We start from the raw sequence: 56,851 nt of genomic DNA, 5'->3' as shown, positions 1-56,851 counted from the left end.
CCGCGACGTCTGGCCGCGCATGATACCGATGCGGCAATCGGGCAGGGCGCCGAAGCCGTCGGCTTCGCTCAGCACCCGCATGCCGGGCCGCAGCGCGCATTCCGGCAGCACCGAGATCGCCAGCCCGGAAAGCACCGCGGCGGTGATGACGGTGGCCGAGAAACTGGTGAACAGGATGCGATAGTCGCGGTTCTGCTGGTCGAGCACATCGACGGCGGCGCGCCGCCAGATGCAGTTCGGCCGGCCAAAGGCCATCGGCAGCGTTTCCTGCTCATGCGTCGCATGGTTGGCCGAGGTGACCCACAGCAGCGGTTCGCGCCGCACCACCTCCGACTGGCCGCGTACGTCGTTGTGAGTCACCAGCGCGAGGTCGAGATTGCCGCGCTTGATATGCTCGACCAGGCCCGGCGTCGGCTCGCAGATGACGGTCAGTTCGACGCGCGGATTGGAGCGCGTGAACCGCGCCATGATCTCGGGCAGGAAACGATCGGCATAGTCGTCGGGCGTGCCGATGCGGATCGTGCCTTCGAGCCGCCGGTCATCGAAGGCAGCCAGCGTCTCACGGTTGAGATAGAGCAGCCGCCGCGCATAGGAGAGCAGCTTGTCGCCTTCCTCGGTCAGCCTGTTGGTGCGCCCGTCCTTTTCGAACAGCGGCTTGCCGAGCCGCTCCTCCAGACGGCGCATCTGCATCGAAACCGCCGACTGGGTCCGGTGCACCTCTTCGGCCGCCCTGGTGAAGCTGCCGGTATCGGCGATCGAGATGAAGGTCTGCAATTGATCGAGATCGAGCGGCGATTTCATCGACATGATCCATCACTAGTGTTGATGGTAAAGATTAGAAACATTCGTTGGATTAATCAATCACTCGATGGCAAATTGGTATTGTCCACATGAAGGCATGTGAATCGAAGCCGGAACGGCCGCTGTCGCCAGCGCCGATTGCAAGGCTTTGCCCGTTCGAGTCTGAAGGAGACCGACAATGACCACGTTCGATTTCGCCACCGAGACCTCGCGCATCACCTCGCGTCCGGCCGTTGCGACTCGCGTGGCCAACACCGTCTCCAACATCTATCGCGCCTGGAAAAACCGCCGCGCCTTTTATCGCCTTGGCGAGATGTCGGACGCCGAACTCGCCGATATCGGCCTGACGCGCGCCGACCTGCACGTCGCCATCGACGTGCCGTTTGGCCGCGACCCGACGGCGATGCTGCGCGAAATCGCCAGCGATCGCGTCGAAACGATCGAGGACATCGCCCGCAAGGTGGCCTGATCTGTTGCTTGTTGTTTAGGTCGTGAACCTTTTCGGGGTTCGACGCGACTGACGAGTATGCAGGCTCCCACTCCCTGCCGGATCCCCCCGGCCCGCCTGCACTCTGCCCGGTCCTCCCAGGACCGGGCTTTTCTCTTTCTACCTCAGCGAAGACCGCCTACCGCCGATCCATATCCCGCTTGAACTGGTCGAAGATCGTCTCCACGCCCTTCTGGTAGTCGTCACGCTGCTGGGCGCCGGTCTCGAACATCTTGCCGAACAGGTCGTCGAACGGATTCGTTGGCCTGCCGCTCGGATTGGCCTGTGGCTGCGGTGCCTGACGCTGCTGTGGGGGCGCTTGAGGCTGTTGCGGCGCCGGCTGTCCGCCAGGGATGCCGCCTAAGCCACCGCCACCTTGCCGCAGCATCTCCTCGAAGATTTTCCCCAGCGGATTGTCTCCGTAGGGGCTCTGTGTCTGCTGAGGCTGCGGCTGCGTCCGCCCTTGCGGCTGCGGCTGAGGCGCGCCACCGCCGAACATGTCCTGCAGCACCTTGCCGAGCGGATTGTCGCCGTAGGGATTAGGCTGCGGCTGCGGCTGGCTTTGCGGCTGTGGCTGAGGCGCACCGCCGCCGAACATGTCCTGCAACACCTTGCCGAGCGGATTGTCGATTGGATTCTGGGGCTGCGGCGCCTGGCGCGGCTGCGGCGCCGGGGCCTGCATGGCGCCGCCTTGGCGCATCATCTGCTCGATGATCTCGCCGAGCGGATTGTTGCCGCCGCCGCCAAAACCGCCGGCGGCCTGCATCTGATTTGTCGTCTGCTTGAACAGCCCGCCCATGACCATCGAGGCGATCGCCGGCAGCATCTGCTGCAGGATCTGCTGATTGACGCCGCTGGCTTGCGCCGCCTGGCTGGCCACGGCGCGAGACAGGTCTTTCGAGCCGAACAGGTGCCCGAGAATGCCGTTGCCCTCATCCACGCCTTGCGGCGAGAAGGCCCGGGTTGCGTCCTCGAAATACTTGGCGTGCTGGCCGCTGGCCATCGCCGTCATGAAGGCGCCGAGCCCGTAAGGGTCGGCGGTGTTGCGCTGCAGCCCTTGCGAAAAGGCCGGCAGCAACGCGGCGACCGCCGCTTGCGTCTGCTGCATCGAGAGCCCGTATTGCTGGGCAAGGGCCTGCATGCCGTTGCCGTTCTGGGCCTGCGTCAGCATGTCGAACAAGGAAGGCATTGGTCTCTCCTCCGGAAATCCTCGCCGAAGAAGCCTAGTTTGTTTCCACTTCCGATTGAAGCGACTTTTGCCGGCCGGTCAGCTTTGCCAAATCCGAGGGTTAATAGGCGTATTCCATGAAAACCGGCTCGATCGAGCCGCCCCAGCGCGTGTGGTAGGCCGATAGCATCTCCTCGGCGCTGGTGGTGCCGCGCGCCACGACTTCGTCCAACGTGTTGAGGAAGGAGGTCTCGTCGTAGCCGTCGCGGTTCTTCTTGCCACGGTTCTTCAGGCCCATGCGGGAAATGACCATCACGTCACGCGCGATCTCGCGCAGCGTGGTGTTGCGGAACGGTGCGGAAATGCCTTGTTCCGGCACGGCGTTGCGCATCGCCAGCGTTTCTTCATACGTCCAGCTCGAGGTCAGCGCCTCGGCGGCATCGAGTGCGGCCTCATCATAAAGCAATCCGACCCAGAAGGCCGGCAGCGCGCAGATGCGCCGCCATGGCCCGCCATCGGCGCCGCGCATCTCGAGGAAGCGCTTCAGCCGCACGTCCGGGAACAGCGTTGACAGATGGTTCGCCCAGTCGCCCATTGTCGGCAGCCCGTCCGGCACTGCATTGCGCGCGGCCCCGGCCATGAACTGGCGGAAGGTGATGTGGGTCATGTCGTGATAGCGGTCGTCCCGGATGACGAAATACATCGGCACGTCGAGCGCCCATTCGACATAGTCGGCAAAGCCGAAATCGGGCGAGAAGCAGAATTCGAGCAGGCCCGAGCGCTGGTTGTCGGTGTCGCGCCAGATGTCGCCGCGCCAGCTCTGCAAGCCGTTCGGGTGGCTTTCGGTGAAAGGCGAATTGGCGAACAATGCCGTCGACAGCGGCTGCAGCTTCAACGACACTTGCATCTTGCGGCGCATGTCGGCCTCGCTCTCGAAGTCGAGATTCACCTGGATCGTGCAGGTGCGGTACATCATGTCGAGGCCCTTGGTACCAACCTTGGGCATGTAGCGCGTCATGATCTCGTAGCGCGATTTCGGCATTTTCGGCGTCTCGGCCAGCGACCATTTCGGACTGCCGCCGAGGCCGAGGAAGCGGATGCCCATCGGCTCGGCGATCTCGCGCACCTGCGCCAGATGGGCGTTGCCCTCCCGGCAGGTCTGGTGGATCGTCTCCAGCGGTGCGCCGGAAAGCTCGAACTGGCCGCCGGGTTCCAGCGAAATCGCACCCTGACCGGTCGGTTCGACCAGGCCAATGATGCGGCCGTCGTCGACGATCGGATCCCAGCCGAGCTTTGACTGCATGCCTTCGAGAATGGCGCGGATGCCGCGCTCGCCGCCATAGGGGACCGGTGCATTGCCGTCGACATAGAAGGGGAATTTCTCGTGCTCGGTGCCGATGCGCCATTTGTCGCGCGGCTTGTTGCCTTCGGCCAGATGCTCGACGAGTTCGTCGACACCTTCGATCGGGCGGAAATCGGTCGTATCGCGCGCCATTATGAACCCTCTGCACATGACCCCGAAAATCGGCTTTCGACTTTCGCTGGGGATCATGTGCCCCAATGGAATGCTACAGTGTCCTTTGCACGTCCGAAAGGCGGCGGGCGCTGTAGGACGATCGGACGATCGCCGGCGCTAAATGGACGAAATGTCAGCAGACGATCAAGCGAAAAATCCTGAGCCACAGGTCAACAGGAATTGAACGTGGCAGCGCTGCCCATTCCTTGCAAGAGGCGAGGTCTTACCAGTCTCCGACTGTCGCCTGCATCACCGCGAGCGCGGCCACCGCCGCCGTATCGGCGCGCAGGATACGCGGGCCGAGCGGAATGGCGGTGACGAAGGGCAGGGCGCGCAGCATCTTGCGCTCGTCGTCGGAAAAGCCACCCTCCGGCCCGACCAGCAGCCCAAGCTTCTTTTCCTTGACCGCCTGCAGCGCGGCCAGCGGATTGTTGGTCGAAGCATCCTCATCGCAGAAGATCAGCCGTCGCCCTGTGTCCCAGCCGATCAGCAGGCGGTCGAATTTTTCGGCTTCGTGCACCTGAGGTACCGCCAAGATGCCGCATTGTTCGGCGGCTTCGACGACATTGGCGCGCAGGCGATCGATCGACGGCTTGGCCACTTGCGTGTGCTGGGTGATGACCGGCTGCAGGATGCCGGCGCCCATCTCGACCGCCTTCTGCACGAGATAGTCGAGCCGGCCCTGCTTCAGTGGCGCAAAGCAGTAGACGAGATCGGGCAGCGGCGGCTGCGGCCGCTGCAGCGCCGACACCTTCAGCCGCACCGCCCTTTTCGTCTTCGCCGCGATGGCCGCCGACCACTCGCCGTCGCGGCCATTGAACACCAGGATTTCGGCGCCTTCGCCAAGCCGCAGCACATGCCGGAGATAGTGGCTCTGCTGTTGGCCGGCGTCGAACTCTACATCCGGCGCGAGATCGTCGGGCACGAACAGACGTTGCATCTTGTAATTGGCGCGCATCGCCGAGGAATGAGCGAGCCGGCTGCCGGCGTCAAGCCTCGGCGGTCGGATGCCACACCGGCCGAAAGCCATGCCCCAGCACGGCGAGCGTTGTGGCCGGCGTCAGCAGCGAGAGTGTCTTGCCGTTGAGCAAGCCGAAATCGCCGGGATGCCCATATCCGGCAAACGACCAGCGCAGCGTTTTGCCCCGACGCAAAGCATAAACCGTGGCGCCATCCGCGACCATGGCGCCGTCCGGCAGGCCGGCAAGGTCTTCAACCGCAACCACTGGCGGCCTGCCGCCCGAGGCCAGCCGCTCCTTGTGCAGCCGCCTGTCGACCATCGGCGCACGCGGTTCGGCAATGCCGAAGGCGTCGCCGAAGCGGCTGACGAAATCCCTGGCCCGTTCGCGCTGGCAAAAGAAGCAGGGGCGATGCCCGCCAGCCAATGCAGTCACCTCGTCGAGGAAGAACAGCTCGGTCCAGCCCACTTTGCCGCCCTTCCGGTTGCGGCCCATCGGTTCGCGCCGCACATTGCGGAATTGGCGGACGCAGATGATCCAGGCCGGAAGCGCCCAGCGCTTCTTCTTGAGCGTCTTCGTCTCGGGATCGTGGATGATGCCGCGATTGCCGGTGAACAGGCCGCGATCAGGCACGGCGTGGATGGTACCGAACGGATCGACCCGGTTCTGCAGTGGCATAGTTTTCTCTCCGGACACGCATCTTGGCTGCAATGCGAGCGGCATGATATCGCTCGTCGCATCTTTTTCATGTCAGTAGGGTTTTGTGATGCGGGTGCTGGTGGTCCAGAACTACGACAATACCGGCCTTGGCCAGGTCGGCGCAGCACTTGCGGAAGCGGGTGCCGATCTCGACCTGCGTCTCCCTTACAGGGGCGATCCCCTGCCGGATGACGCCGCCGGGCATGATGCCATGGTGGTGCTCGGCGGGGGCCAGAATGCGCTGGCCGACGATGAGTACCCCTATTTCCCGGCACTGCTCGAACTGACCCGCGACTTTGCCGACAAGGATCGCGCCGTGCTCGGCATCTGCCTCGGCAGCCAGCTCGTCGCCCGTGCCTTCGGCGGCGAAAACCGCATCGGCGGCGCCAATGAGTTCGGTTGGCGCGGCGTATCGCTGACGGCGGACGCCAAGGCCGATCCGGTGCTGGGCGCGCTGCCGGAGAAATTCCCGATCTTCCAGTGGCATGACGACACCTTCGTGCTGCCCGAGGCCGCCGTGCGGCTCGCCGGCAACGATGTCGCCGAGAACCAGGCGTTTCGCGTCGGCCGCGCCGTCTATGGCTTCCAGTTCCATTTCGAGGCCGACCGGCCGATGGTCAAGGACTGGAGCACATCCTTTGCCCCGACCATCGCCGCCCGCCATCCCGACTGGGCCGGCAAGCTCGATGGCGAAATGGCCCGCAACGGACCCGATGCGGATGCCGCGGGTCTGGCCATTGCCCGCGCCTGGGTAGCGACCATCTGAGCGTTGGTCTCTCTGCACCCTCCAGCGTGACATAATTGGCACGCGGCGGTGAAACCGCCTGGGGAAAACCGTTTCATTCTTGGCTTGTGTCCGCCCGCCATCCTAGAAGGCGCGCGCTCTGCATCTTCTGTGCAACGGCTATGAACCTTTGTGTGACCCGCGCGACACACCGTTGATACAGAACATGCCTAGAAGCGCAAAATCGTCGAAACTTTGAAGCGAATTCTCCGTTTCAACGCATTGGTAACCGCCTGGTGCACAGATGCAGAAAGCTCAACAAGAGATGACCTCCGTGAAAGCAGCGCTTCTGTCCTTTGCCATGTTGTCCGCCATCGTGCTGTGCGGTCTCGGCATCTATGCCGCCGACGCAGCCAACAACCACAACGCCGTAGACGGTTACGGCGTCACCGCCTCGCTGCGCTAAAGGCGGGAAGCGTCTTTCGCGTCTTCCGACGCGCGACGCTCAAGCTTCCTTGATCGTCATTGTCAGGATGCGTTTGTCCGCGCCGTCGACGACGAGCGCGCTCAGCATGCCTGACTGCCAGGCAAGCGTGTCGATATTGACGCGGTTGGCCATCACTTCCGCCTCCGGCACCGGGGTGTGGCCGTGCACCACGATCTTCGGATAAAGGTCGGTGTGGTTGTGGAAGACGTCGCGGATCCAGATCAGGTCCTGTGGGTTTTGCTTCTCCAGAGGATTACCCGGCCTGATGCCGGCATGACAGAAGAAGAAGTCCCCGAAAATCGCGGAGAACGGCAGTGATCGCAGGAAGTCGATGTGGCTTTGCGGCACGGCCTCGACCAGGGCCTGATGTCCTTTGCGCACGGCCGATTCGGCCTTGCCGAACCATACGCTGGTGCCTTCACTGATCGCCACGCCGTAAGACTGTGCCGTCTGGATGCCGCCGAACCGGATGAAAAGCCCTTCCGGGTCAGGGGTCTTGAGAAAATCGAGAAAACCGATGTCGTGGTTGCCGGCCAGCATCAGGTGACGAGGGTCGCGCTCTTGCGCTTCGATCAGGAAATCGATGACGCCCTTCGAGTCCGGCCCGCGGTCGACATAGTCGCCAAGATGGATGATGCGCCAGTCGGCAGGCGCCTCCTGCTCGATCTCGGCCCTGATGCGCAGATGCATGGCGGCCAGCAGGTCGAGCCGGCCGTGGACGTCGCCGATCGCGTAAAGACGCACACCTTCCGGCCCATGCGCGTCGAGAAAATGGATGCCGGGTTCTGCCAATTTTTCGGTGTCTCCGTGGTCACGCGGTCACGGGCTTAGCGCCGGAGCTGGTCCTTGCCCATGTCGGTGACAAGACGCTTTCCGCACAGCGCCAGCGTGATGTCCATCTCCTTGCGGATGATTTCCAACGCCTTGGTAACCCCTTCCTTGCCAAGTGCACCCAGGCCGTAAAGAAATGGCCGGCCGATATAGGTTCCCTTGGCACCGAGGCAAAGCGCCTTCAGCACATCCTGGCCGGAGCGGATGCCGCCATCCATATGCACTTCGATCGTGTCGCCGACCGCGTCGGCAATCTCTTCCAGCACGCCGATCGACGACGACGCACCATCGAGCTGGCGCCCGCCATGGTTGGAAACGATGATCGCGTCGGCGCCGGTCTTGGCCGCCATCAGCGCGTCCTCCTTGTCGAGAATGCCCTTGAGAATCAGCTTGCCGCCCCAGCGCTCCTTGATCCAGGCGACGTCCTTCCACGACAGATGCGGGTCGAACTGCTCCGTCGTCCACGATGCCAGCGAGGCCATGTTGCCGACGCCCTTGGCGTGGCCGACAATGTTGCGGAAGGTTCGCCGCTTCGTGCCGGCCATGGCGGCGCACCAGTGCGGGCGGATGGCCATGTCGACGATGTTCGTCAGCGTCAGCTTGGGTGGCGCCGAAAGCCCGTTGCGGATGTCCTTGTGGCGCTGACCGAGAATCTGCAGGTCGAGCGTCAGCACGAGCGCCGAGCATTTCGCCGCCTTTGCCCTGTCGATCAGGTTGAGCACGAAATCCTTGTCACGCAGCACATAGAGCTGAAACCAGAACGGCTTCATGGTTACTGAGGCGACATCCTCGATCGAGCAGATGCTCATCGTCGACAAGGTAAACGGCACGCCGAATTCCTCCGCCGCCTGAGCCGCCAGCATCTCGCCATTGGCGTGCTGCATGCCGGTCATGCCGGTTGGCGCCAATGCCACCGGCATCGACACTTTTTCGCCGATCATCGTCGACGCCAGCGAACGGTTGTCCATGTCGACGAGCACGCGCTGGCGGAATTTGATCTTCTGGAAATCCTCTTCGTTGGCCCGATACGTGCCTTCGGTCCACGAACCGGAATCGGCATAGTCGAAGAACATCTTCGGCACGCGCCGGCGGGCGAGGTCCTTGAGGTCGGCGATGGTCAGGATCTGGCTCATGGGTTCCCGTCTCGATAGCTAGGAGCGTTTGGGTGCTGGTTCTGTATCGGTGGCGTCGACGCGCTGTTTCAACCTCAGTCGCGAGACGCGCTGCCAGTCGCCGCTGCGCTCGGCCTCAGCCATCGACCGTTCGACATAGGTGATGTGGTCCATCGCCGCTTGCCGGGCAGCATCCGGGTCGCCGGCCTTCACCGCCGCATGGATCGCGCGGTGCTGCGCGAGCAGGGCGTCGCGCGCGCCGGGCACGCTGAACACCAGCAGCCGGTTCTGGAACACGCCCTCCGACAACAGCCGGTAACAGGAGCGCAGCGTGTGCAAAAGGATGATGTTGTGCGCGCATTCGCAGATCGCGTGGTGGAACTCGACATCGATCTCGGCTTCGTCGTCGAAGTCGCCGGTCCGGTGCGCATCGTCCATGCGTGCCATGATCTTGTCGAGCAGCGCCATGTCGTCCGCAGTGGCGCGCCGTGCCGCGTATTCAGCCGCGACCCCTTCGATCTCGCGGCGGTATTCCAGATAATCGGTCACTGCCTTGCGGTGCATCGAGATCAGGTCCGTCACCGGTTTGGTGAAGAGCTGGCCGATGACATCGGCGACATGCGTGCCGCCGCCGGGCCTTGTCGTCAAAAGGCCGCGTCCTTCCAGTGACTTCAGCGCATCACGCAGGATCGGCCGGGATACGTCGAACTGGCGTGCAAGCTCGCGCTCGCCCGGCAGCCGGTCGCCGGTGCGCAGCACGCCTTCGAGGATGAGGCTCTCGATCTGCTGCACCACCTCGTCGGCGGTGCGCGAATGCTCGATCCTGGAAAAAATGTCGCTCAACAGAATGCCTGGAAGGTGAACCGGTGTCGCAGAATAGAGCCAGCCTCGCCAACTGGTCAAATTATTTATCCAATTGACAAAAGCGTGCCGATTTTTCGCCCTGATGCCATCATCTTCGGCTAACTTTGCTGTTTGCGTCATAAGGCCATTGGCACTAGAGGGACGCACGTGCAAGAGGGTTCAAGGAACCCAGGGAACAAGCCGTGTCAGACGACCCGTCCGATCTCGAATTCCAGCCGCGCGCCAAGGGCAGCGTCATGGGCTTTCCCGCGCATGAGGGGCGGCCCGGCGCACTCGGCGAGGTTCATGCCCGGCCGCATCCGCTGATCGAAAAGCCACGCGTCCTGATGCAACTCGCCTTCATGACGGAGGGTGGCTCCGGCGTCGACCACGCGGTGCTTTCCGAACTGTCGCGGCGCCTCGGCATCGCCGCGCCCGACCGCCAGGCCCGCCACCATGCCATGAAATGGGGCAAGGGCTCGCTGCGCTGGGAGCGGCACACCGAATTCTCGACCTATTTGTGGGAAGGGCCGCTTTCCGAAAGCGGCAGGACGCCGGAGGACTCCCCGTTCGGCAACGGGTTCTCGCCGCCGGGAACCTGCATCTCCGGCATCAGGCTCGAAATCCGCAAATGGACGCAAGCGAGCGAGCAGCTGATAGCCGGTTTCGATCCGACCAGCCTGTGCTACTCGCTGGTCGAGCGCGGAAACGCCGCCATCGTCACCGATTTTCGCCAGGATGGCGATGGCCTGACCCGCATGCTGCTGCTCGATCGCGGCTTGACCCCGGCGCGCACCGGCGCGTTGTCGCAGCGGCTTATCGATATCGAAACCTATCGGACGCTGGCCATGCTCGGCCTGCCGCTGGCGTTGACCTTGTCCGGCCGCGCCCGCCGCATCGAAGACCGGCTGGCGCAGACCACGCTGGAGATGAAGGTCGCCGGGACACGCGACAGCCAGACCTTGCTGGCCGATCTGACCGAACTTGCGGCGGAGCTGGAGGCGGACGCGGCATCGAGCCTTTATCGTTTCGGCGCCAGCCGCGCCTATGACGGCATCGTCGGCGAACGGCTGGAGGCGCTCGAGGAAGAGGCTGTGCCCGGTTATGACACATGGCGCGGGTTCCTGCAGCGCCGTGTGGCACCCGCAATGCGCACCTGCCGCTCGGTCGAGGAGCGGCAGGAAAATCTGTCGCGAAAACTGACCCGCGCCACGACGCTGCTGCGCACCTGGGTCGATGTCGAGGTCGAGAAGCAGAACCGCGACCTGCTTGCCTCGATGAACAACCGCGCCCGCCTGCAACTGCGCCTGCAGCAGACCGTCGAGGGGCTCTCGGTCGCCGCCGTTTCCTATTATGTGGTCGGCCTTGTCGGCTATGTCGCCAAGGGCGCCTCGATCTTCGGCCATGCCTTCGCGCCGGAGATCGTTACCGCGGCTTCGGTGCCTGTCGCCATCCTGCTGGTCTGGTGGGGCGTACGCCGCGTGCGCAAGATGCATTCCGAGCCCGGCAAGCCGCCCGGCGAATAGATCTGCTCACCCTCCCCTTGTGGGGAGGGTCGGCTCATGATCGCAGCGAAGCGAAGATCGTGAGACGGGGTGGTGGTCCCTCGTAGAGCGCCGCGCGGACCCCCACCCCGCTCGCTTCGTTCGCGACCCTCCCCACAAGGGGAGGGTGAGGGAGCGGCAGATTGCCGCTGAGGAAGCTTGCCTCAGCCTTGAAGCGGATTCCCCGCCGCCACAGGATTTGCACCCAACGCGCTTCACTGGTAAAAGATTTTGACCAGTCAAGCGAAATGAGGCTGCTGATGTCCGGCTTGGCCATGCCGAAACCAGACGACGCCACGATGCGCCGGCGCGACGAGATCGTCGCCGACATGCGCATCATCGTGCCGGGTGAGGGCGTCGTCGACGCCGCCAATTCCATGCGCGCCTTCGAGAGCGACGGCCTGACCGCCTATCGGCAGCTGCCGCTGGTTGTCGTGCTGCCGCAAACCGTGGCGCAGGTTTCGCGCGTGCTGAAATACTGCAACGACCGCAACATCCGCATCGTGCCGCGCGGCTCCGGCACCTCGCTGTCGGGCGGCGCACTGCCGCTCGAGGACGCGGTGCTTTTGGTCATGAGCCGCTTCAACCGCATCCTCGGGATCGATTTCCCCAATCGCGTCGTCGTTGCCCAGCCGGGCGTCACCAATCTCGGCATCACCGCCGCCGTCGAGCAGGAGGGCTTTTACTACGCCCCTGATCCATCCTCCCAGATCGCCTGCTCAATCGGCGGCAATGTCGCGGAGAATTCCGGCGGTGTGCACTGCCTGAAATACGGCCTAACCGCCAACAATGTGCTCGGCATCGAGATGGTGCTGATGAATGGCGAAGTGGTGCGGCTGGGCGGCAGTCATCTCGATGCGGAAGGCTACGACCTGCTCGGCGTCATGACCGGCTCCGAAGGGCTGCTCGGCGTCGTCACCGAGGTTACCGTGCGCATCCTGAAGAAGCCGGAGACGGCACGTGCACTGCTGATCGGCTTCCCGACCAGCGAGCAGGGCGGCCAGTGCGTCGCCGACATCATCGGCGCCGGCATCATCCCGGGCGGCATGGAGATGATGGACCGGCCGGCGATCCATGCGGCGGAAGATTTCGTTCATGCCGGCTATCCCCTCGATGTCGAGGCGCTGCTGATCGTCGAGCTCGACGGCCCCGGCGTCGAGGTCGATCATCTGATCGGGCTGGTCGAGGCGATCGCCTACAAGAACGGCTCGACCACCTGCCGCATTTCGCAGTCGGAACAGGAACGGCTGAGCTTCTGGGCCGGCCGCAAGGCGGCGTTTCCGGCCGTTGGCCGCATCTCGCCCGACTACTACTGCATGGACGGCACCATCCCGCGCAAGGAGCTGCCGCGCGTGCTCGCCGGCATGCGCGAGCTGTCGGAAAAATACGGTCTCGGCGTCGCCAATGTCTTTCATGCCGGCGACGGCAATCTGCATCCGCTGATCCTCTACGATGCCAACGTACCGGGCGAACTCGACAAGGCCGAAAGCTTCGGCGCCGACATATTGCGGCTCTGCGTCAAGGTCGGCGGCGTCTTGACCGGCGAACACGGTGTGGGCGTGGAAAAACGCGACTTGATGCCGGAAATGTTCACCCAGATCGATCTCGACCAGCAGATGCGGGTCAAATGTGCCTTCGATCCCAACCATCTGCTCAACCCGGGAAAAGTGTTCCCGCAGCTGCGGCGATGCGCCGAGCTTGGGCGGATGCACATTTCCGGCGGCAAACTGCCGTTCCCAGACATTCCGAGGTTTTGAGGGATATGTCGGCGCTTGAACACCCCCCTCTGTCCTGCCGGACATCTCCCCCGCTAGGGGGGAGATTGGATGTCGTTTTGGCTTTCGCCAATCACCAAGGTTTGAAAGGCGCGGTCGTGCGAGCTGCCAATCTCCCCCCTTGCGGGGGAGATGTCCGGCAGGACAGAGGGGGGTGTGAAGAAACGCGGCCGATGTGGCCTTCCCCGCTTCGCTGGGCGAGGAACAGGGGTCGCCCATGACCACCTTCACCCCGACCACCTCATCCGAAGTCCCCTCCACCGTCGCCTGGGCAGCGGCGGAAGGCTCGCCGCTGGAAATCCTCGGCCACGGCTCCAAGCGTGGCATCGGCCGGCCGCTGCAAACCGAACACACGCTCGACTTGTCGAAACTCTCTGGCGTCACGCTCTATGAACCGGCTGAACTGGTGCTGTCGGCAAAAGCCGGCACACCGCTGGCCGAGATCGAAAAGCTGCTGGCGGAAAACGGCCAGCAGCTTGCCTTCGAGCCGATGGACTACGGCCCACTGCTCGGCGGCGAAGCTGGCAAAGGCACAATCGGCGGCGTGCTCGCCGCGAACCTCTCCGGTCCGCGCCGGCTGAAGGCGGGCGCGGCGCGCGATCATATCCTGGGCATCAATGTGGTGTCCGGGCGCGGCGAGGCCTTCAAGTCGGGCGGTCGCGTGGTCAAGAACGTCACCGGCTATGACATGTCCAAGCTGATGGCCAACAGCTGGGGCACGCTGGCCGCCTTCACCGACGTCACCTTCAAGGTGCTGCCGGCAGCCGAGACCGAAGTCACGCTCGCCATCCGTGGCTTGCTCGACGATGCCGCTGCCGCCGCCATGGCCCTGGCGCTTGGCTCGAGTGCTGAAGTGTCGAGTGCCGCCCATCTGCCGGAGCGGATCGCCGCGCGCGTCGCCGGCGGCAGTCTCGGCAGCGAGGCCGCCACGCTGCTGCGTGTCGAGGGTTTCGGCCCGTCGGTTGCCTACCGTATTGCCGCGCTGAAAACGCTGCTCGGCAAGGCCGGGCCGCTGCAGGAGATTGCCGGTGAAACCTCACGGCTGATCTGGCGCGATGTGCGCGATTGCAGGCCCTTCGCCGACAACGGCGAGAAACCGGTCTGGCGTGTCTCGATGACGCCGGGACAGTGCCACCAGATGGTCCTGACACTGCGCATGCAGGCCGCCGTCAGCGCCTTCTATGACTGGCAGGGCGGGCTGGTGTGGCTGCGCATGGAACAAGGCGACCCGGAAGCCGCCCTGCTGCGCGGGCTGTTGAGGAAACATGGCGGCGGCCATGCGACGCTGGTGCGTGCCGCACCTTCGCATCGCGCCGCTCTGCCGGTGTTCGAGCCGCAGCCGCCGGCGCTTGCCGCACTAGCGGTGCGCCTGAAACAGGAATTCGACCCGAAGAATATCCTCAATCCCGGCCGAATGGCCTAGGACATCAGCGATGCAGACCAATTTTTCGCTTGCCCAGCTTGCCGATCCGCATGTCGCGGAATCGGAAAAGATCCTGCGCAAATGCGTGCATTGCGGCTTCTGCACCGCCACCTGCCCGACCTATGTGACGCTTGGCAACGAGCTCGATTCACCGCGCGGGCGCATCTACCTGATCAAGGACATGCTGGAAAACGGCCGTCCGGCCGACAAGGAGATCGTCACCCATATCGATCGCTGCCTGTCCTGCCTTGCCTGCATGACCACCTGCCCGTCGGGCGTCAACTACATGCATCTGGTCGACCATGCCCGCGCCCATATCCAGGAGACCTACAAGCGGCCGCTGCTCGACCGCCTGACCCGCGCCATGCTGGCCTTCGTGCTGCCCTATCCCCAGCGTTTTCGCGCCGCGCTCAAGCTGGCGAAGCTGGGCAAGCCGTTTATGGGCTTGTTCGACAAGGTTCCGGCGCTGAAGCCGCTGAGTGCGATGCTCAAGCTCGCGCCGGCCTCGATCCCGACAGCATCGTCGATAGCTTCACCTGGCATCCATGCCGGGCAGGGGAGCAAAAGAGGCCGCGTCGCCATCCTCACCGGCTGCGCGCAATCGGTGCTCGATCCCGCCATCAACGACACCACGATTTCGCTGCTGACGCGGCTCGGTGTCGAGGTCGTGGTGCCACCGGGCGAGGGCTGCTGCGGGGCGCTGGTTCATCATATGGGGCGCGAGCAGGCCGCGCTTGCCTCTGCGAGGCAGAATGTCGATGCCTGGACGCGCGCCATCGAACAAGGCGGGCTCGATGCCATCGTCATCACTGCCTCCGGCTGCGGCACGACGATCAAGGACTACGGCTTCATGCTGCGGCTCGACCCGGCCTATGCCGACAAGGCGGCGCGCGTTTCGGCGCTGGCCAAGGACATTACCGAATATCTCTCGACCTTCGACCTGCCTGAACCGGCGCGCAAGCCGGGCACGGTCGTCGCCTATCACTCGGCCTGTTCGATGCAGCACGGCCAGAAGATCACCCGCCAGCCGAAGGAACTGCTCGCCAAGGCCGGCTTCATCGTGCGCGAGCCGCGCGAAGGGCATTTGTGCTGCGGTTCGGCCGGCACCTACAACATCCTGCAGTCCGAAATCTCGGCCAAACTGCGCGACCGCAAGGTGACAAACATCGAGGCGACGGGGGCTTCGATCGTCGCCACCGGCAACATCGGCTGCATCACCCAGATCGCTTCCGCCGCCAAGCTGCCGGTGGTGCACACGATAAAACTGCTCGACTGGGCCTATGGCGGACCGATGCCGGAAGGGGTCCCCGAGGAAAGGCTGGTTGCGGCTGAGTAGCGTGGCGTTGCCGCTGTCAGAGTTAACGGCAAGTCTCCCTCATCCGGCCGCTTCGCGGCCACCTTCTCCCCGAGGGGAGAAGAGGTTTGCGCCGGCGGTGACAATCTCCTCTCCCTCGGGGAGAGGTCAGCCGAGCGAAGCGGAGGCTGGGTGAGGGGGCTGGCGCCGCTCTGTGCTTACTCCGCCGCGAGCCTGTCCGCCGTGCCGTAGGTCGCCTCATAGAGCGCGCGCTGGCGGCTGAGCGCGACCATGGTGTTGCGCAGCAGGATGGCGACCGTGATCGGGCCGACGCCGCCCGGCACCGGGGTGATCCAGGAGGCGACCTCGCGGACGCTCTCGGTGTCGACGTCGCCGACGATGCGGCTTGAGCCGTCGGGGCCGATTTCGGAATTGATGCCGATGTCGATGACGGCCGCACCCGGCTTGACCATGTCGGCCTTGATCAGCCGCGGCTTGCCGACGGCGACGAACAGCGCATCGGCACGTCGCGCATGGGCGGCGACCGACCGCGTCATGTGGTGGCACACGGTCACCGTCGCGCCTTCGCTCATCAACAGGAAGGCGATCGGCTTGCCGACGATTTCCGAATGGCCGACGATGACGACTTCCAGCCCCTTGAGGTCGGGGCCGGTTTCCTTGAGCAGTTCGACCGAGGCCGCCGCCGTGCAAGGCGCGAGATCGAGCTGGTTGTAGACGATGTTGCCGATCGAGGCCGGATGCATGCCTTCGACATCCTTGAGCGGATGCACCGCCGCCTGCAGCGTCCTGATCGGGATATGCACTGGGACCGGCCGCTGAATGATGATGCCGGTGACGCGCGGATCGGCATTCAGGCCGTGAATGGCCGCTTCCAACTCGCCTGCCGTGATGGTGGCGGGAAAGCGCCGTTCCTCGAAATCGATGCCGGCGAGCTCAGCCTTGGCGCGCTGGTTGCGTACATAAACATCCACCGCATCGGTGTCGCCGACGGTGATCGAGATCAGCTTGGGCGGAAAACCCTCGGCTTTGGCGATCGCGGCGTCCTCGCGAACGGCGGCGATGATGCGCTGGGCGACCGGGCCGCCCTTGAGATAACGGCTGTCTTCGGACAGGAGCATGGGTGAACTCTTTTGTGGAACTAGCCACCGAGATAGCAAAAGAATGCGGTAAAGGGCAGCATGAAAGCGAACCGCTATGCCCGTTGCGCGACGCGTGGGTGACCTTTGCCCTCGATTTCTGCTCAAAAACGGAAAGGGCAGCGCGGTTTCCCGTGCTGCCCTTCCTGACCGGCCGCATCCCCATACGGCCCGTCCCCCGTTGTCCCTAACCGGCTCGAAAAGCGGACTGCTTTGCCGGCCAAGTGATTCGCAAGACCTACTATATCACCTCGACCGTGGTTCCGACATTGACCCGTTCATAGAGGTCGACGACGTCCTCGTTGCGCATGCGGATGCAGCCCGATGACACCGCACCGCCGATCGTCCACGGCTGGTTGGTGCCGTGGATGCGGTACTCGGTCGTGCCGAGGTAGAGCGCGCGGGCGCCAAGCGGGTTCTCCGTGCCGCCGGCAAGATAGGTCGGCAAATAGCGGCCCTTGGCGGCTTCACGCTTGATCATCTGCGCCGGCGGGCGCCAGTCCGGCCATTCGCGCTTGTTGGTGATCTTGTGCGTACCCGACCATTCGAAGCCCGGCTTGCCGGTGCCGACGCCATAGCGCCTTGCCTTGCCGTTCTTCTCGACCAGGAAGAGGAAATTCTGCGTGGTGTCGATGACGATCGTGCCCGGCTTCTGGCCTCCGTCATAGTCGACTTCCTGCGGCAGGTAGATCGGGTTGATCTGAGGACGCGCGACCATGCGCTTGGCCGGCGGCTGCACCGCCGCCGTCTGCACCCGGTCGGGCTGCGCCGGGCGCAGGCGCCGCTGTTGCTGGACGACCTGGCGGTTCTGGCGCACGATGCCGGGTGCCTGGCCAAGCTGCAGCACCCAGGGTGCGGAAAGGTCGGGGCTCACCATCACCGGCGGCCTGTCGGCATAGCGGTCGCCGGCGGTTGAGGGTGTGACGCCGGCGGCAAACACAGCCACGGCGCCGAGCACGGGAAACAGAACTGTCTTCATCGTAACGCACCTTGATCGTCTGATACAAAACGGGTGGAAACGTCCTCCCGGTTCGGCGATCATTGGCGCGCAAGCAGCAACCGAAACATGAATCGGAATGCGTAAAATGCGGAACTGTCGGTAAACCTTTTGGTGTGGTTACCGCCGGGTTCAGGAATCTGGTAAAGCCGCAGTAAATGCCGCGCAAAAGCGCGTTAACGAACGGATTTTGGCTTATGGACAAGGAAAACACCGGACTGCTCGCCGGTCCCGATGGTGTCGCGCGCTGCTTCTGGCACGGCAATCTGCCCGACTATCTGCACTACCACGATCATGAATGGGGCCGGCCTGTGGCCGACGACCGCAGGCTGTTCGAAAAGATCTGCCTCGAAGGCTTTCAGTCTGGCCTGTCGTGGCTGACCATTCTGCGCAAGCGGGAGAATTTTCGCGAAGCCTTCGCCAATTTCGAATTCGACAAGGTCGCCGCCTTCACCGACAAGGATGTCGAGCGCCTGCTCGGCAATGCCGGCATCATCCGCCATCGCGGCAAGATCGTCTCGACCATCAACAACGCCAAGCGCGCCCGCGAAATGGCCGACGAGTTCGGCTCGCTGGCCGCCTGGTTCTGGAAGTTCGAACCCGGCAAGGAGGAGCGGCCGCAGATCGTCGATCTCGCCCATCTGCGCGCCAACCCGACCACGGCGGTCTCGGTGCGGATTTCGAAGGAGTTGAAGAAACGCGGCTGGAGCTTCGTGGGGCCGACCACTGTCTACGCCTTCATGCAGGCGATGGGCCTGGTCAACGACCATCTCGAGGGCTGCATCTGCCGCAAAGAGGTCGAGAAGCAGCGGAAGGCGTTCAAAAGGCCGAAGTAGCCCCTCTACTTCCGGTAAAGCGAGTAATTTCAGGTGCCGTTGGCGCTGGCCAGCACCAGGCCGGCGACGATCGCCACCACCGTGGCCACGGTCGGATAGATCACCAGCAGGCCGGTCATCAACGCGTCGCGCATGGATGGGCCTTTGCCGGTGTCGGCCGGCACTTCGAACGGGCCGGCAGCCTGGCTGACCATTTTCGGAGCGTGGATGTCGGCCGGGCGCAAGCGCGCGGGCAATTCGCCGGCTTCGCCATCAATAGCGTAAAATCTTGCTGTGCTGACCATGGCCCCGAGCCCTCATTTACCCCGCCTTATCGGCGACGATTGTGTCGGCACGATGCCGCACCCGTGTCGGGATTGTTTCATTTTCGATGCGGTTTTGTTTCACGGAGGTTCGAGCGTGGTGCTGGGTGCCGACCCTTGCCGCTCCCGGCTGCATCAGTTAGGAAACGCGCGCTGCCGAATAGGAAATTTCCTATCCCGCAACGCCACGAAACACCGGATGCTCACTCATGGCCGACAAATCGGAAAAGACGAAAGCGCGGCTGCCGCGCGGTTTTGCCGACCGCAGCGCCGAGGATATCCGCGCCGTCGAGAAGATGATGGCGACGATCCGCTCGGTCTATGAGCTTTACGGCTTCGAACCGGCAGACCAGCCGCTGATCGAATACACCGACGCGCTCGGAAAATTCCTGCCCGACCAGGACCGGCCGAACGAAGGCGTGTTCTCCTTCCAGGATGACGACGACCAGTGGCTGTCGCTGCGCTATGACCTGACCGCGCCGACGGCCCGTTTCGTCGCCGAGAATTACGAGCGCCTGCCCAAGCCTTACCGCAGCTATCGCTCCGGCTGGGTGTTCCGCAACGAGAAGCCAGGCCCCGGCCGCTTCCGCCAGTTCATGCAGTTCGACGCCGACACGATCGGTACGCCGGGCGTGGCCGCCGACGCCGAAATGGCGATGATGATGGCCGACGTCATGGAAGCGCTCGGCATCAAGCGCGGCGACTACGTCATTCGCGTCAACAACCGCAAGGTTCTGGATGGCGTGCTGGAGGCGATCGGGCTTGGCGGCGAGGAGAATGCCGGACGAAGGCTGACGGTGCTGCGCGCGATCGACAAACTGGACAAGCTCGGGCCGGAAGGCGTGAAGCTTTTGCTTGGCCCGGGCCGCTGGGACGGTGGCAAGGAAGGCGAAGGCGACTTCGCCAAGGGCGCCGGGTTGAATAACGGGCAGGCCGAGGCAGTCCTTCTCGCGACAGCGAGGAATGCACAGGTAGGCCAGGATTCCATGGTCAGTTCGAATGCCATCTACCAGGAAGGCGTCGGCGAACTCGCCACGATTGAAGCGCTGGTCAGGGCGGCAGGATATGGCGAGGACCGTATCGCCATGGACCGCTCGGTCGTGCGCGGCCTCGAATACTACACCGGCCCTGTCTTCGAAGCCGAGCTGCTGGCCGAAATCCCCAACGAGGACGGCCAGATCGTGCGCTTCGGCTCGGTCGGTGGCGGCGGTCGCTATGATGGTCTGGTTTCGCGCTTTCGCGGCGAGCCGGTGCCGGCGACCGGCTTTTCCATTGGCGTCTCCAGGCTGATGACGGCGCTGAAGAACCTCGGCAAGCTCGACGCCTCGGATGTGATCGCACCTGTCGTCGTGCTGGTGATGGACAAGGACACCGACAGTCTCGGCCGCTACCAGAAGATGGTGGCGAGCCTGCGCGCCGCTGGCATCCGGTCCGAAATGTATCTCGGCGGCGCCGGCATGAAGGCGCAGCTCAAATATGCCGACCGGCGCGGCTGCCCGGTCGCGATCATCCAGGGCGGCGACGAGCGCGCCAAGGGCGAACTGCAGATCAAGGACCTGATCGAAGGCGCCCGCATGTCGGCCGAAATCACAGACAATGCCGAATGGCGCGCCGTCCGCCCGGCGCAGGTGACGGTGGCGGAGGGCGAGCTGGTCTCCGAGGTTAGGAAGATCCTGGGGGCGCAGGCTGCTGATCGCGCGAAAGGTGGCGCTTGAACACCCCCCTCTGGCCTGCCGGCCATCTCCCCCGCAAGGGGGGAGATTGGATGTCACGTGGGCTTTCGCCAATCTCCAGCGTTGAAGAAGAGGCGCTGAGCCTCAAGCTGCCGATCTCCCTCCTTGCGGGGGAGATGGCCGGCAGGCCAGAGGGGGGTGCCTCGCGCCCATCCGCTCCATGACCTCCCGCACCCCCGCCATCTCCACCGACATCACCAACCTCTTCGCCACCCGCAACACGCATGCGGTCGAAGTCGCCATATTGCAGCCGGCCGACCCGTTCCTTGACATGGCCGGCGAGGATCTACGCCGCCGTATCTTCCTGACCGAAAGCGAAACCGGGCAGACATTGTGCCTGCGGCCGGAATTCACCATTCCGGTCTGCCTCGACCACATAAGCTCGCAGGCCGGCACGCCGCGACGCTATTCTTACCTGGGCGAGGTGTTTCGCCAGCGCCGCGAAGGCGGCAACGAGTTCTTCCAGGCCGGCATCGAGGATCTTGGCGATCGCGATACCGCTGGAGCCGATGCCCGCTCGGTGGCCGATGCGCATGCGCTGCTGTCGCTGGTGCTGCCTGGCCAGGCATTGGCGATCACGCTCGGCGATCAGACTATTTTCGAGGCGGTTCTGGCTGCCCTTGGCTTGCCGCGCGGCTGGCGCATGCGCCTTGCCCGTGCGTTCGGCTCGGCGCCGATGCTTGAGGCGGCTCTCGCCGATCTCGCCAACCCGCCGCGCAACAGCCAGCTCTCCGGCCCGGTCGCGGCCCTTGTGCTAGACGGTGATCTGGACGGTCTTTCCGCCCATATCGCCAGCGGCATGGAAGAGGCGGGCCTGTCGGCGTCCGCCGGGCGCGCGCCGTCCGACATTGCCCGGCGGCTGATCGAGAAAGCCGAATTGCGCAGCGTTCGGCTGTCGAGCGAGGCCTTTTCCGCGCTGAAGGATTTTCTGGCGATCGACGTTCCGCTTGATGGCGCAACCCAGGCGCTGGAGTCCTTCGCCACCGGCGCCGGGCTGTCGCTCGATGTCGCGCTGGAAAAGTTCGCTGCCCGCGCCAAGGCGATCGAAACGTATGGCTTGCCGGCCGATAAAATCCGCTACGACGCCGCCTTCGGCCGCCCGCTCGATTACTACACCGGTCTTGTTTTCGAAATCGCGGCCGACAATGGCGACCGGCCGCTGGTCGGCGGCGGCCGCTATGACCGGCTGCTGACCCTGCTTGGCGCGAAGACGCCTATCCCCGGCGTAGGCTTTTCGGTCTGGCTCGATCGCATCGAGGCACTGCGGGAGACGGCGCCATGATCACGCTGGCGATCCCGTCGAAAGGCCGCCTGAAAGAACAGGCGCTGGACGTGCTGGCGAAAGCCGGCCTCGCCGTCAGCCTGCCAGGCGACGAGCGCAAGTACCACGCCCGCGTCGAGGGTCTGGATGATGTCGAAGTGGTGTTCCTGTCGGCTTCCGAAATATCAGGCGAGATCGGCCAGGGCGCCGTCGATCTCGGCATCACCGGCGAGGACCTGGTGCGTGAAAACCTCGCCGACTGGGAGGCGCGCGCCGAAATCGTCGCCCGTCTCGGCTTCGGCAATGCCGATGTCGTGGTGGCTGTGCCGGATATCTGGCTCGATGTCGACACCATGGCCGATCTCGACGACGTCGCCGCCGATTTTCGCCAGCGCCATGGCCGGCGGCTGCGCATCGCCACCAAATACTGGCGGCTGACCCAGCAATTCTTCTCGCAGAAGCACGGCATCCAGGTTTATCGTATCGTCGAGAGCCTAGGGGCTACCGAAGGCGCGCCGGCGGCCGGTCTGGCCGATGTCATCGTCGACATCACGACCACCGGCTCGACGCTGCGCGCCAATCATCTCAAAGTGCTGGGCGATGGCCTTGTCCTGCGCTCGCAGGCCTGTCTGGTGGCGTCGAAGAAGACACGGGCGGCGGCTGATGAGGCGCTCTTGCGCGACATTGCCGCGAAGATGGCGGCTGCGGCCGGATAGCGGCGGGGCCCACTACCCTTAGGGCCCCGACCCAGCTTAAGAACCCTGACGGCCGCCCAGCGGTGTCGGTAGCGTTTGCGCCGAGGTTTTCATGTTGATAGGAATTTTTTCTTGACCCGTGAGGGCAGCTATGCTACATTTTTGCCCATGGTGCTGATTTGCGCCAGCGACCCGCCGCCCAGGCGGGTTTTTGCGTTTTGGGGCTTCGTCAACCAACGCGAAGCTCCGAAGCATCGTTGACCTGCCACGACGATCGGCGGGTTTTCACCACCCCCTCAGGCTGATAGGTTCGGCCAATGCATGTCGCCCAAAAGTGATCTCGGTTTTGGGAGAACGACATGCATAAAAACAAGGACCTAAAGCGCGTCGCATGATTCCGTTTCAGCGCGACACGCTTTAGTCCCGGGAGGAGAGAGCGATGCCGGTCAATCTCGACGAGCTGAAGAACGCCAGCAATTTGCGCGGACGCGGCGCGCGTGCTGGCGGTGTCTTCGTGGCACCCGTCGACAACAGGGCGCATGTCTCTGGCGAACGCAGCGTGCCGCTGCTCGACAAGACCATCCCCGCGCTGTTTTCCGACACCGTCAGCAAATACGGCACGCTCGACGCCGCCGTTTTCGTTGATCAGGACAAGCGCTTCACCTGGAGCGAACTGTCGGACACAGTGGACGCGCTGGCTGCCGGCTTCCTGGCACTGGGGTTGGCAAAGGGCGATCGCGTCGGCATCTGGTCGCCCAACCGCTGGGAATGGCTGGTGACGCAGTTCGCCACCGCCCGCATCGGCCTGATCCTGGTCAACATCAACCCCGCCTATCGGTTGACCGAGCTCGACTATGCGCTGAACAAGGTCGGCTGCAAGGCGCTGGTCACCGCTGCCAGGTTCAAGACGTCAGACTATCTCGGCATGATCGAGACGCTGGCACCCGAGATCGCCAAGGCCACACCGGGCAAGCTCAAGGCACAGAAACTGCCGGCGCTGAAGATCGTCATCCGCATGGGCGACGAGAATTCGCCCGGCATGTTCAATTTCGGCGACGTGCTGGCCATGGCCGGGCGTGACGAGCATGACAGCCTCGACCGCATCTCGGAGAAGCTGAAGCCGGGCGAGGCCATCAACATCCAGTTCACCTCAGGCACCACGGGAGCCCCCAAGGGCGCGACGCTGACCCACAGCAACATCGTCAACAACGGCAATTTCGTCACTTCGGCGATCAAGCTGACCGTCGACGACCGGCTGTGCATTCCGGTGCCGCTCTACCACTGCTTCGGCATGTCGATGGGCACGATGGGTTGCGTCTCGAAAGGCGCCACCATGGTTTTTCCGGGAGAAGGGTTCGACGCCGGCGCCACACTGAAGGCGGTGGCGCAGGAACGCTGCACCGGGCTTTATGGCGTGCCGACCATGTTCGTCGCCCTGCTGGATCATCCGGATTTTTCCGCCTTCGATCTCTCCAGCCTGCGCACCGGCATCATGGCCGGCTCGCCATGCCCGATCGAGGTGATGAAGAAGGTGGTGTCGCTGATGCATATGGAACAGGTGACCATCGCCTACGGCATGACCGAGACCAGCCCGGTCTCGTTCCAGAGCGGCGTCGACGACCCCTTGGAAAAGCGCGTCTCGACCGTCGGGCGCATCCATCCCCATGTCGAGGTAAAGGCGGTCGATGCCGATGGCGCTACCGTTGCGGTCGGCGTACCGGGTGAGCTTTGCACGCGCGGATATTCGGTGATGAAGGGTTACTGGGACGACGAAGACAAGACCCGCGAGGCGATCGACAGCGACGGCTGGATGCACACCGGCGACCTCGCCACCATCGATTCCGAGGGTTATTGCAACATCGTCGGCCGGGTCAAGGATATGGTCATCCGCGGTGGCGAGAACGTCTATCCCAGGGAGGTCGAGGAATTCCTCTACCGCCATCCAAAGGTCAAGGAGGTGCAGGTGTTCGGCATTCCCGACGCCAAATATGGCGAGGAGCTGTGCGCGTGGATCGTGCTCAAGCCCGGCCAGATCGCCACCGAGCAGGAGGTCAAGAACTTCTGCGCCGGCCAGATCGCCCATTACAAGATCCCCCGCCACATACGCTTCCGCACCGAATTGCCGATGACGGTGACCGGCAAGCCGCAAAAGTTCTTGATGCGCGAGGCCATGGTGGAGGAACTGGGGCTGGTGGCGCAGAAGACGGCGTGAGCGAAGGCGGCGCTTCGGTTTGTCCGGCGCGCTGGGTGCGGTCAGGTCGCGATCCTGCTGCATCATTTGGAGCGCGTTGTTTGTGAGGGGGCGAACGCCGGCCGTCGGGCCTGCCGGATGTTTTCCAAGGCGCTCCACACTCCACATGGGGTTTTCCGCAAGGTTCGCAGAAGCGCATAGGGGCTTGAATGGTTGGTTTCAAACGATCGGTGGTTTCTTATGCGTTGCCCTTGGCCGCCTTGGTGATGGCTGTTGCAGTCAGGGCAGGCGGGCTGTCGGCGGACGAAGGTTCGCTGAGCGCCAGGATACTCGTCGGAGCGCTTTCGAGTGCGATTATGTTCACCACCATTTTCGTGGTGCTCGACCACGCCGAGGCGGTGGCCCGGCGTGTAGGAGAGCCCTATGGCACATTGGTGCTGACTTTTGCCGTGACGGCAATCGAGGTGTCGATCATCGTTTCCATGATGCTGCATGGAGAGAACAACCCTACGCTTGCACGTGAGTCCGTCTTCTCAACGGTGATGATTGCATCTACCGGCGTCGTCGGCACGTGTCTTGCGCTCGGCGGCTGGCGTCATCGCAAGCAGGCAATTGTTCGACAAGGGACCAGCGCATATTTGGCGGTTCTGATCGCGCTGACCATCATGACGCTTATTCTGCCGACCTACACACAAGCTACGGGGCCGGGCACATTTTCGGCAGCTCAACTTGGCTTTGTGAGCGTGCTTTCGGTGCTGCTTTATGCAAGTTTTGTGTTCGCGCAGACTGTCCGCCACCGAGAAGACTTTGTCGAAGGGCAGGCCCACGGCGTTGCGCTGCGGACTGCCCCTCACGAAAGCGTCTTTGCCGGCGCATTGCTGCTTTTGATCGGGCTGATTGGCATTGTCATGCTCGCCGAGCAGGTCGCCGCAAGTGTTGAAAATACGCTCGTTGCCTATCAGGTGACACAGGCTGACAGCATTGTGGGGGCATTGATCGCCGGGCTGGTTTTGATGCCGGAGGCCATTTCGGCGGTTCGCGCTTCACTCAACAATGAGCTGCAACGCGGTTTGAATGTCGCGATGGGTTCCGCTTGTGCCACGATTGGTTTGACAATACCGGCGGTCGCAGCCGCCAGCCTGCTGACGGGAAGAGGGTTAACCCTGGGGCTGCCGGCTGCTGATGCGGTCCTTTTGGTCTTGGCGCTTTTCATATGCAATGTAAGCTTCAGCACTGAAAGAACGACGTTCTTGACCGGAATGGTCCATCTTGTAGTATTTTTTACTTATGTATTTCTGATATTTATACCATGAGAGCTTTGGTGCAAGCGAAGCGCCAAGGGGGCGGTATCCTTCGTTACCTCACGCCGTGGATTTGAGGTGGTCGATGAAGGCGCGCAGCTTCGGCAGGATCTGGCGCTTGCCGGGATGGTAGAGGAAGACGCCCGGCGTCGTGGCGGCGATGGTGTCTAGGACCGGCTCGAGTTTTCCCTGGCCTATCGGACCTTCGGCGACGGGTCGGGGGATCTGCGCCAGCCCAATGCCCTGCATCGCGGCCCCGAGCAGCGTCGGATAGTCGTGCGCGATCAGCGGGCCTGAGACCATCGCCTCGATCTCCCCGTTGCCGTCGACGAAAGACCAGGGCGCGATGGCGCCGTTCGAACGGCGCAAGCGCAGGCAGGCGTGGCGGCACAAGTCGTCGACGTGCTCGGGGTAGCCATGGCGCTCGAGATAGTCCGGACTGCCGACGACCACGAACGGGAACGACGGCGTCAGCCGCACCGCGACCATGTCGGGCGCGATGAACTGGCCGAGGCGGATGCCGGCATCGAACCCGCCGGTCGCAAGATCGACCATCTCGTCACTCGCGGCGATCTCCAGCTCGATCTCCGGATAGGTTCGGCAGAACGACGCGATCATCGGCTCCAGGATCAACGGCACGACGGCGCGGGGCACAGACAGGCGCAGCAGCCCGGTTGGCCGTTGGCCGACATCGCGCGCGGCCTCGCCTGCCGCGACGAGCTCCTCGAAGGCAGGTCCGGCACGATCGAGGAACCGCTGGCCAGCCTCTGTCAAACCGACGCTTCGCGTCGTGCGCACGAACAGCGCCGCACCCGTGCGGGCTTCCAGCGTGCGCACCGCCTGGCTCACGGCGGACGGCGTCACGCCGAGATCGGCGGCGGCACGGCGAAAGTTGCGGCGCCTGGCAACCGCCAGGAAGGTCTCGACCCCGTCCAGCGCACCGTGCCGGACTGTGTAGTTCTGCTTCATAGGTTGTTGTGATTACACCGGGTAGTCGAATTATGGAAGCAGGCTTAGAGGTAACCGACTGAAGCTGGGGCCGCGTGAACCGGCTGCTGACAGGAGGCCAAATGTCCACGGAAATGGTGTTCCAGACCCATCTCGTTCTAGGCTACGTCGCGTGGCTGCTCTGCTTCGGCGCATACGGCCTCCCATGGCTGAGCTCGCTGGACCGGGTCGCGGCGCAACGTGCCATCGCCACCCTGCACAGCTTCCGTTTCTTCGGGCTCGTCTTCATCCTGCCGGGCGTCGTAAGCCCCGATCTGCCGGCCGGTTTCGCCGTGTTCGCCGCCTACGGCGACTTCGCAACAGGGGTACTGGCCATGCTGGCGCTGCTCACGGTGAGGCTACCCCGGCTCTTCTGGCCGTTGATCGTCGCCTTCAACATCGTCGGGACGGTCGAGCTCGTCGTCGATTATTACCACGCCATCCAGGTCGGCCTCCCTGCACATGCGGAGCAACTGGGCGCCGCCTACGCGATCCCGATCATCTATGTGCCGCTGCTGATGATCACGCACATCGCCGCATTCTATTTTCTGCTACGCCCTCCGAAGGTCCGGATCCTAACGACGACCGCCCCGGCTGTGCTTTGACGGCAAGAGTATCCCCCAAAGAAAAAGGCGCGGATTTGGCCCGCGCCTTTGTTCTGTCCAGGCTTTCGAAGCTCAGTCCTTCTCGAAGATGCGCGCCTTCGCAACCACGCCGGCGATGGCGCCGCCGATCAGCGGTGCAACGATGAACAGCCAGAGCTGGCCGATTGCGGCAGTTCCCGAAAACAGCGCCGGGCCGATCGAGCGGGCCGGGTTGAGCGACGTTCCGGTCACCGGGATGATGGCGAAGTGCAACCCTGCCAGCGTCAGGCCGATGACCAGTCCGGCGAACGCGGTCGAGTGCTTTTCAGCCGTGACGCCAAGGATCACGGTGACGAAGGTGAAGGTGCCGATCACTTCCCACAGAAATGCCGAGCTGACGCCCCATTTCGTCACATCCCAGCCATTGGCGCCGAAGCCGGTCGTGTGTCCGCCAACCTGGCCGGAAACGATGATCCACAACGCCAGCGAAGCAAGGACGCCGCCGATGACCTGCGCGATCCAGTAGGGGATGACGTCCTTGGCCGGCAGCCGGCCCGCCAGAAAGACACCGAGCGTCACCGCCGGGTTGAGATGCGCGCCCGAAATCGGGCCGATCGCATAGGCCGCCGCGATGAGGCCGATGCCGAACGCCAGACCGATGCCTTCCTGGCCGAGAGGCAGCGCGCCGCCGAAGCCGCCCGTCACCACAGAAGCCGTACCGATGAACACCAATAGAAATGTGCCTAGAACTTCCGCCAGATAAGTCTTCATTGCCCTCTCCTCGTGTCAATCCGCCGGTCCGCCTTTTGCGCTCCGCGAATCACAACCGGAAGAGTATTCGCAACCAGAAAAGTTGGAAAGCAGAGCGGTTGTGCAGGCCGACCTGCTTGTGCGCGCCGGTTGCGCGCTCTAGAGCAGGGCCGGAATAATTTTCTGCGTGACGGAACAAGACCATGCGATTGGGCGGACGGCTGGCTGCGGCCATCGAAGTGCTGGAAGACATCGGCCGGCGCCACCGGCCGGTGGCGGACGCGCTGAAGGATTGGGGCCTGTCGCATCGCTTCGCCGGCGGCGGCGACCGTGCGGCGATCGGCAACATCGTCTATGACGCCTTGCGCCACAAGCGTTCCGCCGGCTGGCTGCTGGGGCAGGACACGCCGCGCGCCATCGGCTTCGGCGCGCTGCTGCTCGAATGGGGCCAGACGGCACAATCGCTCAACGAGGCGCTTGATGGCGACAAGTTCGCACCGCCGCTGCTGACCGCCGCCGAGCTTCAGGCCATCGCCGACCATCGGCTCGCCGACGCGCCGGACGCGGTGCGGGCGGATGTTCCCGACTGGTGCGCGCCGCTTTTCGAGCGAGCCTTTGGCTCGACCTGGGCCGACGAGGGCGCGGCGCTGGCAACGCGCCCGCCGCTCGACCTCAGGGTCAACACCTTGCAGGCCAACCGCGACAAGGTGCTGGCCGAACTGACGGGAACTGGCGCGAAACCCTCGGCAATCGCGCCACACGGCATCCGCATCCCGCCGATCGACGGCGACGGCCGGCACCCGAACGTGCAGGCCGAGCCGGCTTTCCAGAAGGGCTGGTTCGAGGTCCAGGACGAAGGCTCGCAGATCGCGGCCGCCCTTGCCGGGGCCGAAGCCGGCATGCAGGTGCTGGATTTCTGCGCCGGCGCCGGCGGCAAGACGCTGGCACTGTCGGCTTCGATGGAAAATCGTGGCCAGATCTTTGCCCATGATGCGGAGAAAGCACGGCTGGCACCGATCTTCGACCGCATCCGTCGTTCGGAAAACCGCAATGTGCAGGTGGTCACCAAACCCACAGAACTCGCGCCGCTCGGCAACCACATGGACATCGTGCTGGTCGACGCCCCATGCACCGGCAGCGGCACCTGGCGCCGCCGTCCCGACGCCAAATGGCGGCTGACGCAGAGACAGCTCGATGCCCGCAAGGGCGAGCAGTCGGCGATCCTCGATGCGGCCAAAGCCTATGTCAAACCGGGCGGCCTGCTGGTCTACATCACCTGCTCGGTGTTCGATGAGGAAAACGGTGAGCAGATCGCGGCCTTTCGGGACCGTAACAGCGGTTATGTTCCCGTCGACCACCGCCGGCTCTGGGACAGCCGTTTTCCCGGCCATGAGGCAGCCGCACGCATCGGCGCCAAAGGCGACATCTCGCTGTCGCCGGCGCTCAGCGGCACCGATGGGTTTTATCTCTGTGCGTTACGCAGATCGGCCTGAATCCAATTCCTGACGGATGCGCGGCGCCGGCCGGCAGGCCAGGTCGATTGTGCAGTGCAGCAAAAGCATTTGCCTGCCGTCCATGCCTCTGCAATAAGCTTATCCGCGTAGAGGAAGGCAGCGGCAATGGCAGCAAAGATCGTACCCGCCCCGGACTATGAGGATCGCGTCAGGACCTCCTTCGCGCGCCAGAAGGCGATGGCCACGATCGGCGCCGAACTGACGCTGGTGACGCCCGGCATCATCGAGATCGAGATGCCCTATTCGGTGGCACTCACCCAGCAGCACGGCTTCCTCCATGCCGGCGTCATTTCGACGGCGCTGGACTCGGCCTGCGGCTATGCCGCCTTTTCGCTGATGCCGGAAAATTCCGGCGTGCTGACCATCGAGTTCAAGGTCAACCTCCTGGCGCCGGGCAGGGGCGAGCGCTTCCTGTTTCGCGGCTCGGTGACCAAGCCGGGCCGCACCATCATCGTCGCCGACGGCCAAGCCTACGCCTTCGCCGCCGACGGCGAGGCCAAGCTGATCGCCACCATGACCGGCACCATGATGACCGTGGTCGGGCGTGATGGCATAGAAGGGTGAGTGGCCGGTTCGCCGCAGGCGAATCCATCGTGCCGGTGGCACGATGGAAGGCCACGAACGCCGGGAGCTGCCGGAGGCAGCGGGTCCCGGCGAGCGGCGGTGCAGATAAGCAGATGATCCGGCGGAGAGGAGCAAATCATCATGACCGGTAAAGTGTCGCGCCTGTCGGGCAAGGACGTCCTCTTCGTCATGGCGGCGCAGGCCGAATACGGCCCGCACCTCAAGCAGTTGTTCACGCCGTTGATGACCGGTGTCGGTCCCGTCGAGGCCGGCGTCAGGCTGGGTGCGGAACTCTCCTGGCTGAAATCGCAAAAGGCACTGCCGGATCTCGTTGTTTCGCTCGGCTCAGCCGGCAGTCGGACGCTGGAGCAGACGGAGATCTACCAGGCGGTTTCGGTCAGCTACCGTGACATCGACGCTTCGCCGCTCGGCTTCGAAAAGGGTGCGACACCCTTCCTCGACCTGCCGGTAACCGTGCCATTGCCCTTCAAGATACCGGAGATCAGGCAGGCGACCCTGTCGACCGGCGCAGCGATCATCACCGGTGCGGCCTATGATGCTGTTAGCGCCGACATGGTCGACATGGAGACCTTCGCCTGCCTGCGCGCCTGTCAACTGTTCGACATTCCGCTGATCGGTCTGCGCGGCATTTCCGACGGGGCGGCCGATCTGCGGCATGTCGGCGACTGGACCGAATATCTTGAAGTCATCGACGAGAAGCTGGCGGACGCCGTCATGCGGCTTGAACAGGCAATCGGCGACGGCGCCCTTCGGACGGAACCATCCCATGAAGATGCCAGACCAGCCTGAAAGTCGGGCTACGCAACCCATTGCGCCGACTCGTTTCTTTCTCTAAACGCTCGCCATGAAAACAGCCAATCATCCCGACACCGTCCTGATTGTCGATTTCGGCAGCCAGTTCACCCAGCTCATCGCCCGCCGCATCCGCGAGGCCGGCGTGTTTTCCGAGATCGTGCCATTCCAGTCGGCCGAAGCGGCATTCAAGCGCATCAATCCGAAGGCCGTCATTCTGTCCGGCGGTCCGGCTTCGACCGGCGATATCGGCAGCCCGCGCGCGCCGCAGATCGTCTTCGATTCCGGCGTGCCGGTGCTTGGCATCTGTTACGGCCAGATGGCCATGTGCGTGCAGATGGGCGGCGTTGCCGAAAGCTCCGATCATCGCGAGTTCGGCCGCGCCTTCGTCGAGATCCAAAAGGACAGCCCGCTGTTCGAGGGCCTGTGGGCACCCGGCCAGCGCCACCAGGTGTGGATGAGCCATGGCGACCGCGTCATCTCCTTGCCCAAGGGCTTCGAAGTGTTCGGCAAGTCGGAAGGCTCGCCCTTCGCCATCTTCGGCAACATCGAGCGCAAGATGTACGGCATCATGTTCCATCCCGAGGTGGTGCATACGCCCGACGGCGCCCGGCTGCTCAGGAATTTCGTCCACAACATCGCCGGCATCGAGGGCGACTGGACCATGCGCGCCTACCGCGAGCACGCGGTCGAGACGATCCGCAAGCAGGTCGGCAAGGGCAAGGTCATCTGCGCGCTGTCGGGCGGCGTCGATTCCTCCGTTGCGGCGCTGTTGATCCACGAAGCGGTCGGCGACCAGCTGACCTGCATCCTTGTCGACCACGGCCTGATGCGCAAGGACGAGGCCGCGGGCGTGGTGGCGATGTTCCGCGAACACTACAATTTACCGCTCATTCTGGTGAACGCGTCGGACCGTTTCATCGACGCCCTCGAGGGCGAGTCGGACCCGGAGAAAAAACGCAAGACCATCGGCCGGCTGTTCATCGAGGTGTTCGAGGAAGAGGCCAAGAAACTCGGCGGCGCCGAATTCCTGGCGCAGGGCACGCTCTATCCCGACGTCATTGAAAGCGTCTCCTTCACCGGCGGCCCGTCAGTGACGATCAAGTCGCACCACAATGTCGGCGGCCTGCCCGCGCGCATGAACATGCAGCTTGTCGAGCCGCTGCGCGAACTGTTCAAGGATGAGGTCAGGGCGCTGGGCAAGGAGCTTGGCCTGCCCGAAAGCTTCATCGGCCGGCACCCGTTTCCAGGCCCGGGTCTTGCCATCCGTTGCCCCGGCGGCATCACCCGCGAAAAGCTGGAGATCCTGCGCGAGGCCGACGCCATCTATCTCGACGAGATCCGCAAGGCCGGCCTCTACGACGCCATCTGGCAGGCCTTCGCCGTGCTGTTGCCGGTGCAGACGGTCGGCGTGATGGGCGATGGCCGCACCTACGAGTTCGTCTGCGCGCTGCGTGCCGTCACCTCGGTCGACGGCATGACGGCGGATTTCTACCACTACGACATGGCCTTCCTCGGCGCCGCCGCCACCCGCATCATCAACGAAGTCCGCGGCATCAACCGCGTCGTCTACGACGTGACGTCGAAGCCGCCGGGAACAATCGAGTGGGAGTAGGAGTTAGTAGTCTGGACTGCTCCGGCGTAGTTTTTCGCAGAAAAAGCAACGATTTGCGGTTTATCTCATTCACTATCGATGCTGCATCATCAACTGAAGTCTCCGACTGTCTAAGTCACTGATTTTTCTGGCCCCGTGCAAACGAGGGCTTCGTTGCGTGTGAAGGGCAGCAGATCAATCTGGCGGTACTTTTGACGGTACTTTTCGTACGTGAATCAACGTCCGAGAAAGGACCGTCACCCGTTTCTCGGCCTGACGCTTTTTGTAGGTCAACCATTTGAAATAAATGGCTTTCCCGGTGACGTTTCGGCGCGAACAGTACTTTAAAGCGCGTCGCGTTGAAACGGATTCATGCGACGCGCTTTAAGTCTTTGTTTTCATGCATGTCGTTGTCCCAAACCGGGGCCACTTTTGGGCGACATGCATCAGCCGCACGTCCTACCGTCAGCGCAAGTCCGCATTTGTGAGATTGGGCGCCGGTGTGTCTTGAGATCGCCTCATTGGCTGACCGCAATCAGAATTCTAGGCGATGCCGCCCAAAAGTTCCTCCGCCCTGGAAACAGCGGCCGCCTGATGTGGCTGCAAGGGTTGGCCGGCATAGCTTTCGAAGACCGGCAGGAACGGGTCGTCGATATGCGTCCTGATGCCGGACAGTTGCTCCATCACCGCCAGGCCGCAATAGGGAACGTAGGAGGCCGAATAGCCGCCCTCATGCGACATCATCAGGCGCCCGCCGCAGAGGTCGTCCGCCGCCTGCATCAGCATCCGCGTCATGTCGCGGTAGCTACCGCTATGCAGCATCATGCGCCCCAGCGGATCGGCCGCCGAGGCGTCGAAGCCCGACGGCACGACGATGAGATCAGGCTTGTAGCGATTGAGCGCCGGTAGCACGACGCGTTCGAAGACGGACATGTAAGCGCCGTGGCCGCAGCCGGCCGGCAGCGGTACATTGATGTTGTAGCCTTCGCCCTTGCCCTCGCCGCGTTCCTTGTGAAGACCGCTGTCATCCGGATAAAGACCGTCCTGATGGATCGAGATGGTCAGTACCGACGGGTCCGAATAGAAGGCGGACTGGGTGCCGTTGCCGTGATGAACATCCCAGTCGACGCTGGCGACCCGCTCGAAGCCATGTTTGGCCCGGTTCTTCAGGATAGCGACCGGAACGTTGCCGAACAGGCAAAAGCCCATGCCTTGCCCGCGCTCGGCATGATGGCCGGGCGGTCGTACCAGCGCATAGCCATTGTCGGCATCGCCGCTCAACACCGCATCCATCACCGCTGCCGTGCCGCCGGCGGCCAGACAGGCGATTTCGTAGCTGCCATGGCCGAAGGGGGTGAGATAGCTCGCATCGCCGCCGCGCCCATCACTGAGCAGCTTGATACGGCTGATGTAGTCGCGGTCGTGAAACAGGGCGAGGTCATCCTCGCTCACCGCGACGGAGGCGATCTTATACAGTTTCTCGGTCAGGCCCGAAACCTCCATCAGATTGCGGAATCGGCGTTTCGTGTCGGCATTCTCCGCATGCTCGCCGGGCTCGATGGTCAGGCTCGGCTGAAAGAACTGCGCGGCATTGCCGGTCTCGTGCCAGAGATAGAGTTCGTGGAAATTCCAGCCTGTCGTCATGTTTTGTTTCCTAGCCCGCCAGGATCATTGACGCGGCGCGTTCGGCGATCATGATCGTCGGCGCGTTGGTGTTGCCCGACACCATTTTCGGAAAGACCGAGGCATCGGCGATGCAAAGCCCGTCCAGCCCATGAACCTTCATCGACGTGGGATCGACGACGGCCATCGCATCTGAACCCATGCGGCAGGTGCTGGTCGGGTGATAGAGCGTCGTGCAGTGGCCGCGTATATAGTCGGCGATCTCGGCGTCGCTCTCGCATTCGGCGCTCGGCGTGATTTCGCCGACGAGCATTTCGGCAAGCGGCGACTGCGCCGCGATGCGCCGGCTGATGCGGATGCCTTCGACCAGCGTGGCAATGTCCGAGCCATCCTCGTCGCTGATGAAGTAACGTGGATCGATCGCCGGATATTCGATTGGATTGGCCGAGCGCAGGCGAATCTCGCCGCGGCTGTCTGGCCGCTGCAGCGTGGTGTGCAGCGTGATGCCGGGCCTGGACGAAAGGAACCGAACATAGTCGCGATGCGGGCTGATGGCGCCGTAAAGCTGCAGGTCCGGCTCGATATCGGGCCGGCTCTTGACGAAGCCGCCCGCCGCCACCCAGGGTGAGGAACGCGGACCGCTGCGCGATGTCTGCCATTCCGCGAAGTCGCGCTGCAGCGTCTCGTCGGTCCAGGCGCCGACGCCGATCTTGTCCTTGGTATAGAAGGTGATCGGAATGTTGATGTGGTCCTGCAGATCCTTGCCCACGCCCGGGAGGTCGTGCACGGGAGCAACGCCGACCTGGGCGAGTTCGTCGGCCGGCCCGATGCCCGAAAGCAGCATCAGCTGGCAACTGCCGATCGAGCCCGAGGACAGCACCACCTCGCTGTCGGCGAAAGCGGTCTCAGGTTCGCCATTGACGAGATAGCGGATGCCCTTGACCCGGCCCTTCTCGACGATCAGGCCCGTCGCCAGCACACCGGTTTTCACAGTCAGGTTGGGTCGTTCCCGCGCCGGGCGCAGATAGGCCTTGCCGGTGCCCCAACGTTCGCCATTCTTGATGGTGAACTGGAACAGGCCGACGCCTTCCTGCTCGACGCCGTTGAAATCGCGGTTCTGCTTGTAGCCTGCGGCCTTGCAGGCCTCGATCCAGGCAAGCTCGTTGGGATCGACATGTCCGACATTGCCGATATGCAGCGGCCCGTCGGCGCCGTGCAGCGGGTCGTTGCCGAGTTCGGCATTGCTTTCACTGGCCTTGAACACCGGCAGCACGTCAGCCCACGCCCAGCCGGGGCAGCCCATCGCCGCCCAGCCATCATAGTCGGACGGCAGGCCGCGAATATAGATCATGGCGTTCAGCGCGCCGGAGCCGCCGATCATCTTGCCGCGCGGCCAGAACACCCGCCTGCCGCGGCAGGCGGCCTGCGGCTCGGTGTAGTAGCCCCAGTCGACTTGCGTGTTGAACATGGTCGGCCAGTCCGACGGCACATCCGAGGCGAGCGGCGCCTCGCGCCCGGCCTCCAGCAGCAGCACCTTGCGGGCAGGATCGGCGCTGAGCCGGTTTGCCAGCACGCAGCCGGCCGAGCCGGCGCCCACTATGATCGTATCGAACATCGTCAGTCTCTCACTTTCCGGCCGGGGTCGGGCTTTGCACAATGCTGCTTGCTGCCGGCTTGCTGTCGGGGCTGGCGCGACGGCGCCCGAGCCAGTCGATGAGATCACCAAAACGGCCGACCAGCCCCTTGGGCATCAACACCACCGACAGGGCGATGATCAGGCCGAGCCCGAGCGTGCGGAACTCGCCGCTCTCTCGCATCAATTCGTCAGCCAGCACCAGCACCACCGTCCCGACCAGCGGTCCCCAGAACGTGCCGACGCCGCCGACCACGACGATGGCGATGATGAACATAAGTTGCGACATCGACAGCACACCGGGGCCGATCGCCTGGAAATGCGCGGCATAGAAACCGCCGGCCAGCCCGGTGAAGAAGGCGGAGATGCCGAACACCAGAAGCTGCGCCTGGAAGCGGTTGACGCCGCGGGCCACCGCATAGCCCGGATTGTCCTTCAGCGCCCGGAAGGCAAGGCCGATAGGGCTTTTGACGATCGCGTAGGTGAAGACCATGGTGAGCGCGAACAGCACCGCGATGATGGCGTAATTGCCGACCAGCCACTGCGCCCGGAGCAAGGCCCTGGTGCCGAGGTCGCCGAAGCGGGCAAAGCCGACGGCGCCGCCGGTGAACTGGCGGCAGACGGAGCCGACCATGACGAAACATTCGGTGTCGGTGACGATCAGCAGATACATCGTCTGGGCGATCGCCAGCGTCAGCAGCGCCACATAGACGCCGGTCAGGCGAAGGCAGGCGAGGCCGACGACCAGCGAGAACAGCACGGAGCCCAGCGCGCCCGGCACAAGTGCTGCCCAGACGTTCCAGCCGAAATAGAAGCAGAGCATCGCCGTCGCATAGCCGCCGAACGCAAAGATCGCCATTTGCGCCAGCGAGAAGATGCCCGAGAAGCCGAACAGGAGGTTCCACTGCGAGGCGATCGTCGCATAGAACAGCGCCAGCACGATCTGGCCAAGGATGTAGCGGCTGTCGACCAGGAACGGCAGCGCGATCGCCGCCGCGATCAGCATCAGGCTGATGGCAAGATCAGTCCTGGCCGAGCGAGACATGGAGGAACGGGACATGGGGCGTGTCTCTGTCATGATGCCCCTCACATGCGCCGGATTTCGGCGTGGCCGAAAAGGCCGGACGGCCGCCAGATCAGCACGGCAATGACGACGAACAGCAGCGATGGAAAGCCCCACCTGGCGCCCAAGGCGTACTGAACGAAGGATTCGAGCAACGCCAGCCCAAGTGCTGCTGCGATGGCGCCCGGCAGATTGCCGAGACCGGCGACCACGCACATGATGAAGGCCTTCAGCATCGGGTCGTTGCCGAGTGGCGGCGACAATTGCGTCATCGACGAGACCATGACGCCGCAGATGCCGGCGAGCGCGCCCGACAGCATCAGCACCTGCAGGTAGACGCGGTTGACGGCGACGCCCATGAGCTGCGCCGCGTCGCGGTTCTGCGCCGTCGCCCGGATCGCACGGCCCATCCGCGTGCGGCCGAGCGCCGCCGAGACGACCACCATCATCACGACCACCACCGCGATGATCAGAAGGTTCTGCCAGGGCAGCGTCAGCGGCCCCAGGCGTAAGGCACCGGCGATCGAAACCGGCTGCTTCAGCGGCTGCCCGCCATAGGTCAGGAGAATGGCATTCTCGAGGGCGATGCCGATGCCGACCGTGGCGATCATGACGTTGGCTTCGAATGTCGATTTGTCATTCTGCAGGAGATTGCGAACGATCGCGAAATAGAGGATGGCGCCGGCCAAAGCACCCGCGACGATGGCACCGGCGAAACCGATCGCGACCGGCAGGCCGAGCGAGGTGATCACCGTGAAGGCGACGTAGCCGCCAAGCGTCAGCATCGCCGCATGGGCCATGTTGAGCATGCCCATCGAACCCCAGACCAGCGACAGCCCGACCGTCGCCAGCGCATAGAGCGCGCCCGAGGTGAAGCCGGCGACGAGAATGGCCAAGAGAACGTCGGTCATGGCGTCAGCCTCCGAGGTAGGTTGCGAGGAGTTCGTCGCGCGCCATCAGTTCGGGGGGCTTGCCTGACCAGACGATGGCGCCGTCGTCGAGCAGATGCAGGCGGTCGGCGAGGTCCTCGACCCGGGCCGGGTTCTCCTCCACCAGCAGGATCGTGCGGCCAGCCTTGCTCAGTTGCGAAATGACGTCGTAGACCTGATCGATGATCAGTGGCGCGAGGCCAAGCGACGGCTCGTCGATCAAAAGGATGCGCCCGCCCATCATCAGGCCGCGGCCTATGCCGACCATGCGCCGTTCGCCGCCCGACAGGCTCGAGGCGATCTGGTTGCGACGGTCGGCAAGCTTCGGCAGAAGCGCGTAGACCTCGTCCAGCCGACGCGTGATCTCGGCCTTGTCCGGCGCGAGATAGCCGCCCATCAAAAGGTTTTCGAGCACGCTCATCTGCGCGAACAGCATATCGCCCTGCGGCACGTGGGCGACGCCCAGCATCGCCGTCTCATGCGGCTTGCCGGACAGGCGCCGGCCGTCGATGCTGATCTGACCGCCGCGCAGCGGCACCAGGCCGGAAATGGTCTTGAGCAATGTCGACTTGCCATGGCCGTTCGGGCCGACGACGGTGATGAATTCACCGGCGTGAACGGTCAGCGAAATGCCCTTGAGCACGTCGAGCCCGTCATAGCCGCAGACGATGCCGTCGAGTTGCAGGACAGGTGGTTTTGCGGCTGCGCCCGTCATGGCGTTCCCCCCACCGCCGGATTCGTCATGGCGGCTTGCTCATCGAAGAATTTCTTCAGCCGTTTCTGCGTGCCCTGGCCGAGATAGGTTTCGACAACGGTCTGGTCCTCGGCGACCTTGTCCGGCCGGCCTTCGAATATCACCTTGCCATGGTGCATGATGATCACGCGGCTGGAGAGCGCCAGGAGAAAGCGCATGACGTGCTCGATCAGGACGATCGTCAGTCCCTGGTCGCGCAGTTTCAGCACCATCGCCATGATCTGGTCGATCTCGGCGACGTTGAGCCCGCCCACCGGCTCGTCGAGGAAGAGCATTTTCGGCCGGGTGGCGATGGCGCCGGCAATCATCAGCAGCTTGCGGTCGAGCACCGGCAGCCGCGCCACGGTCTCGTCGGCCTTGGCCGCAAGCCCGACGAAGTCCAGCGCTTCGATCGTTGCCTGCCGGACATCCTCGCCGAGGCGGAAGCCGGCCAGCCTTCGCCGCTGCCGGCCGAAATACGCGGCGATCTCGATGTTTTCGCGAACGGTCAAGCTGTCGAAGGCGGCATTGAGCTGGAAGGTGCGGGCGATGCCGAGTTGGCAGATGCGGTCGGCCGGAAGCGCCGAAATGTCGGTGTCGCCGAAATGCACCCGGCCGCCACTGGCCGGCGTGATCCCGGTCACCACGTCGAAGAAGGTTGTCTTGCCGGCGCCGTTTGGCCCACCAATGCCAACGATCTCGCCCGCATTGACCACCATCGACACGCCGTCGACGGCGGCCAGCGAGCCGAACCGTTTGACCACACTGTCACAAACCAGCATCGGACCGGCGGCCTCAGTCATATTTCTCACCCAATGGAGCCGGTCGGGCAAAGGGCCCGGCCGGTGTCGTTGGTTTCATTTCCGCGTCCGGTCACTTGATCCATGGCGGCAGGATGAAGCTGTCCGTGGCATAGAGCGCCGGCGCGATCAGCTTCGGATCGGTCTTGTAATCCTGATGCTGCAGGAACTGGTGCGGCATGCCAAGTGACGGATCGGCCACCTGCGTCGGATAGCAGAAGGCCGATTGGCCGGCCGGATCGGCCCGGTAGGTGCCGTTGACCCCGCGATAGACCAGGCGCTTCATCGCATTGGCCACCTTGGTGGTCTGCGCCTTGTCCATCGGTTCGCCTGGACCACCGGCGATTGCCGCGGCAAGCGCCCACATCCACAGGCCGTCATAGGTCTGCGATCCCGTGATGTAGGCCGAGTTCGGGCCGAATTTGGCCCGGTAGCTCTCGCGGAACGGCTTGGAGAAGTCGTCCGGCAGGCAGCCGATCACCGTCGAATAGACGACGCCGTTGACCGCCTCGCCGCCGATCTCGCGGAAAGCCGGCAGCGATGGTCCGTACTGCATGTAGATCAGGCTGTTGATCGGCTCGGCGAGGAACTGGACCATGAACTGCGCCAGGTCCTGCGGCAGGAAGTGCGTGACCAGGATCGCCGCCGGCGGGTCCTGGCGGAGTTTCGCCAGCGTTGGTCCCCACTGGTTGGTCGGGAACGGAACGGTCTCGAACAGGCTGACCTCGAAGCCGTATTCGGCGGCCTTGTCGCGGATCGCGTTGGCGATGACGATCGAATATTCGTTGGCAGACGGGATGATGGCGATCTTCTTGTTGGGCGCCTTCCATTTGCTGTCCGCGGCAAGCGTCTTGAGGAAGTTCAGGCAGCCCGGTCCATACCAGAACTCCGGCGGATCGCCCTGGAAGGAGCTGTAATAGCGGGCAGGGTCGGTCTTGAACTTCTCATTGTGCGAAATCAGCGTGTTGTAGTGCATCATGATGACGTCGTTGTCGGCGGCGACGTCCATCTCGATCATGTTGGTGCCGAGATTATAGCCATTGATGATGACCGGTGCCTCGAAGCGGTCGATCAGGCGCTGCATCGACTGGCTGACGAGGTCGGCGCCCATTTCCTTGGTGTCTTCGATGTGGATCTCGACAGGCCGGCCGAGAATGCCGCCCGCCGCATTGATCTCCTCGGCGGCAAGTTCGAGACCGTTCTTGAACTCGATGCCGTCGGCGGCGGCGATGCCGGACATCGGCAGGGCCGAGCCGACCGGAATGGGCTTGGTGTCCTGGGCGATCGCCGCAGTGTTCATATCGGCAAGAAGCGCGGCACCGGCCGCACCCGCGCCGACCACGCCCTGCAGCATTGCACGTCTGTTCATCATGGCAAAGTTCCCCTTTTGGCGTTGGTTAGAGTCTTTTCTTCATGCGAAATCTTTCACACCAGATCTTTCTGGCGAAACGCGTGGGTCATGGGCACGAAAGCGGCTTCCAGGTCGGCTGCCGCCGAAAGCACGCGGGCATCGTCGCCGCGCGCGCCGATGATCTGGAAGCCGACGGGCAGGCCCGCCTCGGTCATGCCGCAAGGAATGACGCAGGCCGGTTGCTGGCTGAGATTGATCGGGTAGCTGAACGCCGCCCATTCGATCCATCGCGAGAGGCCGCTGCCCAGAGGCACTTCAAGGCCAACGTCGAAGGCTGGAATCGATGCCCCCGGCGAAACGATGAAATCATAGTCGTCTAGCAGCCGGTCCATGGCGGCGCCGAATTCGGCGCGCTCCAACTGTGCGGCGACGAGCGTATGGACGTCGAACGCCGCCCCAGCCTGCGCGATCTCCAGGAAGCCCGGATCGATGCCCGCCCGTTCGCTCGGCGGAACCAGCGCCAGCCGCGCCGCGGCGCCGGTGAACCAATGATGCTGGAACAAATCGAGGAGATCGCCACCGGGAAGGTCAATCGGCTCGACCGTCGCGCCGAAGGCGTCGAAACACGTCAAGGCGTGGGAGACGACGGCGGCGATCCCGGAATCCAGCGCTCCTGAAGGCGGCTTCGACCAGTAGCCGATCCGGGCGCCCCGCAAAACTTCTTCGATCCGGCCAAGCGGCGCCAGCGTTCCCACGCCTTGCTGCCAGTCGCTGATATCGCGGCCGGACATGGCGCCGGCCATGACGGAAAGATCGAGTGCTGTCCGCGCCATCGGTCCGATATGGGCGACGGTTCCGAACGCGCTGGACGGATAGGCGGGCACGCGGCCGAAGGTCGGCTTCAATCCGGCGATGCCGGTGAACGAGGCCGGAATGCGGATCGAGCCCCCGCCATCGGTACCGAGATGGAAGACGCCGGCGCCGGTGGCGGCGGCCACCGCCGCTCCGCCGGAGGAACCGCCGGGGGTCTTTTGCGCATTCCAGGGATTGCGCGTGATGCCGCAGAGGCCGCTGTCGGTAATCGCCTTCCAGCCGAATTCGGGCGTCGTCGTCTGTCCGATGAAGACGGCGCCGGCTCTGCGCAGCAGGGCAACGGCGGGGGCATCCTTGTCATAGGCGGCGGAAGTCGTCGTCCTGCTGCCGTAACGCACGCTCCAGCCCTCGACCCAGACGATGTCCTTCAGCGTCGTCGGTATGCCGTCGGCCGCCGACAGCGGCTCGCCTGCCCGCCATCGTTTCTCGGAAGCACCTGCGGCCTCGATCGCACCCTTGCGGTCGATCATGGTGAAGGCGTTGAAAAGCGGATTGATCGCTTCGGCGCGATCCAGCGCCGCCAGCGTCACCTCGACGGGCGACAGCGATTCAGCGCGGTAGGCGGCGCTAAGCTCCGCAGCAGCCAGGCGGCATAGATCATCGGCGTCGGCAATGGGAGACAGCCCATTCGGCATGCAGTTCGAACCCCTCACTTCATGGCCGCTCTTACGGCAGCCTTGTCAGCCCGGGCAATCTGGCGGTTTTTTTCATCACCATAAAATGTATTGTTGTGGGGAATATTCGCTATTTAATGTAACAAAGAGCCATGAATCTGACCATTCGGCAGTTGCGCTATGTCTGCGAAGTCGCCCGCCTTGGCAGCGTGCTGGCGGCCTCCAGATCGCTCTACATCTCGCAATCCTCCATCCTCGCGGCGATCACTCTGGCCGAGGCCGGGATGGGGGCGCGCATTTTCGACAGGCGGCCGGCGCGCGGCGTCTCCATCACGCCGGCCGGCCAACGCTTCGTCGCCGCCGCCCGCATCATGCTGGCGGCGGAAACGGAGTTCAACCGGTCGATCGGAGACCTCAACGGGCGCGTGCCGAAGGTCCTGCGCATCGGCTGCTTCGAGCCGTTCGGCGCGCTGTTCATGCCGGAGATGCTGCGCAGCTACCTCGACAACGTCGGCGATGTCGAGATCGACCTTGTCGAGGCCGACCAGGTCCAGTTGCAGGAACGGCTTGTCGCCGGCCAGATCGATCTGGCCATTCTCTACGACATCGGTCCAATCGGTATCGACAGCGTCACCCGCATCTGCAAGGTACCGGCGCATGCCGTGCTCAATGCGGACGATCCCCTTGCCGCGCGCGACGGCATCTGGCTGGCGGAACTGGCGGCACGGCCGCTGGTGCTGCTCGACCTGCCGCACACGGCGACCTATCTCCTGACCCTGTTCGACGTGCTGGCGAAACGGCCGGAGGTGCGCTTTCGCACGCGCTCTTATGAAACGGTGCGCTCGGCCGTCGCATCCGGCTTCGGCATGGCCGTCCTCAACATGCGGCCGATCGGTCGCGCCACCGCCGATGGCGAGGAGATCGTTCGAAGACCAATCCTCGATGAACTGCCGCCACCGACGCTGATCGTCGCCGACATGTACGGTTCGGCAAAGCCACTCTTCGTGCGTGTCTTCATCGACATGTTCCATCGCTTTTTCAGCGCGGTGGGCCCTTCGGGCTTTTCGGTGACGACGCCGGAGCGCGAACCTTTTCTACTGGTCGCCAGGGAGGATGGCTGAGCCGCCCCCTTGGCGTTGCGGACATTTACAGGACTGGCGTTGCAACCGCGCCGGAGGTGCGGGTTCCTGATCGAGGTGTTCGAGATCGACGGGCGGCCCGGCGACAACTCTTCGGTGCGCGCCCACGTTTTCACCCGCACCAATGCTCAGTCGCCTGCTCGCAGGTTGGAGCGGAGACGGCACTTTTCGAGACGGCTTGGGCACGCCGTCGAACGCCGCAAAGTGCAAGAAATCGCCTACCAGCGCGACAAATGACGAAACCGGCGCGTAGATTGCATGAGCACTGGCCATTGCCGCTAAACTGAAGTTTTGGCGCAACCACTCGGTTGCGGGCGCGTTTGTGAGCAAGGGCATCGATTGGAGGGATAGATTCGTCAACAGTTCCAAGCACAAGCGCCCGGATTACGAAACTCGCTGCGGTGCGCTGGCTCGCGCTGTGGTTATGCTTGGGAACCTGTTCCAGCTGCTCGGGAGCCCAGTCGGCGCTTGATCCGGCCGGAGAGGAAGCGCGCCAGATCGCTGACCTTTTCTGGCTCATGGCCATTGCTGGCGGTTTTATCTGGCTGACGGTCATCGGTCTTCTGGTCCACGCGACACGTCATGAGCGCACTCCCATAGACGAGCGTATTGCAAGCCGGCTGATTTTCTGGGGCGGGGCAGCCATTCCTTCGCTACTCCTCTTTCTCTTGCTAGGCTATGCGCTTTGGTTGATGCCTGGACTGAGACCTTTCGCACGAGCCGGCGAAGCCAATGGTCTCAGGATCGAAGTGACTGGTGAGCAATTCTGGTGGCGGGTCGCCTACCACCTGGCTGACGGCGGAGTTCCTATTCTTTCCGCCAACGAGATCAGGCTGCCGGTTGGCGAGCGCGTCGAGTTCTTGCTGAAAAGCACCGATGTCATCCATTCCTTCTGGATTCCCGCGCTCGGTGGCAAGATGGACATGATCCCGGGTCGCGTGAATCGGCTCTCGTTGCTGGCGACCAAACCTGGCACCTACCGCGGCCCTTGCGCGGAATATTGCGGGACCTCGCACGCGCTGATGACCTTCACGGCCGTCGCCATGCAGCCCGCTGCCTTCCGGGAATGGCTGGCTGTGCGGGCGAACCCTTCGCCCGGCGCATCCTTGCCCGGACGCGACATATTCCTTCGCAACGGCTGCGGCGCGTGCCACCGCGTTGCGGGCACACAAGCTGAGGGTGGTGTCGGCCCGGATCTCTCGCATATGGGTTCGCGGGGAACGATTGGTGCCGGCGTTTTGCCCACCGACGATGAGGCCGTTCGTAGCTTCATCGCCCATCCGCATTTGATCAAGCCGGGTTCGAAGATGCCCGACTTCAACATGTTGCCCCAACAGGACATCGCCGAAATCGCCTCTTGGCTGAAGGGGCTCGAATGACAACCCTCAAAGCCCGCATCAAGCGAAACGCCTTGCCCTCCGCAGAGAAGATCGAGGAAGAACAGCTGCGCCTCGTCTGGAAGACGCCGATCGGCTGGCGTTACTGGACTTCGGTCAACAATACGCAGGTTGGCCTCTGGTACGGGGGTGCGGCCTTTGCCTTCATGCTGTTTGGCGGCGTGCTGGCGCTTCTTGTGCGCACGCAACTCGCGGTTCCGGGAAACAATTTCCTCTCTGCCGACTTCTATAACCAGGCCTTCACGCTGCACGGCACCGTGATGATGTTCCTGTTTGCCGTGCCCATCTTCGAGGCCGTCGCCATCTTTCTGCTGCCGCCAATGCTCGGTGCGCGTGAACTGCCATTTCCCCGTCTCGGCGCCTTCGGCTTCTGGAGCTTTCTGATCGGCGGTGTCTTCGTTTGCGGTTCGATCTTCTTCGACGCCGCTCCCTCTTCAGGCTGGTTCATGTATCCGCCTCTTGCCACTGACAAGGCATATTCCGGCATTGGTGCCGACATCTGGCTGCTGGGCCTCTCCTTTATCGAAGTCGCCTCCATTGCTGCGGCGGTCGAACTGATCGTCGGCATCATGAAGTGCCGCGCGCCGGGCATGCGCATCAACCTAATGCCACTGTTCGCCTGGTACCTGCTGATCGTCGCGGGCATGATCCTATTCGCTTTTCCGCCGCTGATCGCCGGCGACATCCTGTTTGAGATGCAGCGCATGTTCGACTGGCCGTTCTTCGACCCGACGCGGGGCGGCGACCCACTGCTGTGGCAACACCTGTTCTGGATCTTCGGGCACCCCGAGGTCTACATCATCTTCTTGCCCGCCATCGCGCTGATGGCGATGATCGTGCCAACCTTTTCGCAACGTCCGATCGTCGGCTATTCCTGGATCGTGCTTGCCGCTGTCGGCACGGGCTTCCTATCGTTCGGTCTCTGGGTCCACCACATGTTCGCGACCGGCCTGCCGCAGATTTCGCTGGCATTCTTCTCGGCCGCCTCGGAAGCGGTCGCGATTCCAACCGGCGTGCAGATCTTCGTCTTCATCGCCACCATGCTGGCCGGACGTGTCATCTTCTCGGTGCCGATGCTGTTTGGCGCCGGCGGGCTCGCTATCTTCGTCATCGGCGGGCTGACCGGCGTGATGGTCGCGCTCGTGCCGTTCGACTGGCAGGCGCACGATACCTATTTTATCGTCGCACATCTGCATTACGTGCTGATCGGTGGAATGCTGTTCCCGCTGGTCGCCGGCGTTTACTATTACCATCCGCTGATCAATGCGCGGATGCTCTCGCCCCGTCTCGGGCGCACCGCCTTCTGGCTGATGTTTGCCGGCTTCAACGTCGCCTTCTTTCCGATGCATCTCAGCGGCCTGCGCGGGATGCCGCGCCGCGTCTTCACCTACCCCGAGGGGATCGGTTGGGACTGGCTGAATCTCATCTCCACGATCGGCGCCTATGTTTTCGCGGCAGGGGTGCTGGTGGTTGTCTTCGATGTTGTACGGCCGAAGCATCGCGAACCTCGCAGCGAGCAGAATCCGTGGAAGGCGGGCACGCTCGAATGGCTGAACGAGCCCGAGGAGAACTGGGGCGTTCGATCCATTCCGATCATCGAGAGCCGGTATCCGCTTTGGGACCAGGCGGATCTGATGCAAAAGGTCAATGAGGGCGCCTATTATCTTCGCAGTGCCAAGGAGAATCGCCGCGAGACGCTCATCACCTCGGTGCTCGACGCCCATCCGCTGCAGTGCCAGCGCGTGGCGACATCAACCACGATCACAATAATCTCGGCCGCATTGCTCGGCGGCGTCTTCGTCGCGCTCACCTTCGAACTCTGGATCCTTGCCCTATTGTCGGGCATCGGCACGCTCTCTGCCATTTTGTGGTGGCTCTGGACCGGCACCGGCGAAACCCCGGAAAAGAAGACCAAGGATGTCGGCCTTGGACTGCGCTTGCCGCTCTATGCCTCCGGCCCGGATTCTGTTGGCTGGTGGGCGATGTTCATTACGATGGTTGGCGACGGAACTGCCTTCGCCAGCCTCATCTTCGGCTATTTCTTCTACTGGACCATCCATCCCGACTTCACTCTGGGGCAGCCGGGTCCCGGTATGCGGTGGCCGATGATCGCGCTGTCTCTCTTCGTCGCCGCATGGGTCGCGATGCTTGGTGCGCGCCGACTGAACGCAAGCGGGTGGATCGACGGCGCACGCGTTGCGCTTGTTGCCGCGTTTCTGCTGACGCTTGCTGCCTCTGCAGCCGGTTTTGCCGGACCTTGGCAGCATGACATGCAGCCGACCGCGCATGTCTATCCGGCGATCGTCTGGATTCTCGTCATCTGGGCGCTTGCTCATGCCGCGGTCGGATCCGTCATGCAGCTCTATTGCCTCGCGCGCAGCTTCGCCGGTCGCCTGACGCGGGAGCACGACATGGAACTGCACAACGTCGCGCTCTACTGGCATTTTATGGCGATCACCGCTGTCATCACCTTCGCCGTCATCGGCCTTTTCCCTGAAGCGATGTGAGACGGTGATGCGCATCATTCCCAAAGAGGTCGAAACGCTCTGGACGCTCTTCACCGCGCCCGTGATCTGGGCCGGACATTTCCTCGCCTGTTACGCACTGGCCGCAATCTGGTGTGCAAAGCGCGGTGACCTCGGTTTCGCTGTCGTCCAGGCTGGCATAGTGGCTATGACGCTGGCGGCACTCGCGATGATCGTCTTGTCCGGGTGGCTCGCCTGGAGGCAGTGGGGCTTCGGCACGAACGACCCGCCGCACGACGATCCCACAGCGACGGACCGCAACCTCTTCCAGGGGTTTGCCACGCTACTGCTTTGCGGCCTGAGCTTCGTCGCCGTGCTCTACGTGGCGCTGCCGCTGCTCTTCATCGACGGATGCTCCTCATGAGGACGGCAAGCCTGTTGCTGGGCTTCGTCACCCTCGCGCTGGTCTGGGCGGGACCGCTGCTCGATGCGTGGCGTGGCTCGTTCGCGGCCCACATGCTTGCCCACATGGGCGTCGTCGCGATCGCGGCGCCGCTGATCGCAATCGGTATTGCCAGGACGATACGCTCCGTGGCCACCGCCGCTCCCCTTATCGCCTCTCTCGTCGAACTGATTGTCGTCTGGGGCTGGCATGCGCCGGCTGCGCGCCAGTGGGCCGAGACATCGACCATCGCCACCATGATCGAGCAGGTGTCCTTCCTTGGCGCCGGGCTGTTCCTGTGGCTGACGTGCGTGGCGCCGCGCAATTCCGATGCGCCGGCTAGGGACGCTGCCGGCGCCTTCGCGTTGCTCCTGACCTCCATCCACATGACGTTGCTTGGCGCGCTGCTCTCGCTCGCCTCGCGACCGCTCTATGGCCTCGGCGATGTGACGTGCTTCGGCCTCGTGCTCGGGGCGGGACAGGACCAGGCGCTCGGCGGCATCATCATGTTGATGATCGGCGCTGCCGCTTACCTCGCTGGAGGCGTCTTCCTGCTTGCCAGGCTCCTAGGCGGCAAAACCGAGAGGCTGGCCGGCTGATGCACGTCAACTGGAAACACTTGGCGATAGGCCTGGCGATTTTGCCGGCCGCCGTGCTTTTCGCGACCTGGATCGGCTTCTTCAACGTTGGCGCCTCGACCGGCCACTGGAAGGTGACCGAGTGGTTCCTGCACTTCGCCATGCGCTCGGCCGTACGGACATACGCACTCACGGTCAAGGTGCCGGACGAGCTGCCGCGCTACGCTATTCAGCCGGCTGCCGGCCATTTCGCGCGCGGCTGCGCCATCTGCCACGGCGCGCCCGGGGAACCGCGCTCGCCCGCCGTCCTTGCGATGCTGCCGCAGCCGCCGGACCTTGTCGGCAAGGTCGGCGAATGGACGGACGCCGAACTCTTCCGCATCGTCCAGCACGGCGTGCGCTTCACCGGCATGCCGGCCTGGCCGACGCAGCAGCGCGACGATGAAGTCTGGGCGATGGTCGCCTTCCTGCGCGAACTGCCGATGATGGACGAGGCGCGGTGGCGCGACCTTGCTTATGGCAGTAGCGAACCGTCGACTGGCCAAACACAAGGCCTCGAGCGCGCACTCGCCGACTGTACCCGCTGCCACGGCACGGATGGGCTCGGCCGGAGCCCCGCAACGCCCGTCTTGGCCTCTCAGCGCGAAACCTATCTTCTTGAAAGTTTGAGAGCCTACGCTGCCGGCCACCGCCAGAGCGGTGTCATGGGAATTTCTGTCACCGCTGTCGACCCTGCACTCCTCGCCGATCTCGCGCGGCATTTTTCCGCGCTGCCTGCGCCTGCAACGTCGACGCAACCGGACCGTGCCCGGATCGCGCGTGCCGATGAGATCGCGCGACGCGGCATCCCGGAGCGCGACGTTCCGGCATGCCTGGGTTGCCACGGTCGTCCGGACCGCAACCCCATCTATCCGGAACTGTCCGGACAGCCCGCCAAATACATTGCGACCCAGCTCGAGCTTTTCCGCGAGGAAAAGCGCGGCGGCACGCGCTTCGCCCATCTGATGCGCAACGCTGCTAAAAACCTCTCGGACGAAGATATTGCCGCACTGGCCGCCTATTTCGCGCAAATGTCGCGTGCCGCCGCAACCGGAACGCCCTGATGGCGTTACGTCACTGTCCCAATCTCGGGAATATCTGATGCGAAAAATTCTCGGCGTTTTACTCGTCATTGTCGCCTTCGTCGTAATCGCGGGGGCGAGCTTGTTCTTCTTCTCGCGCGAACAGGCCACTCTTCCGATCGAGCAGACCTACGGTCCAAACCCGACGCTCGCCGAACCCAATCCGACCTGGATACCCACGGTCCACGTTGCCGAGGCGACCCCTTGGCCCCAAGGCAAGATGCCGGTCGCCGCCCAAGGCTTCGCCGTCAACGAATTCGCTGGCGGCCTCGACCATCCGCGCTGGCTGCACGTGCTGCCCAATGGCGACGTGCTGGTCGCCGAAAGCAACGCGCCGCCAAAACCTGACGAAGGTTTTTCCATACGTGGCTGGTTCATGAACCTGTTCCAGAGCCGGGCTGGCGCCGAGGTGCGGAGCGCCAACCGTATCTCGCTGTTACGCGACGAGAACGGCGATGGCGTGGCTGAGATCAGGACAGCCCTCCTCAGCAGCCTCTTCTCGCCCTTCGGCATGACGCTGCTCGACGGCAAGCTCTATGTCGCCAATGCCGACGCGGTCGTCACTTTCCCCTATCGCGACGGCACCACCGAGATCACTGCTCCGTCCGAGAAGATCGTCGACCTTCCGGCCGGCCGCAATCACCATTGGACCAAGGACGTCATTGCCAGTCCGGACGGAACGAAGCTCTATGCCACCGTGGGCTCCAACTCCAATGTCGGCGAAAACGGCATGGAGGAGGAAGAAGGCCGCGCCGCCGTGCACGAAATCGACCTCGCGACGCGGCAGACGCGGCTCTTTGCGTCGGGTCTGCGCAACCCGAACGGCCTCTCCTGGAGCCCTGAAAGCGGGGAACTCTGGGCGGTCGTCAACGAGCGTGACGAGATCGGCAGCGACCTCGTTCCCGACTACATGACATCGGTCAGGGATGGCGCCTTCTACGGCTGGCCCCACAGCTATTTCGGCCAACACATCGATGTCAGGGCGCAGCCACCACGTCCGGACCTCGTCGGCAAGGCGATCGTGCCCGACTACGCACTCGGGGCGCACACCGGGTCGCTTGGGCTCACCTTCAACACCGCCGACCTGTTCGGCCCGCACATGAAGAATGGCGCCTTTGTCGGCCAGCATGGTTCATGGAATCGCATGCCGCGAAGCGGCTACAAGGTGATCTTCGTGCCGTTTGCCGACGGCAAGCCGTCGGGGCCGCCACAGGACGTGCTCACCGGATTTCTGAGCAACGATGACAAGGCATTCGGCCGTCCGGTTGGCGTCGCCATCGACCGAACTGGCGCATTGCTGATCGCGGATGATGTGGGCAACAAGATTTGGCGGATTATCCCGGCGGCCGACTAGGCCGGCGCGTTGCTTCGGCGCGTGGAAGGGTTGGGCTCATGGGCCAAAACGACCGAGGAGCCGAGCGGATCGTCACCATTTTTGGCGAAACAGGGTTTCTCGGGGGACGATCGAGATGCCGATGGCGCTCGGTCTGGTTGGCGGCGCCACCAGACGCGTCCGCTGCCCACATCGCGCTCAAGATCCTCGGGGTGAAGGGTGCGCAGGAACTGGCCGGGGCGGCGGTGACCGTCGGCCTGGCACAGAACATGGCGGCGATCCCGGCGCTGGCCAACTTATCCTGAATGAGTGTGCGAGAAGAATGCATGGCTCCAAGTTGGCTTGCGGTTTGCGCGCCCAAGGCTGGTTTGATCAACTGCACACCAGGACCGTGACGATAATTGAAACCGTCGCGAGCTCCGGCCCTTGGGCCAAACGGCCACATAAGTTTATTCGTTTTTGACCAATACGCGCCGGCGGATTCCTGTAATCTTCAGAAAAACACCGGGCTAACCGGGGCCAACCAGAAAGGTCGGGGAATGAAATACGTCGTCGATACGATCGGCGGTCCCACAGGCGGTGATGCCTGGCAAGCCGCTGTTACCGAAGCCTATTTTCCGCTCGACACCGAGTATCGGAACCGTCGTGAATTTTCAGGCACGCTGGAAACCTTCTCGCTTGGGCTCGTCAGCGTGTCTAAAATGCGCTGCGATGCCGTAAGCTATCGCCGCCATCGCCGCCACTTCCTCAACGAACGTGACGCCAGCCTGCTCATCACCATCCCGGAGATGTCGGAGGTGAATTTCTCGCAAGGGTCGAGGACCGTCAATTGCGGTCCGGGGGGCTTCCTCGTTGAGAGGGGAGATGCGCCTTACGAATTCTGGCACGGTAAGCCAAACGCGCTGTGGGTCCTGAAGGTGCCGTCGTCGAGCGTTCGGGCGCGGATCGGGTCTGCCGAACGGCTCAGTGCGCTCAGTTTCGACGCAACCCAAGGCGTCGCCGCGCTCTTCCTTGACACGGTGCGAACCACGATCGGCCATGTCGATGAGATCACTGAAGTCGCTCGTGAGATGATGGGCAGGCACATCCTGGAAATGCTGTGCCTGTCGATCGTGAGCGACGATCGCGTGCTGGACAGCAGCATCTCGTCGATCCGGGCCGGCCATTTGCATCGTGCCGAGCAGTATATTCGCGACAATCTGAAGAATTCCGGCCTCGGCCCGCAGGCGGTGGCCGATGCCTGCGGGATTTCCCTGCGTTACCTGCAGGTTCTTTTTCAGGACAGCAACCAGTCGATCAACGGCTTCATCCGCGACGCCCGGCTTGAGCTTTGCTCCGAGGAACTGATGTCGGTGACCAACATCAGCAGCGTTGCCGAGATTGCTTACCGCTGGGGCTTTGCCGACCAGTCTCAATTCTGCAAGCACTACCGGACGCGGTTCGGTTGCGCACCGACTGATACCCGTCGCGAAGCAGCGAACCGGGCAGGCCGCGCTTCGACCTCAAGAGAGCGGCACTAGACCCGGCGAAATCCGGGCCAATTCCCATAATCTATTGCGACGCCGCCCCGGCAAGGGCGGCGAAAGCCGGGCCTTGCCCGCAAATATCCCGCGAAGGAACTGTCATGAGCAGAATAAGAGTTGCCGTCGATGTCGGAGGGACTTTCACCGACATTTGCATCATGGACGAAGATAGCGGCGCGATCCGCATCGAGAAGACCGCCTCCACGCCTGACGATCCCATGCAGGCGATCATGAATGGCGTGGAGCAGGGCCGCATCGATCTTTCGGAGGTGACGCTGTTCTCTCATGGTACGACGGTCGCCACCAATGCGCTGATCACCCGCCGCCTGCCACGCACCGCAATGGTCTGCACCGAGGGTTTCCGTGATGTTGTCGAGATCCGCCGCGCCAACAAGGAAGACCTCTGGGACACCTACAAGGATGTCGCCAAGCCCTATATCCCGCGCCGCGACCGGCTGACGGTCCGGGAACGGGTCAGTGCCGAGGGCACGATCCTGGAAGCACTGGACGAAGAGGCCGCTCACCGCGTCGCGGAAATTCTCGTCAAACGGCAGGTCAAGTCCATCGCCGTCTGCTTCATGAACTCCTATGTCAACGGCGCCAATGAGCGCCGCATGCGTGAGATTCTGAAGGAGGCCATGCCGGATCTGCCGGTTTCGATCTCCTCGGAGGTGATGCCGGAAATCTTCGAGCACGAGCGTTTTTCCACCACCATGGCCAACGCCGTCTGCGCCCCGGTCGTCGTCGACTACGTGTCGCGTCTCGGAGAAAAGCTTGCCGCGGCCGGATACAAGCGAGATCTCCTGTTGCTGCACAGCGGTGGCGGGGTCATGACACCCGCAAGCGTCAGGGATTTCTCAGCCCGGCTCGCAGGATCGGGCATTGCCGCCGGTGCGATCGCAAGCCGCTTCATCGGAAATCTCTGTGGCTTCCAGAACTCGATCGGCTTCGACATGGGCGGCACCAGCACCGACGTCTCGCTCGCATGGAACGGGGAGTCGCGCATCACAAAAGACTGGTACATCGAATTCGGATATCCGATCCGCTTCCCCTCCATCGAGGTGCTGACCATCGGCGCGGGCGGCGGTTCGTTGGCATGGCAGGACGAGGGCGGCAGCTTGCGCAACGGACCGCAGTCCGCCGGCGCGTTTCCGGGCCCTGCCTGTTACAAGAATGGCAACCGCACCGCCACCAACACCGACGCCAATGTCGTGCTCGGTCGTCTCGGCACCAGCCTTGCGGGCGGCAAGATCACGCTCGACCCCGCTCTGGCCGCCCAGGCGGTGCAGGAGACTGTGGCGACACCCTTCAGCATGGAACTCCACCAAGCGGCCGAGGCGATCATCGCTGTCGCCAACGCCAATATGGGCAATGCCGTCCGGCTTCTCTCCATCAGCCGGGGCTATGACCCACGAGACTTTGCGCTCGTCGCATTCGGCGGTGCAGGCGCTTTGCACGGAGCGGCCGTGGCGAAGGAGCTTTCGATTCCAACCGTGATCGTGCCGCCCAATCCTGGCGTCACCTCCGCGCTCGGTTGCCTTCTCGTCGACGTGCAGCATGATTTCTCCGAAAGCTTCATGGCCGATGCTTCGACGGTCTCGCCCGCCGAGATGCAGACGGCCTTTGTTCTGATGGAAGAACAGGCGGTTGAGCGCCTGACCCATGAGGGCGTGGCGCGCGAAGACATGGCGCTGCAGCGTACGGTCGAGATGATGTACCAGGGCCAGTGGCGCTCACTCGCGGTGTCAGCCCCGGCGCGGATCGAGAGCATCTGCTCGCTGATAGAGGCATTCCACAACGAGCACGAACGCGAGTTCAACTACCGCCGCGAAGAGGCGCCGGTGTCGATCTTCCGCATCGCGGTCAAGGCGATCGGCATCGTACCGAAAGCCGAGATGCCGCGGCATGAAGTCTTGCCGCACAAGCCACAGCCGGTCGGCCGCCGCGGCGTCTGGTTCGACGGCGTATCTCATGATGCGGCTGTCTATGAACGCGACCAACTCAGCGCCGGCGCTGCCTTTGCGGGACCCGCCATCGTCGAACAGTTCGATTCCACCACCGTGGTTCCGCCGGGAATGAGCGCCACCGTCGACGACTTCCTGAACATTCTCATCGTGACGAAAGGCTGAGACATGACAAAGCTGATTGAAACGAGCCCTGGCCTCGATCCGGTAACGTTCGAGGTGCTGAAAAACTCCTTCATCACCACCGTCGACCAGATGGCAGAACAGATGCTTCGCACCTGCTATTCCTTCGTCATCTACAACCGAGACTTTTCGAACGCCCTGCACGACGCCGATGGCAACTCCGTTGCCCAGGGCAACTACGACATCGCGGTCCATGTCGGCACACTGCACAACACATGCAAGGAGGTGATCCGGGTTTTCGAAGGCGATATGGCACCCGGTGACGTCTACGCAATCAACGATCCCTATGCCGGCGGTACGCATTTCAGCGATGTTCGGCTCGTCCGACCGATCTTCGATGAAGACAAACTGATCGGCTTCTCCCAGTCGAACGGACACTGGTCGGATCTCGGCGGCTCGGTGCCGGGTTCCTTCGACGTCACCGCCCGCGACATGTTTCGCGAAGGCCTGCGGATCACGCCGTTGCGCCTTTTCCAGCGCGGCCGCTTCTGCTCCGACGTCGCCAACATGATCGCGGCCAACACGCGCGATCCCGCGTCGATCATTGGCGACATCCATTCCCAGGCGCAGGCGACGCAGGCCGCCGAGCGCGAACTGTTGCGGCTGGTCAAGAAGTACGGACGCGGCCAGGTCATGCGCGGGATGGAGGAGGTTCAGGACTACGTCGAACGTGCCGTGCGAAAGCGTCTCGCGGAGCTGCCCGACGGCACTTGGGAGACGGTCGACTACATCGACCGGGATCTCGGTGCCGGCGAAGGCATGATCCCGATCCGCATCAAGATGACGATCAAGGGCGACACGATCCACTACGACTTTACGGGAAGCCATTCGACCATTGCCTCGATGTACAATTCCGCCCCGGGCGCGACCTTCTCGGCCGTGGTCGCCGGCATGAAAACCTTCTTTCCGGACCTCCCGCTCAACAGCGGATTTTACCGGATGATCGAGGTGACTGCGCCAAAGAACAGCATCGTCAGTGCGGAATGGCCGGTGGCGGTGACCGGGTTCCTGATGCCGTTCGAAAAGATCATGAACGCGATCTTCGAGATGTGGTCGAAGATCATGCCCGAACGCGCTATCGCCTGCGCCTTCAACCTCGAATATCTGCTGGCCGGGGGACGGGACGCGCGCAAACCCGAAAAGCCGATCTTCATGTTCTACGAATGGCTGCCGGGCGGTTGGGGCGGGCGCAACGGCAAGGATGGTGCCGATGTCACCACCGCCTGCTTCGGAACCGGGTTGATGTCGCAACCGAACGAAGGCAACGAACGGGTGAATCCGACTCGGACGGTCGAGTTCCAGATCAAGCAGGATTCAGCCGGGCCTGGCAAATGGCGGGGCGGCGTCGGCGTGCAGAAGACCTCGTTGCTGCTTGAGGCTGAAAATGCCGTCATGTCCTATATTTGCGACCGCGAGCGCGCTGTCGTCTGGGGTGTCGAAGGAGGCCTGCCGTCGATGCCCCACGGCTTGACCATGAAGCGCGCCGGAGAAGAGACCGAGATCTGGCTCGGCTCCGTATTCTCCGATTACTCCGTCCACACAGGCGACCAGTTCGCTCGTCCGACGGCCGGCGGCGGCGGTTTCGGCGATCCACTGCAGCGGGAGCCCCGCAAGGTGATGGAGGACGTGATCGACGACTACGTGTCTCTGGAGCGCGCCAAGACTGACTACGGCGTGGTGATCCGCGAAATCGACCGCGACCTGTGCCAGTACGAAATCGACGGGACGGCAACCGAAGCCTGCCGTGCCGACATCCGGGCGAAACGGAAGGACTGGGCACGCATGGATCCTGAGGAGGTCGCGCGCAAATACCGCTCCGGCGAGATCGACACGCTCGATGCGGTTCGGCACTATGCCGTGATCCTCGACTGGGAGACTGGCGAACTGCTCCCCAAAACCACCGCCCAGTTCCGTGAGAGCTTTGAGAAACGCACGGTCGTTCACTGGGCCTGAGCGCCAAAGAGCACGCCGCAGAGTTATCTGTTTTTTCGATACGATACTCAAACAATTACTATTTCACAGGAGCCTAAAGCTGGAGCAACAATGCTGCAGCGCCGCGAAAGTTGGCTGCTTCCGAGGGGTATGACAGATGGCGACAAGCGTGGAACGATCGTTCACCGCGGCCAGCACGATTGAAGAGGCATT

The 56,851-nt window shown here is 63.4% G+C and carries 51 protein-coding genes (2 of these 51 only partly in view); 30 read left to right on the top strand and 21 right to left on the bottom strand.

Annotation, left to right across the window (positions count from 1 at the left end; all coding sequences use genetic code 11):
• Nucleotides 1-801: the 5' portion of a LysR substrate-binding domain-containing protein gene (locus NKJ37_RS21095; protein ID WP_027035580.1), read on the bottom strand. The gene continues 156 nt to the left of window position 1, outside the view; the window shows 801 of its 957 coding nt (coding positions 1-801); the start codon lies at nucleotides 799-801; its stop codon lies beyond the left edge, outside the window.
• A 178-nt stretch (nucleotides 802-979) separates the two neighbouring features.
• On the opposite strand from NKJ37_RS21095, the gene NKJ37_RS21090 reads away from it, so the two are divergent.
• On the top strand, nucleotides 980-1,270 hold the full coding sequence (locus NKJ37_RS21090) for a DUF1127 domain-containing protein (RefSeq protein ID WP_127254768.1): 291 nt from the start codon (nucleotides 980-982) through the stop codon (nucleotides 1,268-1,270).
• Nucleotides 1,271-1,427: 157 nt separating this feature from the next.
• On the opposite strand, the gene NKJ37_RS21085 is transcribed toward NKJ37_RS21090, so the two are convergent.
• The 4 genes from NKJ37_RS21085 to NKJ37_RS21070 form a co-directional block, all read right to left on the bottom strand.
• The gene (locus NKJ37_RS21085) at nucleotides 1,428-2,477 is read right to left on the bottom strand and encodes a DUF937 domain-containing protein (protein ID WP_352752463.1); all 1,050 of its coding nucleotides are present in this window, start codon (nucleotides 2,475-2,477) and stop codon (nucleotides 1,428-1,430) included.
• 100 nt (nucleotides 2,478-2,577) lie between these two features.
• Nucleotides 2,578-3,951, bottom strand: a complete 1,374-nt coding sequence (locus NKJ37_RS21080; RefSeq protein WP_352440705.1) for a glutamate--cysteine ligase — start codon at nucleotides 3,949-3,951, stop codon at nucleotides 2,578-2,580.
• A gap of 244 nt (nucleotides 3,952-4,195) precedes the next feature.
• Complete coding sequence (locus NKJ37_RS21075; RefSeq protein ID WP_352440704.1) at nucleotides 4,196-4,930, bottom strand: 16S rRNA (uracil(1498)-N(3))-methyltransferase; 735 nt, start codon at nucleotides 4,928-4,930, stop codon at nucleotides 4,196-4,198.
• A gap of 31 nt (nucleotides 4,931-4,961) precedes the next feature.
• Nucleotides 4,962-5,609, bottom strand: a complete 648-nt coding sequence (locus NKJ37_RS21070) for a hypothetical protein (protein ID WP_352610037.1) — start codon at nucleotides 5,607-5,609, stop codon at nucleotides 4,962-4,964.
• An 88-nt stretch (nucleotides 5,610-5,697) separates the two neighbouring features.
• Between NKJ37_RS21070 and NKJ37_RS21065 the strand changes: the two genes are divergently transcribed.
• Nucleotides 5,698-6,396, top strand: a complete 699-nt coding sequence (locus NKJ37_RS21065) for a type 1 glutamine amidotransferase (protein WP_127292765.1) — start codon at nucleotides 5,698-5,700, stop codon at nucleotides 6,394-6,396.
• 292 nt (nucleotides 6,397-6,688) lie between these two features.
• On the top strand, nucleotides 6,689-6,820 hold the full coding sequence (locus tag NKJ37_RS21060; RefSeq protein WP_013893872.1) for a hypothetical protein: 132 nt from the start codon (nucleotides 6,689-6,691) through the stop codon (nucleotides 6,818-6,820).
• A gap of 39 nt (nucleotides 6,821-6,859) precedes the next feature.
• Here NKJ37_RS21060 and NKJ37_RS21055 read toward each other — a convergent pair whose 3' ends face one another.
• From NKJ37_RS21055 to NKJ37_RS21045, 3 genes are read right to left on the bottom strand one after another with little or no spacing between them, the layout of a single operon-like run.
• Complete coding sequence (locus tag NKJ37_RS21055; RefSeq protein WP_352774889.1) at nucleotides 6,860-7,633, bottom strand: metallophosphoesterase family protein; 774 nt, start codon at nucleotides 7,631-7,633, stop codon at nucleotides 6,860-6,862.
• Nucleotides 7,634-7,668: 35 nt separating this feature from the next.
• A complete protein-coding gene (locus NKJ37_RS21050) occupies nucleotides 7,669-8,805 on the bottom strand; it encodes an alpha-hydroxy acid oxidase (protein ID WP_352774887.1) in 1,137 nt (378 codons plus the stop codon).
• Nucleotides 8,806-8,823: 18 nt separating this feature from the next.
• Nucleotides 8,824-9,627: a FadR/GntR family transcriptional regulator gene (locus NKJ37_RS21045; RefSeq protein ID WP_352774911.1), complete on the bottom strand. Its 804-nt coding sequence runs from the start codon at nucleotides 9,625-9,627 to the stop codon at nucleotides 8,824-8,826.
• Between the two features lie 203 nt (nucleotides 9,628-9,830).
• Here NKJ37_RS21045 and NKJ37_RS21040 point away from each other — a divergent pair, with 203 nt between their 5' ends.
• From NKJ37_RS21040 to glcF, 4 genes are all read left to right on the top strand, one after another.
• The gene (locus NKJ37_RS21040) at nucleotides 9,831-11,153 is read left to right on the top strand and encodes a DUF3422 family protein (RefSeq protein WP_352553600.1); all 1,323 of its coding nucleotides are present in this window, start codon (nucleotides 9,831-9,833) and stop codon (nucleotides 11,151-11,153) included.
• A gap of 278 nt (nucleotides 11,154-11,431) precedes the next feature.
• On the top strand, nucleotides 11,432-12,928 hold the full coding sequence (locus NKJ37_RS21035; RefSeq protein WP_352722353.1) for an FAD-linked oxidase C-terminal domain-containing protein: 1,497 nt from the start codon (nucleotides 11,432-11,434) through the stop codon (nucleotides 12,926-12,928).
• A gap of 235 nt (nucleotides 12,929-13,163) precedes the next feature.
• Nucleotides 13,164-14,369 (top strand): FAD-binding protein, encoded by a 1,206-nt coding sequence (locus tag NKJ37_RS21030; protein ID WP_352722352.1) that lies wholly within the window; start codon nucleotides 13,164-13,166, stop codon nucleotides 14,367-14,369.
• Nucleotides 14,370-14,379: 10 nt separating this feature from the next.
• On the top strand, nucleotides 14,380-15,705 hold the full coding sequence (glcF, locus tag NKJ37_RS21025; protein ID WP_023809025.1) for a glycolate oxidase subunit GlcF: 1,326 nt from the start codon (nucleotides 14,380-14,382) through the stop codon (nucleotides 15,703-15,705).
• Nucleotides 15,706-15,881: 176 nt separating this feature from the next.
• Here the strand turns inward: glcF and NKJ37_RS21020 are convergent, their stop codons facing one another.
• A complete protein-coding gene (locus NKJ37_RS21020; protein WP_023809024.1) occupies nucleotides 15,882-16,802 on the bottom strand; it encodes a bifunctional 5,10-methylenetetrahydrofolate dehydrogenase/5,10-methenyltetrahydrofolate cyclohydrolase in 921 nt (306 codons plus the stop codon).
• A gap of 259 nt (nucleotides 16,803-17,061) precedes the next feature.
• The gene (locus NKJ37_RS21015) at nucleotides 17,062-17,799 is read right to left on the bottom strand and encodes a L,D-transpeptidase (protein WP_023809023.1); all 738 of its coding nucleotides are present in this window, start codon (nucleotides 17,797-17,799) and stop codon (nucleotides 17,062-17,064) included.
• Nucleotides 17,800-18,014: 215 nt separating this feature from the next.
• Here NKJ37_RS21015 and NKJ37_RS21010 point away from each other — a divergent pair, with 215 nt between their 5' ends.
• The gene (locus NKJ37_RS21010; protein ID WP_023809022.1) at nucleotides 18,015-18,653 is read left to right on the top strand and encodes a DNA-3-methyladenine glycosylase I; all 639 of its coding nucleotides are present in this window, start codon (nucleotides 18,015-18,017) and stop codon (nucleotides 18,651-18,653) included.
• A gap of 29 nt (nucleotides 18,654-18,682) precedes the next feature.
• Here the strand turns inward: NKJ37_RS21010 and NKJ37_RS21005 are convergent, their stop codons facing one another.
• Entirely contained in the window at nucleotides 18,683-18,937 is a 255-nt protein-coding gene (locus NKJ37_RS21005; protein ID WP_023809021.1) for a hypothetical protein, read from the bottom strand.
• A 227-nt stretch (nucleotides 18,938-19,164) separates the two neighbouring features.
• On the opposite strand from NKJ37_RS21005, the gene hisS reads away from it, so the two are divergent.
• The 5 genes from hisS to NKJ37_RS20980 all read left to right on the top strand — a co-directional run bounded on the left by hisS (nucleotide 19,165) and on the right by NKJ37_RS20980 (nucleotide 26,148).
• Nucleotides 19,165-20,670: a histidine--tRNA ligase gene (hisS, locus tag NKJ37_RS21000; RefSeq protein WP_352676024.1), complete on the top strand. Its 1,506-nt coding sequence runs from the start codon at nucleotides 19,165-19,167 to the stop codon at nucleotides 20,668-20,670.
• A 178-nt stretch (nucleotides 20,671-20,848) separates the two neighbouring features.
• On the top strand, nucleotides 20,849-21,970 hold the full coding sequence (locus tag NKJ37_RS20995) for an ATP phosphoribosyltransferase regulatory subunit (RefSeq protein WP_023809019.1): 1,122 nt from the start codon (nucleotides 20,849-20,851) through the stop codon (nucleotides 21,968-21,970).
• Nucleotides 21,967-22,665, top strand: coding sequence for an ATP phosphoribosyltransferase (gene hisG, locus NKJ37_RS20990; RefSeq protein ID WP_023809018.1), 699 nt, complete (start codon nucleotides 21,967-21,969; stop codon nucleotides 22,663-22,665). The genes NKJ37_RS20995 and hisG overlap by 4 nt, the downstream gene beginning before the upstream one ends.
• A 418-nt stretch (nucleotides 22,666-23,083) precedes the next feature.
• The gene (locus tag NKJ37_RS20985; protein WP_352774882.1) at nucleotides 23,084-24,856 is read left to right on the top strand and encodes an AMP-binding protein; all 1,773 of its coding nucleotides are present in this window, start codon (nucleotides 23,084-23,086) and stop codon (nucleotides 24,854-24,856) included.
• Nucleotides 24,857-25,044: 188 nt separating this feature from the next.
• Nucleotides 25,045-26,148: a calcium:cation antiporter gene (locus NKJ37_RS20980; RefSeq protein ID WP_352676029.1), complete on the top strand. Its 1,104-nt coding sequence runs from the start codon at nucleotides 25,045-25,047 to the stop codon at nucleotides 26,146-26,148.
• Between the two features lie 48 nt (nucleotides 26,149-26,196).
• On the opposite strand, the gene NKJ37_RS20975 is transcribed toward NKJ37_RS20980, so the two are convergent.
• Nucleotides 26,197-27,105: a LysR substrate-binding domain-containing protein gene (locus tag NKJ37_RS20975; RefSeq protein ID WP_352610053.1), complete on the bottom strand. Its 909-nt coding sequence runs from the start codon at nucleotides 27,103-27,105 to the stop codon at nucleotides 26,197-26,199.
• A gap of 101 nt (nucleotides 27,106-27,206) precedes the next feature.
• Here NKJ37_RS20975 and NKJ37_RS20970 point away from each other — a divergent pair, with 101 nt between their 5' ends.
• Complete coding sequence (locus NKJ37_RS20970) at nucleotides 27,207-27,728, top strand: DUF8737 domain-containing protein (RefSeq protein WP_352610055.1); 522 nt, start codon at nucleotides 27,207-27,209, stop codon at nucleotides 27,726-27,728.
• A 72-nt stretch (nucleotides 27,729-27,800) separates the two neighbouring features.
• Here the strand turns inward: NKJ37_RS20970 and NKJ37_RS20965 are convergent, their stop codons facing one another.
• Nucleotides 27,801-28,478: an MIP family channel protein gene (locus NKJ37_RS20965; protein ID WP_013530368.1), complete on the bottom strand. Its 678-nt coding sequence runs from the start codon at nucleotides 28,476-28,478 to the stop codon at nucleotides 27,801-27,803.
• A gap of 182 nt (nucleotides 28,479-28,660) precedes the next feature.
• Between NKJ37_RS20965 and NKJ37_RS20960 the strand changes: the two genes are divergently transcribed.
• From NKJ37_RS20960 to guaA, 4 genes are all read left to right on the top strand, one after another.
• On the top strand, nucleotides 28,661-29,950 hold the full coding sequence (locus NKJ37_RS20960; protein ID WP_352610057.1) for an RsmB/NOP family class I SAM-dependent RNA methyltransferase: 1,290 nt from the start codon (nucleotides 28,661-28,663) through the stop codon (nucleotides 29,948-29,950).
• Between the two features lie 126 nt (nucleotides 29,951-30,076).
• Nucleotides 30,077-30,535, top strand: coding sequence for a PaaI family thioesterase (locus NKJ37_RS20955; protein WP_352610059.1), 459 nt, complete (start codon nucleotides 30,077-30,079; stop codon nucleotides 30,533-30,535).
• A gap of 141 nt (nucleotides 30,536-30,676) precedes the next feature.
• Nucleotides 30,677-31,345 (top strand): 5'-methylthioadenosine/S-adenosylhomocysteine nucleosidase, encoded by a 669-nt coding sequence (locus NKJ37_RS20950; RefSeq protein WP_352610060.1) that lies wholly within the window; start codon nucleotides 30,677-30,679, stop codon nucleotides 31,343-31,345.
• A gap of 55 nt (nucleotides 31,346-31,400) precedes the next feature.
• The gene (guaA, locus tag NKJ37_RS20945) at nucleotides 31,401-32,963 is read left to right on the top strand and encodes a glutamine-hydrolyzing GMP synthase (protein ID WP_023809008.1); all 1,563 of its coding nucleotides are present in this window, start codon (nucleotides 31,401-31,403) and stop codon (nucleotides 32,961-32,963) included.
• Nucleotides 32,964-33,485: 522 nt separating this feature from the next.
• Here the strand turns inward: guaA and NKJ37_RS20940 are convergent.
• The 8 genes from NKJ37_RS20940 to NKJ37_RS20905 form a co-directional block, all read right to left on the bottom strand.
• Nucleotides 33,486-34,586, bottom strand: coding sequence for a histone deacetylase-like amidohydrolase (locus NKJ37_RS20940; protein ID WP_023809007.1), 1,101 nt, complete (start codon nucleotides 34,584-34,586; stop codon nucleotides 33,486-33,488).
• Between the two features lie 10 nt (nucleotides 34,587-34,596).
• Nucleotides 34,597-36,180 (bottom strand): GMC family oxidoreductase, encoded by a 1,584-nt coding sequence (locus NKJ37_RS20935; protein WP_352628398.1) that lies wholly within the window; start codon nucleotides 36,178-36,180, stop codon nucleotides 34,597-34,599.
• A 10-nt stretch (nucleotides 36,181-36,190) separates the two neighbouring features.
• Nucleotides 36,191-37,258, bottom strand: coding sequence for a branched-chain amino acid ABC transporter permease (locus tag NKJ37_RS20930; protein WP_352628400.1), 1,068 nt, complete (start codon nucleotides 37,256-37,258; stop codon nucleotides 36,191-36,193).
• A 26-nt stretch (nucleotides 37,259-37,284) separates the two neighbouring features.
• Nucleotides 37,285-38,172, bottom strand: coding sequence for a branched-chain amino acid ABC transporter permease (locus NKJ37_RS20925; protein ID WP_128302560.1), 888 nt, complete (start codon nucleotides 38,170-38,172; stop codon nucleotides 37,285-37,287).
• A 4-nt stretch (nucleotides 38,173-38,176) separates the two neighbouring features.
• Nucleotides 38,177-38,905: an ABC transporter ATP-binding protein gene (locus NKJ37_RS20920; RefSeq protein WP_352628403.1), complete on the bottom strand. Its 729-nt coding sequence runs from the start codon at nucleotides 38,903-38,905 to the stop codon at nucleotides 38,177-38,179.
• Complete coding sequence (locus tag NKJ37_RS20915) at nucleotides 38,902-39,726, bottom strand: ABC transporter ATP-binding protein (RefSeq protein ID WP_031212363.1); 825 nt, start codon at nucleotides 39,724-39,726, stop codon at nucleotides 38,902-38,904. Before NKJ37_RS20915 ends, NKJ37_RS20920 begins: the two co-directional genes overlap by 4 nt.
• A gap of 70 nt (nucleotides 39,727-39,796) precedes the next feature.
• Nucleotides 39,797-41,095 carry an ABC transporter substrate-binding protein gene (locus tag NKJ37_RS20910; RefSeq protein ID WP_352628405.1) on the bottom strand — a complete coding sequence of 433 codons (1,299 nt, stop codon included), beginning with the start codon at nucleotides 41,093-41,095 and terminating at the stop codon, nucleotides 39,797-39,799.
• Between the two features lie 53 nt (nucleotides 41,096-41,148).
• Nucleotides 41,149-42,582 (bottom strand): amidase, encoded by a 1,434-nt coding sequence (locus tag NKJ37_RS20905; protein ID WP_352628407.1) that lies wholly within the window; start codon nucleotides 42,580-42,582, stop codon nucleotides 41,149-41,151.
• Between the two features lie 131 nt (nucleotides 42,583-42,713).
• Here NKJ37_RS20905 and NKJ37_RS20900 point away from each other — a divergent pair, with 131 nt between their 5' ends.
• The 12 genes from NKJ37_RS20900 to NKJ37_RS20845 all read left to right on the top strand — a co-directional run.
• Nucleotides 42,714-43,682: a LysR family transcriptional regulator gene (locus NKJ37_RS20900; protein ID WP_128302557.1), complete on the top strand. Its 969-nt coding sequence runs from the start codon at nucleotides 42,714-42,716 to the stop codon at nucleotides 43,680-43,682.
• A 419-nt stretch (nucleotides 43,683-44,101) separates the two neighbouring features.
• Nucleotides 44,102-45,079, top strand: a complete 978-nt coding sequence (gene coxB / locus NKJ37_RS20895) for a cytochrome c oxidase subunit II (protein ID WP_245486038.1) — start codon at nucleotides 44,102-44,104, stop codon at nucleotides 45,077-45,079.
• Nucleotides 45,076-47,604, top strand: coding sequence for a cytochrome c oxidase subunit I (ctaD, locus tag NKJ37_RS20890; RefSeq protein ID WP_352774880.1), 2,529 nt, complete (start codon nucleotides 45,076-45,078; stop codon nucleotides 47,602-47,604). Before coxB ends, ctaD begins: the two co-directional genes overlap by 4 nt.
• 7 nt (nucleotides 47,605-47,611) lie before the next feature.
• A complete protein-coding gene (locus tag NKJ37_RS20885) occupies nucleotides 47,612-47,986 on the top strand; it encodes a hypothetical protein (RefSeq protein ID WP_127294296.1) in 375 nt (124 codons plus the stop codon).
• Nucleotides 47,983-48,603, top strand: a complete 621-nt coding sequence (locus NKJ37_RS20880; RefSeq protein WP_245486037.1) for a cytochrome c oxidase assembly protein — start codon at nucleotides 47,983-47,985, stop codon at nucleotides 48,601-48,603. Before NKJ37_RS20885 ends, NKJ37_RS20880 begins: the two co-directional genes overlap by 4 nt.
• 20 nt (nucleotides 48,604-48,623) lie before the next feature.
• Nucleotides 48,624-49,685 (top strand): c-type cytochrome, encoded by a 1,062-nt coding sequence (locus NKJ37_RS20875; protein WP_352628418.1) that lies wholly within the window; start codon nucleotides 48,624-48,626, stop codon nucleotides 49,683-49,685.
• A 37-nt stretch (nucleotides 49,686-49,722) separates the two neighbouring features.
• Nucleotides 49,723-51,057 (top strand): PQQ-dependent sugar dehydrogenase, encoded by a 1,335-nt coding sequence (locus tag NKJ37_RS20870; protein WP_352628420.1) that lies wholly within the window; start codon nucleotides 49,723-49,725, stop codon nucleotides 51,055-51,057.
• A 38-nt stretch (nucleotides 51,058-51,095) separates the two neighbouring features.
• Nucleotides 51,096-51,341, top strand: a complete 246-nt coding sequence (locus NKJ37_RS20865; RefSeq protein ID WP_352628422.1) for a hypothetical protein — start codon at nucleotides 51,096-51,098, stop codon at nucleotides 51,339-51,341.
• Nucleotides 51,342-51,575: 234 nt separating this feature from the next.
• Entirely contained in the window at nucleotides 51,576-52,556 is a 981-nt protein-coding gene (locus tag NKJ37_RS20860) for an AraC-like ligand-binding domain-containing protein (protein WP_023808993.1), read from the top strand.
• Nucleotides 52,557-52,660: 104 nt separating this feature from the next.
• Complete coding sequence (locus NKJ37_RS20855; RefSeq protein ID WP_352610064.1) at nucleotides 52,661-54,688, top strand: hydantoinase/oxoprolinase family protein; 2,028 nt, start codon at nucleotides 52,661-52,663, stop codon at nucleotides 54,686-54,688.
• 3 nt (nucleotides 54,689-54,691) lie between these two features.
• Nucleotides 54,692-56,659, top strand: a complete 1,968-nt coding sequence (locus tag NKJ37_RS20850) for a hydantoinase B/oxoprolinase family protein (protein ID WP_352628424.1) — start codon at nucleotides 54,692-54,694, stop codon at nucleotides 56,657-56,659.
• 136 nt (nucleotides 56,660-56,795) lie between these two features.
• A protein-coding gene (locus NKJ37_RS20845) for an FAD binding domain-containing protein (RefSeq protein ID WP_352628426.1) crosses the window boundary here: on the top strand, nucleotides 56,796-56,851 show its 5' portion. It continues 796 nt past the right edge of the window; only the first 56 of its 852 coding nucleotides appear in the window; it begins with the start codon at nucleotides 56,796-56,798; the stop codon falls past the right edge of the window.

The sequence above is a fragment of the Mesorhizobium sp. M0140 genome (genome assembly GCF_040322475.1).
Lineage (GTDB): Bacteria > Pseudomonadota > Alphaproteobacteria > Rhizobiales > Rhizobiaceae > Mesorhizobium.
Note: the sequence above shows the minus strand (reverse complement) of the source record. Positions and strands in the feature narration are given on the sequence as shown.

Coding starts and splice junctions, on each gene's coding strand:
- NKJ37_RS21030 (WP_352722352.1), top strand. CDS start 13,164: ATGACCACCTTCACCCCGACCACCTCATCCGAAGTCCCCTCCACCGTC.
- glcF (WP_023809025.1), top strand. CDS start 14,380: ATGCAGACCAATTTTTCGCTTGCCCAGCTTGCCGATCCGCATGTCGCG.
- NKJ37_RS21020 (WP_023809024.1), bottom strand. CDS start 16,802: ATGCTCCTGTCCGAAGACAGCCGTTATCTCAAGGGCGGCCCGGTCGCC.
- NKJ37_RS21090 (WP_127254768.1), top strand. CDS start 980: ATGACCACGTTCGATTTCGCCACCGAGACCTCGCGCATCACCTCGCGT.
- NKJ37_RS20940 (WP_023809007.1), bottom strand. CDS start 34,586: ATGACGACAGGCTGGAATTTCCACGAACTCTATCTCTGGCACGAGACC.
- NKJ37_RS21080 (WP_352440705.1), bottom strand. CDS start 3,951: ATGGCGCGCGATACGACCGATTTCCGCCCGATCGAAGGTGTCGACGAA.
- NKJ37_RS20965 (WP_013530368.1), bottom strand. CDS start 28,478: ATGAAGACTTATCTGGCGGAAGTTCTAGGCACATTTCTATTGGTGTTC.
- hisS (WP_352676024.1), top strand. CDS start 19,165: ATGGCCGACAAATCGGAAAAGACGAAAGCGCGGCTGCCGCGCGGTTTT.
- NKJ37_RS20960 (WP_352610057.1), top strand. CDS start 28,661: ATGCGATTGGGCGGACGGCTGGCTGCGGCCATCGAAGTGCTGGAAGAC.
- NKJ37_RS21035 (WP_352722353.1), top strand. CDS start 11,432: ATGTCCGGCTTGGCCATGCCGAAACCAGACGACGCCACGATGCGCCGG.
- NKJ37_RS20930 (WP_352628400.1), bottom strand. CDS start 37,258: ATGTCCCGTTCCTCCATGTCTCGCTCGGCCAGGACTGATCTTGCCATC.
- NKJ37_RS21050 (WP_352774887.1), bottom strand. CDS start 8,805: ATGAGCCAGATCCTGACCATCGCCGACCTCAAGGACCTCGCCCGCCGG.
- NKJ37_RS20915 (WP_031212363.1), bottom strand. CDS start 39,726: ATGACTGAGGCCGCCGGTCCGATGCTGGTTTGTGACAGTGTGGTCAAA.
- NKJ37_RS20900 (WP_128302557.1), top strand. CDS start 42,714: ATGAATCTGACCATTCGGCAGTTGCGCTATGTCTGCGAAGTCGCCCGC.
- NKJ37_RS20955 (WP_352610059.1), top strand. CDS start 30,077: ATGGCAGCAAAGATCGTACCCGCCCCGGACTATGAGGATCGCGTCAGG.
- NKJ37_RS20865 (WP_352628422.1), top strand. CDS start 51,096: ATGGGCCAAAACGACCGAGGAGCCGAGCGGATCGTCACCATTTTTGGC.
- NKJ37_RS21010 (WP_023809022.1), top strand. CDS start 18,015: ATGGACAAGGAAAACACCGGACTGCTCGCCGGTCCCGATGGTGTCGCG.
- hisG (WP_023809018.1), top strand. CDS start 21,967: ATGATCACGCTGGCGATCCCGTCGAAAGGCCGCCTGAAAGAACAGGCG.
- NKJ37_RS20850 (WP_352628424.1), top strand. CDS start 54,692: ATGACAAAGCTGATTGAAACGAGCCCTGGCCTCGATCCGGTAACGTTC.
- NKJ37_RS20925 (WP_128302560.1), bottom strand. CDS start 38,172: ATGACCGACGTTCTCTTGGCCATTCTCGTCGCCGGCTTCACCTCGGGC.
- NKJ37_RS20980 (WP_352676029.1), top strand. CDS start 25,045: ATGGTTGGTTTCAAACGATCGGTGGTTTCTTATGCGTTGCCCTTGGCC.
- NKJ37_RS20885 (WP_127294296.1), top strand. CDS start 47,612: ATGCGCATCATTCCCAAAGAGGTCGAAACGCTCTGGACGCTCTTCACC.
- NKJ37_RS21065 (WP_127292765.1), top strand. CDS start 5,698: ATGCGGGTGCTGGTGGTCCAGAACTACGACAATACCGGCCTTGGCCAG.
- NKJ37_RS20935 (WP_352628398.1), bottom strand. CDS start 36,180: ATGTTCGATACGATCATAGTGGGCGCCGGCTCGGCCGGCTGCGTGCTG.
- NKJ37_RS20880 (WP_245486037.1), top strand. CDS start 47,983: ATGAGGACGGCAAGCCTGTTGCTGGGCTTCGTCACCCTCGCGCTGGTC.
- NKJ37_RS21085 (WP_352752463.1), bottom strand. CDS start 2,477: ATGCCTTCCTTGTTCGACATGCTGACGCAGGCCCAGAACGGCAACGGC.
- NKJ37_RS20995 (WP_023809019.1), top strand. CDS start 20,849: ATGACCTCCCGCACCCCCGCCATCTCCACCGACATCACCAACCTCTTC.
- NKJ37_RS20905 (WP_352628407.1), bottom strand. CDS start 42,582: ATGCCGAATGGGCTGTCTCCCATTGCCGACGCCGATGATCTATGCCGC.
- NKJ37_RS21015 (WP_023809023.1), bottom strand. CDS start 17,799: ATGAAGACAGTTCTGTTTCCCGTGCTCGGCGCCGTGGCTGTGTTTGCC.
- guaA (WP_023809008.1), top strand. CDS start 31,401: ATGAAAACAGCCAATCATCCCGACACCGTCCTGATTGTCGATTTCGGC.
- NKJ37_RS20870 (WP_352628420.1), top strand. CDS start 49,723: ATGCGAAAAATTCTCGGCGTTTTACTCGTCATTGTCGCCTTCGTCGTA.
- NKJ37_RS20950 (WP_352610060.1), top strand. CDS start 30,677: ATGACCGGTAAAGTGTCGCGCCTGTCGGGCAAGGACGTCCTCTTCGTC.
- NKJ37_RS21075 (WP_352440704.1), bottom strand. CDS start 4,930: ATGCGCGCCAATTACAAGATGCAACGTCTGTTCGTGCCCGACGATCTC.
- NKJ37_RS20910 (WP_352628405.1), bottom strand. CDS start 41,095: ATGATGAACAGACGTGCAATGCTGCAGGGCGTGGTCGGCGCGGGTGCG.
- NKJ37_RS20855 (WP_352610064.1), top strand. CDS start 52,661: ATGAGCAGAATAAGAGTTGCCGTCGATGTCGGAGGGACTTTCACCGAC.
- NKJ37_RS20985 (WP_352774882.1), top strand. CDS start 23,084: ATGCCGGTCAATCTCGACGAGCTGAAGAACGCCAGCAATTTGCGCGGA.
- NKJ37_RS21070 (WP_352610037.1), bottom strand. CDS start 5,609: ATGCCACTGCAGAACCGGGTCGATCCGTTCGGTACCATCCACGCCGTG.
- NKJ37_RS20975 (WP_352610053.1), bottom strand. CDS start 27,105: ATGAAGCAGAACTACACAGTCCGGCACGGTGCGCTGGACGGGGTCGAG.
- NKJ37_RS21005 (WP_023809021.1), bottom strand. CDS start 18,937: ATGGTCAGCACAGCAAGATTTTACGCTATTGATGGCGAAGCCGGCGAA.
- NKJ37_RS20970 (WP_352610055.1), top strand. CDS start 27,207: ATGTCCACGGAAATGGTGTTCCAGACCCATCTCGTTCTAGGCTACGTC.
- ctaD (WP_352774880.1), top strand. CDS start 45,076: ATGACAACCCTCAAAGCCCGCATCAAGCGAAACGCCTTGCCCTCCGCA.
- NKJ37_RS20920 (WP_352628403.1), bottom strand. CDS start 38,905: ATGACGGGCGCAGCCGCAAAACCACCTGTCCTGCAACTCGACGGCATC.
- NKJ37_RS20860 (WP_023808993.1), top strand. CDS start 51,576: ATGAAATACGTCGTCGATACGATCGGCGGTCCCACAGGCGGTGATGCC.